Origin of the sequence: Marinovum sp. PR37 (assembly GCF_028807375.1) — a bacterium.
In the GTDB taxonomy this organism is placed as follows: Bacteria; Pseudomonadota; Alphaproteobacteria; order Rhodobacterales; family Rhodobacteraceae; genus Marinovum; species Marinovum algicola.
Map to the genome: position 1 here is coordinate 1 of NZ_JARAML010000022.1, position 54,681 is coordinate 54,681.

A 54,681-nucleotide genomic window follows, 5' to 3' on the forward strand; every position below is an offset into this window, starting at 1 on the left:
GCCCGACCCCGCCGTCAAGTGGATCATCGATAAAGACGGGTGACCGCGCCGGCATTCAACCGGACATCTGCGCCTCGGCAATCGGTTTCAGCGCCGCGTAGAGCACGCTGTGGATCGGGGTCGGCACGCCGTGACTTGCGCCGGCCCGCACCAGATCGCCGCTCAGATACTCATGTTCCAGCGGCTTGCCATTGCGCAGATCGTCGAGCATCGAGGCATGCATGTGATCGGGCAGCCCCTCGAGGAAGCCCCAGACCGTCTCGGCCGTGTCCGCCGGCATGTCGGGGCGCACCGCGCGGGCCACGGCGACCGCCTCTTCGACAGCGGCGCGAAACAGCGCCCGGCTCTCGGCGGTGGCACGCAGCGGCCCCATGTCGAGCCCGGTCAGCGTGGTCATCGAGGCCATGGTGCTCTGGCCGCAGAACTTGGTCCAGAGATCGATCAGGATGTTTTCGTGCAGCACCGGGGTGGTTCCGGCCTCGGTCAGCGCCTCGGCCAGCATTTCGCAGCGCGGGCTGATGCCGCCGCCGGCCTCGCCAAAGGTCAGCATGTCGAACGGCGCGGTATGGGCGATGACCCCGGGCTTGGCAATATGGCCGGGAATGCGGGCGACGCCGGGGATGACGTGTTGCGCGCCGATCGCGGCTGCCAGACGTTCCCAGGCGGTGATACCGTTCTGGCAGGTCACGACGGCGGTTTCCGGCGTCAGCATCGGGCGGATCGCCTCGGCCGCCGGTTCGACGTCGATGTTCTTGACCATGAACAGCACCGTATCGACCGGCCCGACCTCGGCCGGATCGCCGCTGGCGCCGATCCCGGGCAGATGCGCGTCGCCCTTGGGGCTACGGATGGTCAGACCGTTGCGGCGCAGCGCGTCGAGATGCGCGCCCCGTGCGATCAATGTCACCTCATGGCCGGCCTGCGCCAGCCGTCCGCCGAAATAGCCCCCCAGCGCGCCTGCGCCCATCACCGCGATCTTCAATGCCTGATCCTCCGTATCTTGCGGGAAGCATAACAGCAGATGGCGGAAAACCGAGCGGAAACAGGCCGGCGCAGGCTGTGCCGGAGGGCGGGTGATGGTTCTGGAGAAGTGGTGGGCGACCTTGGAATCGAACCAAGCGTGCGTCTCCGCGAGGGAACCGCAGGTGGCCGCTGCCACATGCCAGGGAACGCGGGATCGATCCGGGGGATCGATCGGTATCCATCCGCGCAGGCTGTGCCGAAGGGCGGGTCATGTTTCTGGAGAAGTGGTGGGCGACCTTGGAATCGAACCAAGCGTGCGTCTCCGCGAGGGAGTTACAGTCCCCTGCCACACCTTGCGGCCTGTCGCCCACTGTGTGGGGCTGATTAATGATGGGGCCGGGGGAGGTCAAGCCGGAAATCCGGGAAAATTTGCCGGTCCGCATCTTTTCTTGCGGGGGGCAATTGCGCCCGGTAAGGGGCGGCGGGTTGCGCCATGGGGCGCGGGCGGCCATTGTCGCCAGAGGCGAAGGGGATTGCGATGAAAAAGCCCAAGTGGGTTGTCGAAAAGGAACAGGCCAAACGGGCGGCGGCGGCTGAAACCGTCTGGCTCTTTGGCATCCATGCGGTGCGCGATGCGCTGGAAAATCCGGCCCGCGAGAAGCTGCGGCTGATCGTGACGCGCAATGCCGCGGCCAAGCTGGACGCGGCCATCGCCGCCAGCGGCCTGACCCCGGAAGAGGCCGATCCGCGCAAGTTCCCGGCCCCGATCGATCCGCAATCGGTGCACCAGGGCGCGGCGCTCGAGGTCAAGCCACTGGCCTGGGGCTCGCTCGAGGATGTGGCGCTGGCCGACGGGCCGGGGGCGCAGCGGCTCTTGCTGCTCGACCGGGTGACCGATCCGCACAACGTGGGCGCCATCCTGCGCTCGGCCGAGGTGTTTGGCGCCCGCGCGGTGATCGCCCCGCGCCACCACAGTGCGCCCGAGACCGGTGCGCTGGCCAAGACCGCCAGCGGCGCGCTGGAGCGGCAGCCCTATCTCAGGGTGCGCAACCTCGCCGATACGATCCTCGCATTGCAGGAGATGGGCTATATCGTCCTCGGACTGGCCGGCGAGGCCGAGCAGACCATCGAACAGGCGCTCGAGGGCCGCGCCGACCGGCCGGTGGCGCTGGTGCTGGGCGCCGAGGGGCCGGGGCTGCGTGAACGCACGCGCGAGACCTGCGACGCGCTAGTCCGGATCGATTTCGCCGGCGCCTTCGGTTCGCTCAATGTCTCCAATGCTGCCGCCGTGGCGCTTTATGCCAGCCTGAGCCGCGGCTGAAGGCTTTCAATTCGCGGTGCCGTGCTTAGGTTGGAGGGCACACATCACGGAGGATGCGATGCCGCAGGGCACAAAGATCGCCACATGTTGTTATTGCGGCACCCGCGCCGCGCTGATCCTGACCGGCAAGACGCGGCACGAGCTGAGCTGTCAGGGCTGCGGCGCGCCGCTGCATGACCTCAAGATGATGCCCGGCCCCCGCGCCGAAGTGCCCAGACAGGCGAAAGTCTCCAGGACGCCGAAGGCCGGCAAACGCAAGTCCGCGACGCCCAATCCGCTCTGGGAGATGAAGCGCGACGACAGCTACAAGCGCAAGAAGAAGAAAAAGAAACGCGGCGTAAGCTGGTTTCTGGAAGAGGCCTTCGACGTGATCGAGGATATTTTCGACTGACCGGGAGGACAACATGGGGAAAGCCAGGACTTACGACGGTAAGGACATCGCCATCTCTTTCGACATGTCGCGCTGCATCCACGCGCGCAATTGCTATCTCAAGCTGCCGCAGGTCTTCGACCCGCCGCGCCGGCCCTGGGTCGACCCCGATGCCGCCCCGGCCGAGGACATCGCGGCGATGATCCGCACCTGTCCCTCCGGCGCCTTGACCTATGCCCGCCGCGATGGCGGCCGCGACGAGACGCCGCCGGCGATCAATCGCGTCGCTGTCTGGGAAAACGGGCCGCTGGCTCTGGCCGGAGATTTGCAGATGGGCGAGGACCGGATGCAGCGCGCCACGCTCTGCCGCTGCGGGCTCTCCGCGACCAAGCCGTTCTGCGATCACAGCCACGTCAAGGGCGGGTTCCAGGCCACGGGCGAGCCGGCGGAGGCCGAAGGCGAGGCGCAGGCGCCCGGGCCGCTGAAGATCACCTGCCGCGAGAACGGGCCGCTGGTGCTGGTCGGCCCGGCCGAGGTGACCACCGGCACCGGCCGGCGGGTGAAACAGGCGGGCCGGCTCTTTCTCTGCCGCTGCGGCCAGTCCGGCAACAAGCCTTTCTGTGACGGAAGTCACAAGGAGGCCGGCTTTACCGCGGATCCGGTCTGACGCGATGGGACGGCGGCGGGATGGTCTTTCCAATTCGCGCGGCCTCCTTTATCCCGAGCGGCAGAATTCAGGAGGCGTGCCATGGAATATGTGACCCCGGGGCCGGTCGAAGAGAACTGGAGCGAGGCGATCTCTCCGGTCGAGGAGATCATCAACGAGGCCCGCAACGGCCGGATGTTCATCCTTGTCGATCACGAAGACCGCGAGAACGAGGGCGATCTGGTGATCCCCGCGCAGATGGCGACGCCGGATGCGATCAATTTCATGGCCACCAATGGCCGCGGGCTGATCTGCCTGACCCTGCCGGGCGAGCGGGTCGATGCGCTGGGCCTGCCGCCGATGGTGACCAACAATTCCTCGCGCACCGAGACGCCCTTTACGGTGTCGATCGAGGCGCGCGAAGGCGTCAGCACCGGGATTTCGGCGCATGACCGGGCGCTCACGGTGGCGGTGGCCATCGATGGCAGCTCGACCGCCTCGGATATCTCGTCGCCGGGCCATGTCTTTCCGTTGCGCGCGCGTGATGGCGGCGTGCTGGTGCGGGCCGGCCATACCGAGGCCTCGGTCGATGTCAGCCGGCTGGCCGGTCTCAACCCCTCGGCAGTGATCTGCGAGATCATGAACGAGGACGGCACCATGGCGCGGCTGCCGGAACTTGTGTCCTTTGCCCAGAAACACGGGCTGAAGATCGGCACAATTTCCGATCTGATCGCCTATCGGCGGCGGCATGACAATCTGGTCAAGGAAACCGCGACACAGGAAGTGGTCTCGGCCTTCGGCGGCGACTGGGTGCTGCGGGTCTTTACCGACGTCACCGAAGGTGTCGAGCATGTGGTGCTGACCAAGGGCGACGTGACCTCGCCCGAGCCGGTGCTGGTGCGGACCCATGCGCTTTCGGCCTTGCAGGACGTGCTGGGGATCGGCAATTCCGGCGAGCTGCGCAAGGCGATGGAGATCATCGCGCGCGAGGGCAGGGGCGTTGTCTGCCTGTTCCGCAATCCGCAGGCGCGGGTCATTCGCGAAGAGGCCGAGGAGGGGCCCAAGACAGTGCGCGAGATCGGTCTGGGCAGCCAGATCCTCTCGACCATGGGTCTGTCGAAGCTGATCCTGCTGAGCGACCACGAGGCGACGCGTTATGTCGGCCTCGACGCCTATGGGCTTGAAATCGTGGGCACCCGCCCGATCACGGAGTAACAAGAGATGGCCGAAGCCGAGACCCACTACATCCTGCCGCGCGCCGAATTCGACAAGCCGGTGAAGATCCTCATTGTGGTGGCGCCCTATTACAAGGCCATCGCCGACAATCTGGTGGCCGGCGCCAAGGCCGAGATCGAAGCCTCGGGCGGCACCTGGGAGCTGATCGAGGTGCCCGGCGCGCTCGAGGTGCCCTCGGCGATCGGCATCGCCGAGCGGATGAGTAACTTCGACGGCTATGTGGCGCTGGGCTGCGTGATCCGCGGCGAGACCACTCATTATGAAACGGTGTGCAACGACAGCTCGCGCGGGATCACCCTGCTGGGGCTTCAGGGGCTTTGCATCGGCAATGCCATCCTCACGGTGGAAAACATGACCCAGGCCGAGGTTCGGGCCGATCCGGACCGCGGCAACAAAGGCGGCGGGGCGGCTGCGGCGGCCTTGCATCTGGTGGCACTCAGCCGTAAATGGGGCGCTTCGCGTGACGGTGTGGGATTCCGCCCGGCGCGAGACGAATACCAGATAGCCGCCGACATGAAGAGCACCCCGACCGCATGAGTGACGAGACCGAAGCCTCCGCCCCCAAGGCGCTGTCAGGCAATCAGAAGCGCAAGATGAAATCCGCCGCCCGGCTTTATGCCGTGCAGGCGCTGTTTCAGATGGAGGCGCGTGGCCAATCCGTGCCTTCGGTGACGCATGAGTTTGTCGAACACCGCTTTGGCGCGGTCTACGAGGGCGACGAGATGGTCGAGGGCGATGTCGGCCTGTTCGGCCAGCTGGTGGCGGAGGCGGTCAACCATCAGGCCAGGATCGACCAGATGACCGACCGGGCGCTGGTGGCGAAATGGCCGATTGCGCGAATCGACCCGGTGCTGCGGGCGTTGTTCCGCGCCGCCGGCGCCGAGCTTGTCGAGGGCGAGGCGCCGCCGCGGGTGGTGATCAAGGAGTTCGTCGACGTGTCCGGCGCCTTCTTTCCCGAGGGCCGCGAACCGCAGTTCGTCAACGCGGTGCTCGATCACATGGCGCGCGAGGCCCGCCCCGAGGCATTCTGAGCGAAAAAACGCCGGATGACGTGATGTCGCAGCGGCTTTTCATATCGCTTTGGCGTGATATCCTGTATGCTGTACGGCAAGCGCCACATTCCTTGGGGCGCCGGGAGAGGGGATTTCGATGCGAGAGCCGCAATTGCCGAAACTTGTCCGTCAGTATTTCAAGCACGTCTTGATCGGGTTCCTGGCCTCGGCGGTCTTCGTGGTCATGCTGCTGGGTTTCAACATCGCCAATCTCGCGCATCTGGTCGCCACGTCGCCTCTGGGTATCCTTGCCGTGTTCCTGCTCTGGGTGGTTAACGGCATCGTTTTCGCCGGGGTGCAATTCGGCATTTCGACAATGGGCGATGACGATGACGACACCCCCGGCGGGGGCCTGCGCGCGCCGGTACGCGAATATGCCCCGGTGCGGGTGCCGGTCGCGAAGCCGCGCCGCAGGATCTGACGTCGGGGCCGCGTGGTGCCCGGCTTTTCGTGAAGGTGCGCAGGCGTTGCGCGCCTTTTTTCATGCCATGACGTTTTTGCCGTGATTGTTTTCGTGCCGTGACGGCAGGGAAGCCGCCAGGGGCGGCGATCTGGTGGAAAACGGCGGGCCCGCAAACGCGACCGTGGGGTTATCTCATTCCCGAGGACCTGTATATACAGGTGGGCGCCAGGTAACCAGGCCAGGACCAGGACAGAGCCAGCTCCCTCGGAATTGCTTAAGGCCACCGGAATGCAACCGTACACGAGAAGGGCAGCACCCGCCTTCACGCCAGATAGGGGCTCCGTGGCGCGGCGGCAAGGGGGGCGGGAAAGAAATCCCGGCCCGGCTGCGGCGAACGGGCGGAGGCGCGGCCCCTGCCGCCTGTGGCGACATCTCCGAGGGGGCTTGAAAACAGAAGAAGATCAGGCGCTGTCCTAGCCGTCGGAGGCGCTGCGGAACTTGTAGCGGTCAAGCTCCTCGGGCAGGAGCAGGTAGATTTCATCCGGCGGCGTGGCCAGCGCATGGCGCATCACCAGCGGGTCGATGCCCATCTCTGCCAGATAGCCCATGACCTCGCCCTGACCGCGCTGGATGTCTTCCACCGCGACAAAGGCGGGCAGCAGGGAGCTTTCGCCGAAGTAGTGCTGATGGACCCCGACCGAGGCCGTGGCGTCGATCACGCGGCTGCTGCCGCCGGCCAACAGATAGGGGCAGGCAGAGTAACAGAATTCGCCTGCCAGCATCTGCGTCTCGATCCCCCTGGCGCGCAGGTGGCGGCCGAGAGTCAGCGCCTCGGCCACGGCGCCGCCGGGGGATTGCAGAATCAGCCGCTCCGGCGCCGGCTCGGCGCTCTCGAGCTGGTCGATGATGCGGCTTGCGTCGCCCTCGGCAATGGTGCCTTCGAGCCGCCAGGTGCCGCCTTCGGCGGGGGTGAGAACAAGGCGGTCCGGAAGGGTGCCGGGATCCCGCAGGGGCTGTGTCGCCGGGCGGTCGCGGCCCGGATCGAAGACCCGGCGCTGGTCGCCCGGTCGCACCGGTTCGGACAGCCGCGGCGTGTCGGTCCAGAGTTTCGGCAGCCGCAGCCCGCCGCGCTGCACATCGCCCACCACCAGCAGCACGCCGATGCCGACCTGAAACACCAGCACGCCGGTGAGGATGCGGGCAATGGCGCTGCCGGCGCTCATGTGGATTTGCCGGTCAGCGGGTGGACCTTGCCGCCGTCCTTGCCGGTCTCGGGCTGGGGCTCGCTGTCGGCTGCGGGGGGCTCTGCCGGGGTCTCGGGCACTTGGCGCATGGCGGTTTCGACATCGCGCAGGGCGGCCAGGGCGGCGCGCAGCTCGGCCAGGGTCATCGTGTCCTCGACCCCGGCACCGTCGCGGCCGGCGCGAATCGCCGCCTGGGTGATGGCGAGGATGAAGACCAGCACCGCCGGCAGCAGGTCGATGGCAATCGCCCCCGCCTAGGAGGGCACGAAATTGCCGGCATAGAGGATCACCGCGTCGGCCGAGGAGATCGGCGCATAAGAGACCTCGGGCGGCGGCGCGAGGGTGCGGACATCGCGGGCGGCGTTTTCCAGTGTGGCGGCGCGGCGGACCAGCACGTCGAGCACCGAGGTGATGGTGGCGGCCTGATCGCCGCGGTTCTGCTCGGTGGCGCCATCCAGCTCGGGCAGCACGACAGAGGCCGCGAGATCCTGCGCCGCGCGTTCCACCAGCGGTGCCACCGAGAGCTGGCGCAGCTGGGTGATCAGCCCTTGCAGTTCGACCGCCAGTTCGGAGAATTCCACCGACCGGGGTTCGACCGCGCCCGGCTCGACCGTCAGGGCGCGCATCCGGCTGAGCAGGGCGTTGCCCTGGGTGAAGGCGGTCTCGACCCGCGGGGTCTGGGCGGCGATCTGCGCCTCGAGCGCGGCCAGCTCTTCGGATTTCTGCCGCAGCACGCGGAACACCGCCCCGCGCCCCGCCAGCCCCGAGAGATTGCCGGTCGCCTCCTGTTCCGAGAGATCCTCGAAGCCCTGGCGCACCCGGGAGACATCGCGCTCCAGCGCCTGGCCGGTGAGCGCCACCTCATGCGCCCGTTCGAGCGAAGTCTGATAGCGTTGCACGGTTTCGGCCAGGTGCTGTTCGACGGCCGCAGAGCCGGCCAGCGCGGCGGCATTGAGCCAGGATGACATGGCGACGATGGCCAGCGAGCCCAACCCCATGGCGGCCAGCAGGCCGACGCGGGCCTGGGCGGTGCGCACCGCAGGAAACAGCCGCATCATGTAGGACCAGAAGACAAAGATGCCGACCGAGACCGCGACCGAATAGGCAATGGCGGCAAAGACCGACATGGCGCCGTTCTCATCCAGCAGCGAGGAGACCCCGAGATAGGTGTAGATCCCCGAGGCCACCGCCAGCACGCCGAGCGCGGTGCCGGAAAAGGTGTCGAGCCAGCCGAGATGGCCCTGCAATTCGCGCGCATGGCGCACGCCGCGCGCCTGCGCTTCGGTCAATTCGGTCTCTTTGGCCATTCTGTCCTCGACGGTTGCAGGATTGAAAATATGAGGGCCGGTGGATTTGGCAACGGCGGGGCGGCAGGGGATTGTCAACGTTCGCCTTATGTTCCAGTATTTACCGCATGAGCACCGCGTCCAGACCCGACCCGACCGCCGATCTTGCCACAGATCTCATGCCCGGCCAGCTTCTGGCGCGCGGGGTATGCCGGCACATGGCGAGCCTGGGGTTTGTCACCGTCGAGGAACTGGTGGTGACCCGGGGCTTGCGGGTCGACGTGATGGCGCTTGGGCCCAAGGGCGCGCTCTGGGTGATCGAATGCAAATCCTCGCGCAGCGATTTCATCACCGATCGCAAGTGGCAGGGATATCTGGAATGGTGCGACCGATATTTCTGGGCGGTGGACGCGGCCTTTCCAACCGATCTTCTGCCCGAGGGCACCGGGCTTATCATGGCCGATGCCTATGATGCCGAGGTGCTGCGCATGGGCGAAGAGAGCAGGCTTGCGCCGGCGCGGCGCAAGAAGATGATCCAGTGTTTTGCCACCCATGCCGCCCGCCGGCTTCAGGCGTTGCGCGATCCCGGTGCGCGGATCGAGATGTGAGGGTGGGCCTCAGCGGCGCTTGCCGGCCTTTTCGGCGGCGGCGGCCGCGGCGGTCAGCTCTTCGGCGATCTCGCGTGCCTCGTCGGGGTCGAAATCCATCGGAATCTCGATACCATCGGCGCTCACGAAGAGGCGCACCATGCCGGCGTCGGTTGGGCCGATCTGAAGATTGGCCTCGATGTCACGTTCGGAATTGATACCCATGATAGCCTCCTTCTGGCCGCCTCTGACAAGGCCGGATCGGGCTACAGGAGGCGGGGCGGAAAGGCAAGAGATGCAACAGGAGGTGACATTGCGCGCGCTGCGGCAGGGCGATGTGGACTGGCTGACCCGGGCGCATGGCCGGCTTTATGCCCGCGACGAGGGATTCGACGCCAGTTTCGAGACATTGGTGGGCCAGGTGCTGGCGGATTTCCTGCGCGACATGGAGCCGGCCTGCGAAGCCGGCTTCGTGGCCCAACGGGGCGGGGCGCGGCTGGGCAGCATCCTCTGCGCCCGCGAGGATGCCACGACCGCGCGGCTGCGGCTGTTCCTGCTGCTGCCCGAGGCGCGGGGGCGGGGCCTGGGCCGCTGGATGTTAGGGCGCTGCATGGGGTTCGCGCGAGAGGCGGGATACAGCCGCATGGTGCTGGCCACCCATCGCAGCCATGCCGCGGCCTGCGCGCTTTATGCCAGCACCGGCTGGCGCCTGCTGGACAGCCGGCCGGTCACCAGCTTTGGCGTCGAGCTGGAAGAGATGCGCTGGGAGGTGGATTTGTGAGCTGTTTCGGCAGATTTTTCGCCGCAAACGGCTTGCAATCGACGCGCGTCAGAGCTATTCCGCCTGCCAGTGCCGCCTTAGCTCAGTAGGTTAGAGCGCTTGATTGTGGATCAAGAGGTCGCCCGTTCGAACCGGGCAGGCGGTACCATTTCCAACCTGACAAATGTTACGACGCCCCGCATGGCGCAGGTGTCCAACTCCGCCGCTGGCGTCGGGTTGGCGGAGCGGCGAGGCGCGAAAAGAGAGCAAATTTTTGCCGCCTTAACCAATTATTAAGGGTGATTAATCAACTTAAAAGCGATTTCGGGTCCAAGGCATTCTGGAGAGATCGCGATGACGTTGCGCCGGTCGGCAGTGACCATGGCCATTCCGGTGGCCTTTCTGGGGGCGATGGGCCTCTGGACCGGGCCGGCGGCGCATTGGCTGGCGCAGGGGCCGATTCAGCAGGGCCATGCCGAGGTCTCCTGTCAGGGTTGTCACACGCCCAGCCCCGGCACGACGCGGCAGCAGGTGCAGGCCCGTTTCGCCTTTGCCATCGGGCGGCGCGACAGCGATGTCGATTTCGGCAATGGCCCGGTGACCAGCGATCACTGTCTGGCCTGCCACGCGCGGCCGAACGAGCGACATCCGATCTATCGTTTCCGCGAGCCGCGGTTTGAACCGGCGTTGCGCGCGGTCCGCGCCGACAGCTGCCTTGGCTGCCATTCCGAGCATGACGCGGCGCGGGTGTCTGCCACGCCCGATATTTGCAGCGCCTGTCATGGCGATCTGACGCTGGCCCGGGATCCGGTGAACATCCCGCATGACCGGCTGATCGCGGAGGAGAAATGGGAAAGCTGCCTGGGCTGTCACGATTTCCACGGCAACCATGTCTTCGAGCCGCCGACCCGTGTGCAGGCGATGATCCCCGGCGCCGCCATCCGCGCCTATTTTCATCAGGGCGCGGGGCCCTACGGCACCTTCAAACATTTCGAGGCAAAGCCGGAATGAGTTTCAGGATCATCGTCGCATTTGGCTGTTTCACCTGTCTGGCGATCTATCTGGTAGTCACCGCGCCGCCGCCGCTGCCGCTCGAGGCCAGCCGCGCCGGGGCCGGGCGCAGCCTGCCGGTGGCGCGGATGTTCGACGCGGTAAATGCGATCAACGATGCGGCGCGGGCGACCTATACGGCGCGGATCGTCGGCCCCGGCGGCAAGGCGGGGCTGAAATTCGGCGAGGACTGGGCCGAGCCGGGGGTCGACAAGGGGCCGTTGCCGGCGCTGTTCCTGCGGCTGACGGCGGCGCGGATCGAGGCCAGGCCGCCGCGCCTGGGGCTCTATCTCGGCTCGGATGCGCCGATCAACGCTTCGAATCTGTTTGCCGGGCCGCAGGCGACGGCCTTTGCCCGGGTCCGCGCCACCAAGGCGCCGGTGTTTTCCACTTCGGAGCGCGGCGATCAGGTGGCGATGTACCCCGATTTCGCCAGCGCCGCGCCATGTGTGAGCTGCCACAACGACCATCCCGACAGCCCGCGCAAGGATTGGCAGCTCGACGCGGTGATGGGGGCCACGACCTGGACCTATCCCGAGGCCGCGTTGAATGCCGACAGCGCGCTCGAGGTGACCGAAGCCTTTTACCGTGCGGTCGAAGAGGCCTATCAGCGCTATCTCGACAAGGCGGCGGGTTTCGCCGTTCCGGTGACGATCGGCGCGGCCTGGCCCGAGGCGGGCGCGCCGGTGCTGCCCGACAGCGCGACCTTCATGGCCGAGGTCCGGGCCCGGGCGGGCGGGGCGGTGATGCGCGCGCTGATCCTGAGCGGCGGCGAGGGCGGGGCATGACCGAGGTTCTGTTGCGCATCCGGCGGCGGCCCTACGTGATGCTCGGGTTGCTGGCGCTCGCCTTTGCCGTCGCGGCGCTGACCGCCGGCACGGCCTTTCGGCCCTGGCCCCTGGGCGGAACGCTGACCTGGCAGGTGGTGACCGGCACGCTGCTGCTGACCGGCATGGGCTATCAATGGATGCTGCTGCGCGCCCGCACCGGCGGCACCGCGGCCGATGTCCGGCGCCATTATGCCGCGCATCGCTGGGTCGGGGTCGGGCTGGTGCTTGTCTTTGCGTTGCATGCGGTGCGCTTCGGCCATGCCTGGACTTCGGCGCTGGCGCTGTGCTTTGTCGCCATCGCCGCCACCGGCCTGCTGAACCGCGAGGTCATTCCCTATCGCAGCCGCTGGCTCTACCGGGCCTGGCTCTGGATGCACATCGCCCTGTCCTCGGCGCTGATTCCGCTGGTCGCGCTGCACATCTGGGTGGCGCTCACCTATCAGTGAGCTCCACCTCCTGGGTCATCCGCCCGGTGACCCGATCAAAGATCAGGATGCGGTTGTCGCCGGTCACCACCGCCACCCAGCCGGTGCCGAAGGTCACCGCCTGGGCCTCCACCCCGGCGGGCAGGCTGAGATCTTCGGGCAGCTGCGGCCCGGGATCGCGGAAGCGGATGACAATCAGCGCGATGATCAGTATGACCCCTGCGATCATCACGCCCGTGAGCACGGTCACCAGCAGGCGCAGAAAGCGCAGGTTGGCCGGTTCGGGCAGCTCCGCCTGCGTTTCAGAAGGGTCATCCATGCCGGAACTCCGTTTCACCATCGGCGCCAATCCGCCCGGACGTCTTGATAAGGCCTTGGCCCGCGATGTGCCAGAGGTGGCGGCCCTGTCGCGCACCCGGCTGGCGCGTCTTCTGGAAAGCGGGGCGGTGCGGCTGGATGGCGCGGTCGAGGTCAATCCCAAGGCCAGGGTCGCCGAGGGCGCCGAAGTGGCGATCACGCTGGAAGAGGCGGAAGAGAGCCATATCCTGCCCGAGGACATTCCGCTTGACGTGCTTTACGAGGACGATCACCTGATCGTCGTCAACAAACCGGTGGGCATGGTGGTGCATCCGGCGCCGGGCACGCCCTCGGGCACGCTGGTCAATGCGCTGCTGCATCATTGCGGCGACACGCTCTCGGGCGTGGGCGGCATGAAGCGGCCGGGGATCGTGCACCGGATCGACAAGGACACCTCGGGCGTGCTGGTGGTGGCCAAGGATGACGCCGCCCACCATGGGCTGGCGGCGCAATTCGAGAAACACACCGCCGAACGCGCCTACAAGGCGGTGGTTTTCGGCGTGCCGGATGCGGCCGATCCGCGACTCAGGGGGCTGCGCGGCATCAGCTTCGAACCCGGCAACGTGCTGAAGGTGACCACGCAACTGGCCCGCCATCGCACCGACCGTCAGAAACAGGCGGTCTGTTTCGAAGGCGGCCGGCATGCGGTGACACGGGCGCGGGTGGTCGAGCGCTTTGGCGCGCCGGCGGCGGTGGCGCTGCTCGAATGCCGGCTGGAAACCGGCCGGACCCATCAGATTCGCGTGCATATGGCCCATGCCGGACATGGGCTGATCGGCGATGCCACCTATGGCGGCAAGCGCAAGATCGCCAAGGGCGCGCTTGCCGAGGCCGGGCAGGGGGCGGTGCAGGGCTTTCCCCGTCAGGCGCTCCATGCCGAGACGCTGGGATTTGTCCATCCGGTCACCGAAGAGCGTCTGAGCTTCACCGCCGCGCTGCCGGAAGACATGGAATTGCTGCTTGCCGCGTTGCGCGGCTGAAACATTTCCAATGCGATGATGCACGAAGGCCCCGGTCCGATCCGCAGGGTCTGTGCATTTGTGCACATGGACACCAATTATTCACGGTCTTATGACAGGTTTTGTCGTGAAGTGCACATGGCTGTGATCCGGCCACATGGGGCTTCCAATCTGAACGGATCGGTACAATTATCGTAATCAAGGTGGATATGTGCTCTTGAAAGGCCCGATTTCCACACCATATGGAATGTTAAAGCCCTAAACATTGGAGGGACCAACATGGCTAACTACGCAAATCTCCCGGCGCCGACGCCCGAAGGCGGCCTGTCGCGCTATTTGCAGGAAATCCGCAAGTTCCCCCTGCTTGAGCCGGAAGAGGAATACATGCTGGCCAAGCGCTGGGTCGAGGAGCAGGACACCGAGGCGGCGCACAAGATGGTCACCTCGCACCTGCGTCTGGCAGCCAAGATCGCCATGGGCTATCGCGGCTACGGTCTGCCCCAGGCCGAGGTCATCTCGGAGGCCAATGTCGGTCTGATGCAGGCGGTCAAGCGCTTCGACCCGGAAAAGGGCTTTCGTCTGGCCACCTATGCCATGTGGTGGATCCGGGCCGCGATTCAGGAATATATCCTGCGGTCCTGGAGCCTGGTGAAACTGGGCACCACCTCGGCACAGAAGAAGCTCTTCTTCAACCTGCGCAAGGCCAAGGCCAAGATCGGCGCGCTGGAAGACGGCGACATGCACCCCGACAACGTGGCGCAGATCGCCACCGATCTGGGCGTGACCGAACAGGAGGTCATCAGCATGAACCGGCGCCTGTCCGGCGGCGATGCCTCGCTCAATGCCACCGTCGGCTCCGAAGGCGAAGGCACCATGCAATGGCAGGACTGGCTCGAGGATGAAGACGCCGACCAGGCCGCCGATTACGAGGAACGCGACGAGCTGGAAGCGCGCCGCGCGATGCTGGCCGAGGCGATGGATGTGCTCAACGACCGCGAAAAGGACATCCTGACGCAACGCCGGCTGTCGGATCAGACGGTGACGCTCGAGGATCTGTCCGGCCAATATGACGTCAGCCGCGAACGGATCCGCCAGATCGAGGTGCGGGCGTTCGAAAAGCTGCAAAAGCGGATGAAGGAACTGGCCAAGAAACAGGGCATGGCCGCAATGGCCTGAGCGTTTCCAGAGAGGCCCGAGGGTTTCTTAACGAGTGCGGCGGCCCGGGGGTGACCCCGGGCCGTTTTTTGTCGCCTGCGGGCCGAGCAGGCGCCGGGATCATTGCCAGAGCTGCGTCTGCCAGGTCATCTGCGGGATCTCTGCCACCACTTCGAAGGTGTAATCGGTGGTGAAGGCCCGGCCGTGACGGTCGGTGGCGGTGACGGTCATCACATGCACGCCGTCCGACAGGTCCGAGGGCAGATCGGCACGCCACAGGTGCAGGCTGTTGTCGGTCAGAAGCCAACGCGGAAAGGGGCCGGCGACACCGGACATGCGGTTGCCCTGGAACATGGCATAGCCGGCGGTGTCGTCGCCGCCGCGGTCCGACCGGATGGCCAGGCTGCCCTGGGTCGCCTGTTTCAGGATCGCCGCCGGGTCGGCATAGTCGAGCCCGCGGTACTTGGCCTCGCCCTCGCCGGGCTGGGTGCGCGTGGCCACCATCGGCGTGCCGCCATCGATCGACACGGTGACCTCGGTCGATTTGCCGCCGTTCCAGACATTCACCGCGACCCAGCTGTCACCTTCCAGATCGGCGCGGGTCAGCATAAAGGGATCGGCCAGATCGTTGCGCGTCACCGGCGGCAGCACCTTGGAGGGCGTGCCGTAGAGCTCGGCATAGGTGATCAGCGCATCGGCCCATTTGCGGAACCGGGGCGTATTGAACGCGGCGTGGAACTGGCTGTCCTCGGTGGTATGGAAGGTCAGATAGGTATCGACAAAGGTTGCGCCGTCGAAATCCAGCCGGAAATAGCCCCGTGGGCTGCCCAGACGCTGGGTGGCATGTGGCACGCCCTCGGCGTTCAGGTCGCCGGCCCACCAAGAGCCCGACAGCCCGCCGATCACCAGTTGATGAAAGGGCGAGGTCGCCAGACCGGTGGCCGCTTCCCAACCTTCAAAGCCTTCGCCCGGTTCGATGTTTTCGGTGGTGTGGGTGTGGCCCGCCATGGTCAGCACCTTGCGCCCGTCGAGCAGCGCGGCCAGCTCGGCGAGGTTGTCGGTCTGGTGCTTGGCGGCGGTGTTGTCGGTGAAGGTCTGGAACGGGATATGCGCCGTCATCACGATCAGCCTGTCCTCGGGCACCTGCGGCAGCAGGTTGCCCAGCCATTCCATCTGCCGCTCGGAGATCACGCCGTTGTAGGTATGGCTCTTGTCGGTCGAGCAGAAGGGGTGCGGATCGACGCCGTTGCAGGGATAGCGCACATTGTCGAGGCCGATGAAGAGCACGTCGCCGAACTCGGCCGCCCAGTATTCCGGGCCCCATTCGCGGCGGAAGGTGTCAAAGCTGTGGGCATCGGTCTCGGCGTCGAAATCGACGTCATGATTGCCGCCCACCCAATATTGCGGCGTCTGGCCGACGGCGATGATGCGCTTGAAACGCGGATAGAGCGACAGGTCGTCGCCCATCACGTCACCGGCAAATATCAGGCATTCGGTCGAGGACAGATCGGCGGTGGCCAGCAGCTTGCCGGCGGTTTCGCGGACGTAAGAGACCTCCTGGTTGGTATAGGGCTGGGCGTCGCCGAAGGCGAGGCAGCTGAAGCGGTCGCCGGCCGCATCCTCGATCATGGGAAAGTTGATCGCGGCGGGCAGGGGGCCGGTCGGGGCGATGCCGCCAAAGCGCAGCTCGGGCGAGCCGGCCTGTTTGTGCACATAGGCGAACTGCGGGATCATCTGTTGATCGACCGGGTTGGCATAGCCGGCGGGTTTGATCACGCTCAGGTTCATGTCGTCATAGGCCGGCAGCGCGTAGGTGCCATCGGCCCCGGTTGCCACGACTTCGCGGCCATTGGTCACCAGCGCGCCTCCGATCCCGGTTTCGCCGGCGTCGAGGCGGCTGTTGCGGTTGGCATCGACAAAGACGGTGCCGCGCGCCATGCCGGCGCTGTCGCCGGCAACGGTTTCGACGGTGCCAATGTAGCTCGCGTCCTTGGCTGCGGCGGGCAGGGCGGCAAGCCCGGCCAGGGCCGCCAGTGAGAGAGAGGAAAGTCGCATGTGGGATGTCCCTTTTGTAAAAGCGCCGAGGCCCAATCTCGCCGCGCTTCGCAAAGGGGATTTTGCGGCGCTGTGAAACTTGCGTGACGCCTCTGTGACAGCGCCGGGCCGGGCGCTTCCGGGTTGCAGCCGCGCCGCAGGTGGCTAGGGTTCGGCGCAAGCATTTCAGGGAGACGAGATCATGGCAGACCACATTCGTTGGGGCATTCTGGGCGCGGCGAAATTTGCCCGGCAACATATGGCTCCGGCCATTCAATCCGCGCGGCGCGGCCGTCTGGCGGCGCTGGCCACCTCGAGCGCGGACAAGGCCCGGCCGTTCCAGGAGCTGACGCCCGGGATCGAGGTGTTCGGGGATTATGACGAGATGCTGGCCAGTGATGCGGTGGACGCGGTCTATATCCCGCTGCCCAATCACCTGCACGTGGAGTGGGCGGAAAAGGCGCTGCGCGCCGGCAAACACGTGCTGGTGGAAAAGCCGCTCGCGATGAAGGCCGGCGCTTTCGACAGCGTGATCGCGCTGCGCGACGAGACCGGGCTTCTGGCGGCCGAGGCCTATATGGTGGTGCACCACCCGCGCTGGCAGAAGGTGCGCGAGCTGGTGCAGGCCGGCGAGATCGGCGAGCTGGTGCTCTGGGACACGGTGTTTTCCTACGACAACCGTGCCGACACCGGCAACATCCGCAACCGTGCCGACACCGGCGGCGGCGCGATCCCCGACATCGGCGTCTATACCTACGGCACCGCGCGTTTCGTGACCGGCGAAGAGCCCGAGGAGATCCTGTCGACCGAGATGCGCTGGGAAGAGGGGGTCGACGTCTGGAGCCATGTGACGGCGCGCTTTCCGTCCTTCCACTTTTCGGGGATCAATTCGATGCGCATGGCGCCTCGTCAGTATGTGGCGATCCAGGGCGACAAGGGCGTCATCACCGTCAAGGCGCCGTTCAACGCCGGGGTCTTCGACCAGGCCGAACTGACGCTGGAGCGGGCCGGGATGGAGGCGGTGACCTGGCGCTGGCCGGGGGTCAACCACTATGTCTGCCAGGTCGAGAACTTCAACGCCAGCGTGCTGGATGGGGCCGAATATCCCTGCCCGCTGGAATTCTCGCGCGGGACGCAGGCAATGATCGATGCGGTGTTTGAGAAAGCCAGAGCCTGACCGGCCGTCGGGTGCGCCTTTACGGCGCACCTTGGTTCCTGCGGATGTATCTGGCGGAAGGTGCGCCGTGAAGGCGCACCCTACGGGGGGTCACACCGCGCGGATTTGGGTTGCCGCCGGCGGTGTATCGCTGTTGGCATCGATGAATTCGAGCACTAGCGGACGGATGTTGTTGCGCCAGGACTTGCCGGCAAAGATGCCGTAGTGGCCGGCGCCCGGCTCGAGGTGGCTGGCCTTCTTGTTGTCGGGCAGCCCGGTGCAGAGATCGAGCGCGGCGATACATTGGCCCGGTGCCGAAATGTCATCCTTGTCGCCTTCGACGGTTTTCACCGCCACGGTGGTGATCTTGCCGATATCCACCGGTTTGCCGGCGACGGTGAAGGCGTTCTTGGCAATCTCGCTGTTCTTGAAGATCCGCTCGACGGTCGAGAGATAGAATTCCGCCGGCATGTCCATCACCGCGAGATATTCATCATAAAAGCGGTTGTGCGCATCGTGGTCCGAGGCCTCGCCCCGGGCGACACGGCCGATCTGATCGACGAAAGCCTTGGAGTGGCGATCGGCGTTCATCGAGATGAAGGAGGTCAGTTGCAGCAGCCCCGGATAGACCTTGCGGCCGACGCCGGTGTATTTGAAGCCGACCTGCTGGATCATAGATTGCTCGAGCTGGCCCATGGTCACCCGATGGCCGAAATCGGTCACGTCGGTAGGGGTGGCGTCGGGGTCGATCGGGCCGCCGATCAGGGTCAGCGAACGGGGCTGGGCCTCGGGGTCCTCTTCCGCCAGATAGGCGGTGGCGGCCAGCGTCAGCGGCGCCGGCTGGCAGACCGCGATGACGTGGGTATCTGGGCCAAGATGCCGCATGAAATCCACGAGGTAGAGGGTGTAGTCCTCGACATCGAACTTGCCTTCTGACACCGGAATATCACGTGCATTGTGCCAATCGGTGACATAGACTTCACAGTCAGGGAGCAAGGACCGAACTGTCGAGCGAAGGAGCGTGGCATAGTGTCCGGACATAGGTGCAACCAGCAAAACCTTGCGTGGTGCGGGCGTGCGGCCTGCAATCTCGAAGTGAATCAGGTCGCCGAACGGCCGGCTGATTTCGGTGCGGATATTGACCAGGTGATCGCGCCCGTCTTCGCAGGTGATCGAATGGATGCCCCAGTCGGGCTTGACGGCCATGCGTTCGAAAGCCCGCTCGGTCACCGACCCCCACGCCGCGAGCCAGGTCATCGCCGGATTGGGCCACATGGCAAAGGCGGGATAAGAGGCCATCGCCTCGGCCGTCGCGCCGAGCCACTGGTTCGTGTTCCGAAGGGTTTCCATCATATCGTAGGTGACCATGTAACGCATTTGCGTGGGCTCCGGAGCTATGGGGCACTGGCACGCCCCGTTGTTTTTGTCGCTTTGCCCCCTCCAACAAAGCAATCTAATGCTGCGCCTGCAAGATTAAAGAGGAATCGTTGAGATGACAATCGAAGACGCTAAACAGAGTAATAATATTGCTCATCTAGACGAGAATATTGCCAAAATTGACGAGTTGACGCAGCGTCTGACCAAGGCCTTGACGCTACGCAAACCGCCGAATCCGCAAATTGCTGCGCCCGAGTCCGAGCTTTTTGCACGTGCAGCGACGGCCTATTGGCAGGAATGGATGCAGAACCCGGCCAAGATCCTCGAGCATCAGGTGGACTATTGGGGCAAGTCGCTGAAGCATATCGTCGAGGCGCAGCAGCTTCTGGCCCAGGGCAAGCTGGCCGCGCCGGAAGACAACACGCCGGACGACAAGCGGTTTTCCAATCCGGTCTGGAAATCCAACCCCTATTTCAACTTCATCAAGCAGCAATACATGATCAATTCCGACGCCATCAAACAGGCGGTCGAGGACATTGAGGACATCGACGAGAAGGAAAAGAAGCGGCTGCGCTACTTTTCGCAGCAGATCGTCGACATGATGGCGCCGACGAATTTCTTTGCCACCAATCCCGACGCGCTGATGAAGGCGATCGAGACCGAGGGCGATTCCGTGGTCAAGGGGCTTGAGAACCTTGTCGCCGATCTCGAGGCCAACGATGGCGAGCTGGTGGTGCGGCTGGCCGATACCGAAGCTTTCGAAGTGGGCGGCAATATCGCCACCACGCCGGGCAAGGTGGTGTTTCGCAACGACATGATGGAGCTGATCCAGTACAGCCCCAGCACCGACAAGGTGCATGAAATCCCGATCGTGCTGTTTCCGCCCTGGATCAACAAGTTCTACATCCTCGATCTCAAGGACAAGAATAGCTTTATCAAATGGGTGGTCGACCAAGGCTATACGCTGTTCGTGGTCAGCTGGGTCAATCCCGATCCGACCTATGCCGACAGGGGCATGGAGGATTATGTCGAGCATGGCTATCTGGCCGCCATCGAAGAAGCCAAGAAGCTCTGCAAGGTCAAGCAGGTCAATGCGATCGGCTATTGCATCGCCGGCACCACGCTCAACCTCGTGCTGGCGCTGCTCAAGAAGCGTGGCGACAAGTCGGTCAAATCCGCCACCTTCTTTACCACGCTGACCGATTTTTCGGATCAGGGTGAATTCACGCCGTTCCTTCAGGATGATTTCGTCGACGGGATCGAGGCCGAGGTCGCGCAGCACGGCATCCTGCGCAGCTTCATCATGGGGCGGACCATGTCCTTCCTGCGGTCGAACGACCTGATCTATCAGCCGGCAATCCGCAGCTACATGATGGGCGATACGCCCCCGGCCTTCGATCTGCTGTACTGGAACGGCGATGGCTCGGGCCTGCCCGGCAAGATGGTGATGCAGTACCTGCGCGGCCTGTGCCAGCGCAACGAGATGATCGAAGGCACCTTCGAGCTTCTGGGCGAGAGCCTGTCGATCAAGGATGTCACCGTGCCGATCTGTGCCGTCGCCACCGAGACCGATCACATCGCGCCCTGGAAGGATTGTTATCGCGGGTTCCTGCAAACCGGCAGCCGGTCGCGCAGCTTCATCGTCGGCCAGTCGGGCCATATCGCCGGGATCGTCAATCCGCCGACCAAAAAGAAGTATGGCCATTACGTCAACGACGATCTGCCCGATACCGCGGAGGAGTGGATGGAAGGCGCCGAGTTCCACGAGGGCTCCTGGTGGCCGCGCTGGGAGGCCTGGCTCAAGCCGCGTGCAGGCAAGATGATCGATGCACGCGACGCGGGTGATTCTGAGCACCCGCCGCTTGGCGATGCCCCGGGTGACTACGTTCGGGTCAAGGCAAGCATCTGAATTTACGTAGGGAAAACCTTTTTCTGCACCGCAGCAAAAAGTGGTTGAAATGCTGCGGTGCAGCGGCTATATTCTTTGCAGACGCAGAGACGGGGTGGGCCCGCTCCGCGCAGAAACAAAGGATTTAGATTATGGCTGCTGCAAAAGCACAAGACGTCACCGCGCTGCTGAAAGACATGATGGGCGCGTTCCCGGTTGACACTTCGGCTCTGGAAGATGCCTTCAAGACCCAAGCGACCCTGAACGAGAAACTCTCGGGCGTTGCTCTGGAAGCTGCCGAGAAGTCGACCGAGATCTCCTCGAAATGGACCAAAGACACCCTGGCCAAACTGGCCGAGCTGTCGAAAGCCAAATCCGAGCCCGCCGACTATGCCAAGGCGATGACCGATTTCGCTTCGGCTCAAGCTGAAGTTGCCGCCGAAAACGTGGCCGCTTTCGCTGAAATCGCCAAGAAAGTTCAGATGGAAACCGTCGAACTGATGATGGCGGCCGGCAAGGAATTCTCGGAAGAAGCTTCGGCTGCCGTGAAAAAAGCCACTTCGGATGCGACCGCTGCCACCAAGAAAGCGACCGCAACCGCCAAGTAAGCTGATCATCTGATCAGGATGTAGTCCGCGCTGTCTCCTCCCCCCTGATGCGCGACGACATCACGGAAAGACGGGTCCCTCGGGGCCCGTCTTTTCTTTTGCGCCCGCCGCTCTTGCCAGATCGCCCGGCATTGCGCACCATCACCCGGATCGCAGCGGGGAAGGGCGCATCATGATCGGCAAGATTGCATCGAGACGCGGGGCGTTGGTCCTTGGCCTGGCCGCGACGGGCGCCATGGCCCAGGAGACAGAGGCCGAATTCCAGCCGTTCACCTTTGCCGGTACCGTGGTGGCCCGTGAGATCACCGGGCTGTCTTATGAAACCGGCGGCTGCATCGTCTCCGTCTCGGACAGCGCCCGCCGCACCGGCGCGGCCGAAAGCGGGCAATTGCTGGTCGAGCTTGACGCGCAGGACGCCGAACTGGCGCTCGAGACCGCCAAGGCAAGGGTTGCCGATCTCGAGGCGGCGGTGGCTGAGAAACAGCTCGCCATCGACGCCGCCGAGGCCAATGTCGACCGCCGGGCGCAGGAACTGGCCTTTGTCGGCAAGGAATTTGCCCGCAACGAACAGATGTTCCGCCGCGGCTTGATCAACGAAAGCACCATGGAAGGTGTCGAAAGCCGGATGATGAACGCCGATTTCGCCGCCGATCAGGCCAAGGAGACCCTGGCCAGCGCAATCTCCGCCAAGAAACGCGCCGAGATCGCGCTCGACATCGGCCAGCTCGACCTGCAATCGCAGCAGGTGGCCCATGCGGCGCTTCAGCTGCGCGCGCCTTATGCCGGTGTTCTGCTGGGCTTTGCGCCCAATGTCGGCGATTGCGTCAGCGCCGGCGCCTCGGCCGCGCAGATCTATGCGCCCGAGAAGAAATCGGTCGAGGTTTTCGTGCGCGTCGATCAGCTTGTGGCACAGCAATCCTCGGGCGTGACCATTGGCGCGCCGGTCCGGATCGCGCGGATCAACGGCCAGGCCTGTGGCGGCAGCTTCACCTGGATCGGCACCGAGGCCGACCTCGAACATCAATACGTCAAATCCTCGATCGAGGTCGACGAAGACTGCGCCGCCGCGCTCTATCTGAACGAGGCGGTCGAGGTCGAAACCCTGCCGGATCCCGCGTGATGCTGCGCAGCATCATGTTTTTCGCGCCTGCGGCGTGACAACGCTTTTCTTTTTGCAAACGCTGGCCTAGGCTTTTTTGCAACGCTGAAACTCACGGGAGGACGGCCCAAGTGGCGGACAAACCGAAACCCCTTCTGATCAAGCGGTACGCGAGCCGCAGGCTCTACAATACCGAAACCAGCGATTACGTGACGCTCGAAGACATCTCGGGGTTCATCCGCGATGGCCGCGACGTGCAGATCGTCGATCTGAAATCGGGTGACGACCTGACCCGGCAATACCTGCTTCAGATCGTCGCCGAACACGAGAGCCGCGGCGAAAATGTGTTGCCGCTGGGGGTGCTTACCGACCTGGTCCGCAGCTACACCACCCAGGCGCAAAGCGTCGTGCCGCAGTTCCTGACCGCCTCGTTCGAGATGCTGCGCGAAGGCCAGAACCGCATGCTCGAGATGAGCCCGATGGCCAAGATGCCGGGCTTCGAGGCGATGAAGGCGCAGCAGGAAGCTTTCATGAAGGCGATGACCGGCGGCATTTCTCCGCAATGGTCGGGCCCCGATCAGGGCGAAGGCCAGAGCGACCAGAAAGACGAGGAAGACCTCGACGCGATCAAGAAACAGCTGGCCGAGCTTCAGGCCAAATTGTCCAAGATGGACAAGTAAACCATGAGCAAAAGCTCAGGTTTGCGAAGCCCCGCGCCGGTCGCGGGGCTTTTTCGGTTCCGACCCTTACGGCGGATCAGGTGCCGTAGGCCCGGGGCGTGCCCATCACCGTCTCTGCCGCGGCGATCAGCGCCTCGGCGATAAAATCGCACTCCGCCCGCGTCAGCCGCGCCGGCAGCCGCACGTCGCAGGCCCGCATCAGCATCGCCCGGGTGGCGGGCAGATCTTCCGGCAGATCCGGTACGAAATGCCAGTTCCAGAAGGCGCGCGCATTGTCTGCCGAGAGCCCGAAGATCTGCACCTTGACGCCCATCGCCTCGGCCGCCTCGGCAAAGCTGCGGCGCTGGGGCTCGGTCATGCCCTCGAGGTTGAACTGGATCGAATCCGGCGCGCGCTCTTCACCGGGCAGACTGTCGGGCACCTGCATCCAGGGAGAGGTGTTGAGCCGCGCCGCCACGTGATCGTGGTTCGCCCGCCCGTCGCGCACCCGGCGCGCCAGATGCGGCAGCTGCGGCCGGATCACCGCCGCCGACAGGTTCGACATGCGCTGATTGTAAAGAGGCAGGCGGTTCTGCAACGCCGGGAAATGATCGCGCAGCACCGGGTGTTTCTTCCAGTTGTGCTCATAGGCGCCCGACATGATGATCGCACGCGCCACCAGCTCGGCATCGTCGGTGACCAGAATGCCGCCTTCGCCGGCGTTGATCATCTTGTAACTCTGAAAGCTGAAACAGCCGATCCGGCCAATGGTGCCGATCTTCTGCCCGCGCCAGGTGGTGCCCAGAGAATGCGCCGCATCCTCGACCACCGGAATGCCACGCGCGTCGCAAAGCGCCATGATCGCCGCCATGTCCGAGGTATGGCCGCGCATGTGGCTGATGATCACCGCCGCGACATCGTCGAGCTTGGCGGCGAAATCCTCGAGGTCGATGCGGTAATCGTCGCCGACCTCGCACAGCACCGGGCAACATTCGGCATGCACCACCGCCGAGGGCACCGCGGCAAAGGTGAAGCCGGGGATCAGCACGCGGGCGTCGCGCGGCAGCTCCAGCGCCTTGAGCGCCAGAAACAGCGCCGCCGAACAGGACGCGACCGCCAGCGCATAGTGCATGCCCATCATTTCGGCGAATTCCGCTTCGAGTAGAGCCACCGGCGCATCCTCGGGCGCGGTATAGCGGAACAGGTCGCCACTTTGCAGCAACCGGTCGATTTCGGCGCGGGCCGCCTCCGGGATCGGCTCGGCGTCATGAACGTTGGGGGCCTCGAGACTGCTCATATTCGCTTTCCTTAATCGGGGTTTTCAGAAAACTAAATTAGAGCAATGCGGCAAAAAAGTGAATTTTCCGTAACGGGCGTCAATGCCCGTCGCCTGTGTCGTCAGATCCCCAATCTGTCGCGCAGGGCATACCAGCTCATCGCCAGGGTCAGCAGCGGCGTCCGCATCATCCCGCCGCCGGGAAAGGCGGGGGCGGGCAGGGCGGACATGGTCTCGAACCCCTCCTGTTCGCCCATGATCGCCCGCGCCATCAGCCAGCCGGCATGGGTCGCCGTGCCGACCCCGTGGCCGGAGTAACCCGAGGCCGAAAGCACCCCCGGCGCCACCCGCGCCAGAAAGGGCAGGCGTTTCATGGTGATCGCCAGGGTGCCGCCCCAAGCATAGTCGATCCTGACGTCTTTCAGATGCGGGAAAATCTCGGCCATCGGCCGCCGCACCTTGGCGGCGATGTCCTTCGGGAACCGATAGCCATAACTCTCGCCACCGCCGAACAGCAGCCGCCTGTCGTGGCTGAGCCGGAAGTAGTTCACCACGAAGCGGCTGTCGGCCACGGCCACATCCTCGGTCAGCACCTGCGCCGCGCCCGCGCCCAGAGGCTCTGTGGCAACGACAAAATTGTTGATCGGCATGACCCGCGCCCGCACCTTCCGGTCCAGCGTGCCAAGATAGCCGTTGCCGGCCAAGATCACGTGATCGGCCTTGACCCGCCCTTCGGCGGTCTGCACCAGCCCCGGCGCGACGTGATGCACGCAAGAGCCCTCATGGATCACCGCCCCGGCTGCCGCCGCCGCCCGCGCCAGCCCCACCGCCAGCCGCAAGGGGTGCAGATGCGCCGCATCCCGGTCGATCATCCCGCCCTTGTAATCGGGAGACGGGCAGAGCGCCCGCCAGGCCGCTTCGTCCAGCGCCTCGACATGGTCATAGCCATAGCGGTCGCGCAGGAAATCGACATAGCCGTGCAGCTCGGCCACCTCCGCCGCGCTCGAGCCGGTCCAGGCCACGCCCGGCTTCAGGTGACACTCGATGTCATGGTCGGAAATCAGCCGCTTGACCAGCGCCTTGGCCGCCTCGCCGAGCGCCCAGTATTTCGCCGCATCCGCGCGTCCGACCAGTCGCTCCAGCCCCTGCTGGTCGACCCGCTGCCCCGAGCCCAACTGCCCGCCATTGCGTCCCGAGGCGCCAAAGCCCACCCGATGCGCCTCGAGCAGGACAACCCGGCGCCCGGCCCGCGCCAGTTCCAGCGCCGCCGAGAGCCCGGTATAGCCACCGCCGACAATACAGACATCGGCCGTCACCGCGCCCTGGAGCGGCGCGAAGGGCGGCAGAAACGCGGTTGTCGCCGCATACCAGCTCTCCGGGTACTGGCCCTGGCGATCGTTGGAAAACAGCAGGTTCATGCCCCGCTCCCCTGCTTCTTCTCTTTGACAAATACCGCCGGGGGTCCGGGGGCAGCGCCCCCGATCCTCACACGTTCAGCAACAGGTGTTCCCGCTCCCACGGCGAGATCACCTGAAGAAACTCCTCGTATTCCGTGCGTTTGACGATGCCATAGACCCGGGCGAATTCCGGCCCCAGCACCTCGTGCAGCTCGGTCGCCGCGTCAAACAGATCCAGCGCCGATCCCAGCACCTGCGGGATGTCCGGCTCGCCCTCGTAGGCATCCCCCGAAAACTGCCCGGCCGGCGTCACCTTGTTGACCAGCCCGAGATAGCCACAGGCCAGCGACGCTGCGATCCCGAGGTAGGGGTTGCAATCCATGCCGCCGATGCGGTTCTCCACGCGCCTGGCCTCCGGATCCGAGATCGGGATGCGGATGCCTGTGGTGCGGTTGTCGCGCGCCCATTCCAGGTTGATCGGGGCGGCATGGTCGCGCACGTAACGGCGATAGGAGTTCACATAAGGCGCCATCACCGCGATGGCGCTTGGCAGATACCGCTGCAAACCGCCGATGAAATGCGCAAAGGCATCTGTCTCGCCGCCCTGCGGCCCGGCGAACATGTTGCGGCGGGTCTCCAGGTCGAGCACCGAATGATGGATGTGCATGGCCGAGCCCGGCTCATCGGCGATCGGCTTGGCCATGAAGGTGGCAAAGCAGTCGTGGCGCAGCGCCGCTTCGCGGATCAGCCGCTTGAAATAGAACACCTCGTCGGCCAGTTTCACCGGATTGCCATGCCGCAGATTGATCTCGAGCTGACCGGCGCCGCCCTCCTGAGTGATACCGTCGATCTCGAAACCCTGGGCCTCGGCAAAATCGTAGATGTCGTCGATCACCGGGCCGAATTCATCCACCGCCGTCATCGAATAGGCCTGACGCGCCGCGGCCGGCCGGCCCGAGCGGCCCATCATCGGCTCGATGCTCTTGGCCGGGTCGATATTGCGGGCCACCAGATAGAATTCCATCTCCGGTGCCACCACCGGCTTCCAGCCGCGCTGGTGGTAGAGGTCGACCACCCGTTTCAGCACGTTGCGCGGGCTCGCCGGGATCGGCACGCCCTCGCGGTCAAAGGCGTCGTGGATCACCTGCAAGGTCCAGTCGCCGGTCCAGGGCGCGGCAGTGGCGGTCGACATGTCGGGCTTGAGGATCATGTCGCGCTCGATAAAGCCGTCGGCGCCGGCGGCCTCGCCCCAGCCACCGGTGATGGTCTGATAGAAGATCGAATCTGGCAGGAAGAAGAACGACTGCCGGGCGAATTTCGACGCCGGGACCGCCTTGCCGCGGGCAATGCCCGGCAGGTCGGGGATCACGCATTCCACCTCGTCGAGCCGGCGCCCCTCGAGATAAGCCTGCGCGGCCTGCGGGGTCTGGGCGATCCAGTCGGTCATGCAAGGCTCCTGTCGCGAAAGAACTGGCCGATCATCCGGCCCAGCGTGGCATTGGCCACCGGCTTGTCGACCGTGGCACGCGCCTCGGCCAGCATCTCCGGCGGGATCGCCCCGCCGCGCGCCTCCATCAGCCCGGTGAGAAAGCCGGCGTCAAACTCGGGATGCGGCTGCACCGAGAACATCTTGCGGCCATAGACCAGCCCGGCGTTCTCGCAGAAATCGGTGCGGGCGATCACCCGGGCCTCCTGCGGGCGCGCGGTCACCTGATCCTGATGCCAAGCGTAAAGCGGCAGGGTCTCGCCGTCGAATTCATAATCCACCCGGCCCACCGACCAGCCACCCGAGAATTTCTCGACCCGCCCGCCAAGCGCCTGGGCCATGATCTGGTGGCCAAAGCAGATTCCCACCATCGGGATATCGGCCGCATAGGCCGCGCGGATCAGCGTCTCGAGCGGCGCGATCCAGGGCAGGTCGTCATAAGCTCCGTGTTTCGACCCGGTGATCAGCCAGCCATCGGCGTCCTCGACGCTGGCGGGAAACTGGCCATCCACCACGTCGTAATTGTCGAAGTCAAAGCCCTGGCCGTCCAGCAGATCGCGGAACATGCCGGAATAGGTCTTGTGGTCTGGCAGCGCCTCGGGCCTGTGCCCGGTGGTGAGGATGCCGATCTTCATGGTTCACCCATTTGTTCTAGACCGTGTCGAGATAGATCTCGACGCGCTCCGTTTCAGTCAGTTCTTCCATATAATGGGCCTCCTGCCGTTTGGTCAGGAGGAAATTGCGGATCATCTCCGGGGCAAAGATGCGGCGGATGTGATCGCTGCCTTCGAAGGCGTCCATCGCGCCCACCCAGGTGACCGGAATCCGCGGCAGATCCAGCGCATAGGCGTTTCCGGTGATCGGCGCCGGCGGCTCGATCGCATCCTCCATGCCGTTCATCGCCGCCCCGAGGATCACCGCCAGCATCAGATAGGGGTTCACGTCGCCGCCCGCCACCCGATGTTCGATCCGTCGCGCCCGGGCATCGCCAGACGGCACCCGCACCGCCGCGGTGCGGTTCTCATAGGCCCAGCAGATGCCGGTGGGCGCATGCGCCTCTGGCACCAGCCGGTCATAGGAATTGTGATGCGGCGCAAAGATCAGCGCCGAATCGGCCATTGCATCGAGACAGCCGCCAATCGCATGGCGCAGCACCTCGGTGCCGGTTTCGCCGCCGTCGTCGAAGATGTTGTCGCCGTTCTCGTCGAGCACCGAGAAATGCGTGTGCAGCCCCGAGCCGGCATAATCGTCATAGGGTTTGGCCATGAAGGAGGCGGCAAAGCCGTGCCGCCGCGCCAGCCCCTTGACCAGCCATTTGAACAGCCAGGCATCGTCGGCCGCCCGCAGCGCATCCTCTGAATGCATCAGGTTGATCTCGAACTGCCCCAGCCCGGCCTCGGAGATCGCGGTATCGGCGGGGATGTCCATCTCTTCGCAGGCATCGTAGAGATCGGTGAAGAACTGGTCGAAACTGTCGAGCGCGCGGATCGACATCGTCTCGGCCGCCTTGCGCCGCTTGCCCGAGCGCTCGCTCACCGGCACCTGCAACGACCGGCCGCTGTCGTCGATCAGGTAGAATTCCAGCTCCACCGCCACCACCGGCGTCAGCCCCTTGGCCTTGTAGCGGTCCAGCACGGCGCGCAGCGCATGGCGCGGATCGCCCTCGTAGGGGCGGCCATCCTCGCGGAACATCCAGATCGGCAGGAGGGCGGTCGGCGCCTCGAGCCAGGGCATCGGCAGAAAGCCGCGTTCGGTGGGCAGGAGCACGCCGTCGCGGTCGCCGCTCTCGAACACCAGCGGGCTGTCGTCGATATCCTCGCCCCAGATGTCGAGATTGAGCACCGAAACCGGAAAGCGGGTGCCGCTCTCGACCACCTTGTCGGCGAAACGCACCGGCACCCGCTTGCCGCGCGGCTGACCGTTGAGGTCGGCGGCGGCGACACGGATCGTGCGCACCTGCGGATTCTTGCGCAGCCAGGATTTCATTGCATTGCCGGACATGGGGCACCTTGGGTGAATAATTTGATCAAATTATGGATAACGACCCGCGCCGGGGTTTGGCAAGCGGGAAATGAAATGCCGATTGCCGCGCCCCGGACCTGATCCGGAGCCGCGCCGATAGCTAGGGGACGTCCCGGATCGGGGTCCGGGACGGGTCAGCGAATGAGGTTCAGCCGCAGCTTCATCTTGGCCCGCCGCGCCTGCGGCAGATGCCGGTTGAGCCGCCGGTTGATCAGCCCGAAGAGCGCGATCAGCAAGAGCGTCAGCAGGATGAAATAGCCCGCCAGGATCGGGTAGGGGACAAAGGGGTTGAAGGTCTTGTCGGCAAAGTAATTGGCATAATACAGCGCGTCGCCGCGTTGCTGAAACGCCGGAAAGCCCGAGAAATAGACCAGCGTGGTGGCGTGAAACAGAAAGATCGCCTCGTTGGTATAGGCCGGCCAGGCCAGCCGCAGCATGGTCGGCCAGACAATGCGCCGAAACCGCACCCAGCCGGAAAAGCCATAGGCGTCGGCGGCTTCGGTATCGCCCTTGGGCACCGACAAAAGCGCGCCATAGAAGATCTCGCCGGAATAGGCGGCGGTGTTGAGAAACAGCACCACAAGCGCCCCGGCCCAGGCCGAGGTCAGCGGCGTGAAGACGGGCGCCACCTGTTTCAGCGACAGGAACAGGAAATAGGCAAAAAAGAACTGGATAAACAGCGGCGAGCCGCGAAACAGGAAGATGAACCATTCCGCCGGCTTGCGCAGCCAAGGGCTTTGCGCCGCCTTGCCCAGCGCCACCGCCGTCGCCAGGAAGAAGCCGGCAAAAAGCGCCAGCACCCCGAAATAGACGTTCCAGATCATCCCCGAGCCGATCAGCACGAACTGCTGGCAGAGGGTAAAATCCGACCGCGGCAACAACCGCTCCCCCACCCCGACAGAACGCAGGGCATAATCGGCAAAAGTCTCCCAACAACTCATTCCGCGCCCCCCCGGCAGCTTCCTCTTGCACAAAATACTCTCTGGGGAGTCGCCAAAGGCGACGGGGGCAGAGCCCCCAGAGTACCGCCACCCAACCTCATGCCGCCGCCTTCCGCTGCGCTTCGCCGCCGGCTGTCGCCCGCCCGAAGGTCAGACGTTGCATCACCCGGCCCAGCACCACCTCCGACACCTTGGTGAACCCCAGGTAGAACACCAGAAGCGCCAGGAAATACCACATCCGCCAGTCGCCATGCGGGTAATCGGTGAAGCGCGGGGTCTTGGTGCCGCCCAGCTCGCGCGCCCAATAGACGATATCCTCGACACCGAGCAGGAACAGCAGCGGTGTTGCCTTGATCAAAACCATCCAGAGGTTCGACAGGCCGGGCAGGGCATAGACCCACATCTGCGGCACCAGAATGCGCCAGAAGCTCTGCCGGCGCGACATGCCATAGGCCTCCGCCGTCTCGATCTGGGCCCGGGGCACGGCGCGCATGGCGCCAAACAGCACATTGGCGGCAAAGGCGCCAAAGACGATGGCAAAGGTCAGCACCGCCAGCAGGAACCCATAGGTCTCATGCACCCATTGCGGCGCGGTGCCCAGCGGCAGCTTGGCGGCGTCGCAGACCACGAAATCATTGCCCTGCCGGATCGGCTGATCCCAGCCCGGGCAGAGCGCCTGGTGGCGCAGCCATTCGAATCCCTGGTCGAGCGCGATGACAAAGAACAGGAAGAACGCGATGTCGGGCACGCCACGCACGATGGCGATATAGGTCCGGCCCAGCCAGTTGATCGGAAAGATGTGGCTGCGCGCCGACATGGCGCCAAGAAATCCGAAGGCCAGCGCCACCGGCGCGGTGATTGCCAGCAAGAGCAGCACCGTGCCGAAAGAGGCATAGAAGGCCATGTGCTTGCCGGTCGTCAGATAGCACGCCAGCCAGCGGGCGCCTTCGAGCAGCTCGGGTTCTGCGCAATAGCTGAAAATGGCAGCTCTCCTGCGGAGCGGGCGGGCCGGCAGGCCCACCCTGCGTTTCAGGGCCGGAGGCGGGTGTCAGCCCGCCCGCGGGATCAGAAGGTTTCGCCGACGTCCCATTTCTCGATCAGGGCATTGAGCGAGCCGTCTTCCTTCATCGACTGGATCGCCGCATCGAACTTGGCGCGCAGCTCGGCGTCGCTTTCGCGGAAGCCCATGCCGATGCCGCCGCCCAGCAGGATGTCCTCGGCCACGAAATCAAGCTCGGCGCTTTCCTCGGCATAAGGCGTCAGGAAGGATTTGTCGGCCAGAACCGCATCCGCCTCGCCATCGCGCACCGCGCCGATGGTTTCTTCCGGGTTGGCGAATTCCAGCAGGGTGGCGCCGATCTCGGCGATATGCGCCGCCTGGATGGTGCCGGCCTGCGCCGCGATCACCGCGCCGGCCGGATCGATCTCGGTGCCGGCCATGCCGAGATAGGACGAGGGGTCAGGCTGGGTGTAGTTCTGGGTGAAGTCGATGACTTCCTCGCGCTCGTCGGTGATCGACATGCCGGCGATGATGGCATCGTAGTTGCCCGAGACCAGGTTCGGGATGATCGAATCCCATTCGTTGGTGACCCATTCACAGGTCAGCTCGGCGCGGGCGCAGAGTTCGTCACCGACCTCGCGTTCGAAGCCGTCGACCTCGCCGGCATCATTGAGGAAGTTGAACGGAGGATAGGCGCCTTCGGTGCCGAGCCGCACGGTCCCGGAATGGCTTGCGGCCATGGCGAGGCTGGCGGTCAGGGCCAGAGCGGCGGTGCCGGTCAGGAAAAGTTTCATGTCTGTTGCTCCCTTGGTTGGTGGTTCAGGCGGCTTTGGTCGAGGACAGAAAGCCCCGCAGCCGCTCGGATTTGGGCGCGTCGAACAGCGGTCCGGGCGCACCTTCTTCTTCGATCAGACCCTGGTGAAGAAAAACCACGTGGTCGCTCACGTCATGGGCCATCTTCATGTCATGGGTCACGATCAGCATGGTCCGGCCTTCGGTGGCCAGATCCTTGATCACCCGCACAACCTCCTGCTCGAGCTCCGGGTCCAACGCCGAGGTCGGCTCGTCGAAGAGCAGCGCCTCGGGCTCCATGCAGAGCCCGCGGGCAATCGCCGCGCGCTGCTGCTGGCCGCCGGAAAGCTGTGCCGGATAGGCCGCGCATTTGTCGCCGATGCCGACCTTGTCGAGGTAGTGGCGCGCCCGTTCCTCGACGTCGGCCCGGTCGCGGCCCAGCACGGTGACCGGTGCTTCCATCACGTTTTGCAGGATGGTCATATGGGCCCAGAGATTGAACTGCTGGAACACCATCGACAGGTTGGTGCGGATGCGCAGCACCTGTTTGGCATCGGCCGGCCGGCGCGCCAGCCCGCTGCCTTTCCAGCTCACCGGCTCGCCCTTGAACAGGATCTCGCCCTGCTGGCTGTCTTCGAGCAGGTTGGCGCAGCGCAAAAGCGTCGATTTGCCCGAACCGGACGAGCCGATCAGCGAGATCACCTCGCCCCGGTGCGCCGTGATCGATACGCCCTTGAGCACTTCGAGCTGGCCGTAGCTCTTGTGAAGGTCGCGGATCTCGATGACGGGGGGCTGGTCTGGCACGTGACGCTTTTCTGTGTGTGAAGGTTCCCTGTAATAGGGCAGTAATTTTGCGGCCTTGCAACTTGCAAAACGGCGGAAATGCCCGGATTCCGCCGGACTTGCCGTCACGGCAGGCCAAATCGGAGGGCCCTTGCCCCCCGCGTCACTCCCGTGTGACGCGCTGGCGGGCCATGGCACTGTCGACATCGCTGATGCCCAGCATCGGCGCCACCATGCGCAACAGCGCATCTTCGGCCTCGTCGCGGGTGCCATCGGCCAGCACCACCTGCCAGAGCGCCTCGATCACCCCGAGGCGGGCCTCGAAAGGCACCGCATCCTTGATCGCGCGGGTGAAGCGCACGGTGTCGGGGGCCTCGGATTCGAGCTGTTCGGCTTCGCGCCGCAGGGCGCTGGCCTCGAAGGGCGAGAGGCCGAAACGGCTGGCGGCAATCTTGTCGATCAGGGTGCGTTCGTCATCGTCATAGGTTTCGTCCGACCGCGCCACCCGCACCAGAAGCGCAGTCAGCGCGAGGCGGGCGTCTTGGTCGGGCAACTGGGCGGGCTCTGGCTGGGTCAGCCGTCTGAGGAAATCTGCGAACATGGGGGAGATATAGGCGCAAGCCGGGGGAGGGCCAAGCACTTCGGCCGAGGGTTCGTCGGATGGCCGGCGCCTTGGCGGGGGCGCGGGCCAAGGCTTATGCGCCGCGCCGTGGCCCGGCGTGCCGCTCAGGCGCGCGCCCTGAGACGCGCCTGCTTGCTCAGGATCTGCGGTTCCGCCACCGGCGCCCAGTCGGGCGGCGCAAAGAACGGCGTCTGTTGCCAGCGTCCCGACAGCCGTTCGGCCAGGAGCCGCTGGCCAAAGGCCAGCACCATCCGGCCCAGCCCCCGATCCTTGCGCGGGGCGCCGGGCCCGCTGGCCCAGACGGTGTTGGCATGGGCCCGCACCGGCCCCAGCAGCTTGTCCTCGCCCTGGTGCGCCGCGCAACTCAGCGAGACAAAGGGCAGTTTGGCCGATTTCAGCGTATTGGCCACCGGCGTGCCGCAACAGGTGGTGTGCCAGCGCGACAACCCCTGTGGCGAGAGCCGGAGCAGGCCGAGATTGCCGATCCCGCGCGTGAACGTCACCTGTGATGGCGCCACCTGAAGCAGATCGGTGCCGCCGGCCTCGTTTAGGATATCGGCGCCGAGGTGGCGCGGAAAGCTCTGGCAGTCGGCGCAATAACAGATCAGTCGCGTCCCCCGCCGGGGCGCGCTGACATGCCATTCGGTGGCGCCGCAGGTGCAGGCAAAACGGGCGTTCATGGCGGCGAGGCTAGCCGCGCCTCCGGCGCGCCGCAAGTCGCCACGTCAACCGACAGCTTTCCTTCGCGGAATCGATCCGGAGGTGTAGCATTCACACGGCACCTGTGTGTCAAAAAAACCGAAAATTGGGGAGTTCTCATGTCTATGTCCTTGTCCCGCCGCGGCTTTTTGGCCGGCACAGCCGGATTCGTCGCGCTGCACCCGTTCTCTCTCCGCGCTGCCGCCAATCAGGCGCATCTGCGCATCATGGAAACCACAGACCTGCATGTGCACGTCTTTCCCTATGATTATTATGCCGACCGTCCGATCGATACGGTCGGCCTGGCCCGGACCGCCGCATTGATCGACGATGTCCGTGCCGAGGCGACCAATGCGCTGTTGATCGACAATGGCGATTTCCTGCAAGGCAACCCGATGGGCGATTACATCGCCTATGAGCGCGGCATGAAGGAGGGCGACATGCATCCGGTGATCGCCGCGATGAATGCGCTGGGGTTCGATGCCTCGACGCTGGGCAATCACGAATTCAATTACGGGCTGTCCTTCCTCGAGAAATCCCTCGCCGGGGCCAAGTTCCCGGTGGTCTGCGCCAATATCGCCAAGTCTCTGGGCGCCAGCCCGACCGAGGATGAGACCCTGTTGCCGCCCTATGTCATCCTCGATCACAGCGTCACCGACGGCGCCGGCGAAAGCCATCAGATCAAGCTCGGGCTGATCGGCTTTGTCCCGCCGCAGGTGATGAACTGGGACCGTCGCCACCTCGAAGGCAACGTCATGGCCCGCGACATCGTCGAAACCGCCCGGGCCTATGTGCCGCAGATGCGTGAGGCCGGCTGCGATCTGGTTGTGGCGCTGTCGCATTCCGGCATCGGCGGGGCGGATCATACCGACGGCATGGAAAATGCGTCAGTACCGCTGGCCGCGGTCGACGGCATCGACGCCATCCTCACCGGCCACAGCCACCTGGTCTTCCCGTCTTCGACCTATGCCGAATTCGCCGGTCTCGATGTCGAACAGGGCACGATCATGGGCAAGCCGGCCGTGATGGGCGGGTTCTGGGGCTCGCACATGGGGCTGATCGACCTGATGATCGAGCGCGACGGCAGCGGCTGGCGGGTGCTCTCGCACACCGCCGAGGCGCGGCCGATCTACACCCGGGGCGAGGACCGTTCGATCACTCCGACGGTCGAAAGCGTCGACAAGGTGCTGGCCGCCGCCGAACAGGAGCATCAGGAGACTCTGGCCTATGTGCGCCGCGCCGTGGGCAAGACCGATGCGCCGCTGCACAGCTATTTCGCTCTGGTGGCGGATGACCCCTCGGTGCAGATCGTGTCGAACGCCCAGACCTGGTATATCGAGCAGATGATGCAGGGCACCGAATACGAGGGCCTGCCGATCCTCTCGGCCGCGGCACCTTTCAAGGCCGGTGGCCGGGGCGGGCCGGAGTATTACACCGATGTCGCCGTGGGCGACGTGGCGATCAAGAACGTTTCCGACCTCTATCTCTATCCCAATACCGTGCGCGCGGTGAAGGTGACCGGGGCCGAGGTCAAGGACTGGCTCGAGCGCTCGGCCGGCATGTTCAACCAGATCGAACCGGGGGCCGAGGATGCCACGCTCTTGAACCCGGAGTTCCCGAGCTACAATTTCGACGTGATGGACGGGGTGACCTACCAGATCGACCTCAGCCAGCCGTCGAAGTTCGGGCCCAAGGGCGAGTTGATCAACCCCGAGGCCAGCCGTATCGTGAACCTCGCCTACAATGGCGAACCGATCGACCCGGCGCAGGAGTTCATCATCGCCTCGAACAACTACCGTGCCGGCGGCGGCGGCTCCTTCCCCGGCGCCTCGCCCGAGACCACGGTCTTCGAGGGGCCCGACACCAACCGCGACGTGATCGTGCGGTATATCGTCGAGAAGGGCACGGTGAGCCCGCGCGCCGATGGCAACTGGTCCTTCGCGCCGATGGAGGGCACCACGGTGATCTTCGAGACCGGGCCAGCGGGCGCGCAATATGCCGACGGCGTGCCGGGGGTGCAGATCGAAGAGGCGGGCCAATCCGACAGTGGATTCGCGCGGTTCCGCATTTCGCTCTAGGCGCGTCGCGCTCCAGCCTCCCGTCCCGGCCTCAGCGCCGGGACCTCTCGCCTGCGGCTGGCGACCGGGAGGCCCCGGATCAAGTCCGGGGCGCGGTGCTGCGGACCGTCTCGCGCCTCATACCAACCGACTGATCTCTTTCGCCGCCCGCACGAAATCCTTGAACAGCGGATGCGGCTCGAACGGTTTCGATTTCAGTTCCGGGTGGAATTGCACGCCGATGAACCAGGGGTGATCCTGCCATTCGACGATCTCGGGTAGCCGCCCGTCCGGGCTCATCCCGGAGAACACCAGCCCGTGTTCCTCGAGCTTGTCCTTGTACTTGATGTCGACCTCGTAGCGGTGCCGGTGCCGCTCGTCGATCGCCTGGGAGCCATAGACCTGCGCCACCTTCGACCCTTCGGCCAGCGCCGCGTCATAGGCGCCCAGCCGCATGGTGCCACCCTTGTCGTCATCGGCCGAGCGCGAGACCTTGGCATTGCCCTGAACCCACTCCTTGAGGTGATAGACCACCGGCTCGAAGCGTTTCTTGCCGGCTTCGTGGTCGAATTCCTCCGAGCCCGCGCCGGAGACGCCGGCGACATTGCGCGCCGCCTCGATCACCGCCATCTGCATGCCGAGGCAGATGCCGAGATAGGGCACCTTGTGCTCGCGGGCGAATTGCGCCGCCTTGATCTTGCCTTCGGTGCCGCGCTCGCCAAAGCCGCCGGGCACCAGGATCGCGTGATAGCCTTGCAGATGTACCGCCGGATCCTCGCGATCGAAGAGCTCGGCATCCACCCATTCCACCTTGACCTTGACCCGATTGGCAATGCCGCCATGGGTCAGCGCCTCGGCGATGGATTTATAGGCATCCTCGAGCTGGGTGTATTTGCCGACGATGGCAACCCGCACTTCGCCCTCGGCGTGATGGATGCGGTCGCTGACGTCTTCCCATTTGCTCAGCTCGGGCTTCGGCGCGGGCGAGATCTGGAAGGCATCGAGCACCGCCTGATCCAGCCCCTCGCGGTGATAGGTCAGCGGCGCGTCATAGATCGTCGAGAGATCCTGGGCGGCAATCACCGCCTCGGGGCGCACGTTGCAGAACAGCGCCAGTTTCTCGCGTTCCTTGGCCGGGATCGGCCCCTCGGAGCGGCAGACCAGGATGTCGGGGGCAATGCCGATCGACCGCAGCTCCTTGACCGAGTGCTGCGTCGGCTTGGTCTTCAGCTCGCCCGACGCGGCGATATAGGGCAGCAGTGTCAGATGCATGAAGATGCATTGCCCGCGCGGCTTGTCCTGGGAAAACTGGCGGATCGCCTCGAAGAAGGGCAACCCCTCGATATCGCCGACGGTGCCGCCGATCTCGCAGAGCATGAAATCCACCTCGTCCTCGCCGATCGAGATGAAATCCTTGATCTCGTTGGTGACGTGCGGAATGACCTGGATGGTCTTGCCGAGGTAATCGCCGCGGCGCTCCTTCTCCAGCACATTGGAATAGATCCGCCCCGAAGAGACCGAGTCGGTCTTGCGCGCCGCCACCCCGGTGAACCGCTCGTAGTGCCCGAGGTCGAGATCGGTCTCGGCGCCATCGTCGGTGACAAAGACTTCGCCGTGTTCAAAGGGGCTCATGGTGCCGGGATCGACGTTCAGATAGGGGTCGAGCTTGCGCAGCCGGACGGAGAAGCCGCGGGCCTGCAACAGGGCGCCGAGCGCGGCCGAGGCCAGCCCCTTGCCAAGCGAAGACACAACACCGCCGGTGATGAAGATAAAGCGCGCCATGCTGAAGGAAACTCCCGTAGTCGAACGTCGTTTGAACCGCGCGGCCAGAGGCCAAATTTTCGCAGTACCACGGGAGTCCATCGTTACAGGATTCGCGTGGATTTGACAAGCCGACCGCAAGATACTGTTGCGGTCAGCCACGAAATCTCAATGGATTGTAGAGCCCCGAAATTCCGGCGCGGTCAGGCCCGTCAGTCGGCCCGCGGCACCAGCGGCGCGTTCTCGTCCTGGCCGGGCGGCAGAAGCTCGTCGCCGGGCAGGGCGGGGGTCGCAGGGCCGTCGCCTTCGCTGGCGGCCGGTGGGGTCAGGCGGTCGATGACCGAGCTGCCGGCGGAGTTCTGCGCGGCGATGATGGTCAGGGTGATCGAAGTCACGATAAAGGCCACGGCCAGCACCCAGGTCACCTTGCCCAGCGCGGTTGCCGCCGACCGTCCCGCCACGGCGCCGCCGCCGCCACCCATGCCAAGGCCGCCGCCTTCCGAGCGTTGCATGAGCACAACGCCAATCAGCGCCAGCGCCAACAGCAGGTGGATGATCAGGACGACGTTTTCCATGGGGCCTCGCGGGTATCGTGTTGCCGGGGTATGTAGGCGGAAAGATCCGCACGCGCAACCCGCAACCCGGCAACAGTCCGCAGCCCCGCCGCCGTCCGCCCGGAAACCACCCCCGGCCCAATCCCCAAAGACGCGCTCACCCCGCCCAGCCCCCCGGCCGCATACACCACGGCGCGCGAACAAAGCGCCCCGCACCGCTCTTCCTCTTGCTGAAAATACCCTCGGGGGAGGCCGCAGGCCGGGGGCAGAGCCCCCCATTCCCGCGACAGCCCGCCGACAGCCAAAAGTCCCTAACCGGGAATTCAGACGTCGACGTCATCCACATCCGCCTGGCCGGAAAGCCGCCGCCGCAGGATCGACCAGCTCAGCCCGATTCCCAGCACCGTCGAAAGCGCCAGGATCCCCAGCCAGGTGTTGAGCGCCTGGTTGTCCAGCGTCAGCACCCCGAAATCATGCAGCACCCAGAGCAGGGCGGCGACGATGGCGGCAATCAGCATCATGCCGAAGGCGCCGATCGAGCGCAGGGTGGCGCGCAGGTAGACGATCCAGCCGACCAGCAGCAGCAGCCCCAGCAGCAGGACCAGCGGCAACTGGCTGTCCCAAGCGCGCAACGCCCAGCCGAGATAGCTGAAGGCGGTCGGATTGAAGGTGGCGGCAACCAGAAGGAAGGCAAAGACCCAGCGAACGAGAAAACCCATGACGGCCTCTTTTGGTGACACGCGTTTCCGGTTCTTCCGAAACGCGCTTCACATCTAGCCGATTGCCGGCGCATGTCCAGCCGCGGCAAATTCCGCCCCGCGCCGGCGGCGAGGTCAATTTCGCGGTTTCGCCCCCGCGCGGCAACGGCTATATCGGCGCGGGTTTGGCACCATAGAGAAGGATGTGACATGGCCAATGTTGTCGTGGTCGGCGCACAATGGGGCGACGAAGGTAAGGGCAAGATCGTGGACTGGCTCAGTGAACGCGCCGATGTGATCGCGCGCTTTCAGGGCGGCCACAACGCGGGCCACACCCTCGTCATCGACGGCAAGGTCTACAAGCTGCATGCGCTGCCCTCGGGCGTGGTGCGCGGCGGCAAGCTGTCGGTGATCGGCAACGGCGTGGTGCTCGACCCCTGGAACCTGCTGAAAGAGATCGAGACGATCCGCGCCCAGGGCGTGGAGATCACCCCCGAAACACTGATGATCGCCGAGAACACGCCACTGATCCTGCCGTACCACGGCGAGCTTGACCGGGCGCGCGAAGAGGCCGCCTCCAAGGGCACCAAGATTGGCACCACCGGCCGTGGCATCGGCCCCTGCTACGAGGACAAGGTCGGCCGCCGCGCCATCCGGGTCGCCGATCTGGCCGATCCGGCGACGCTCGAGGCCCGCGTCGACCGTGCGCTCCAGCACCACGACCCGCTGCGCAAGGGGCTGGGGGTCGAGGCGATCGACCGCGACGGGTTGATCGCGCTGCTGCAAGAGGTGGCGCCGAAGATCCTCGAATATGCCGCCCCGGTCTGGAAGGTGATGAACGAAAAGCGCAAGGCCGGCAAACGCATCCTCTTCGAAGGCGCACAGGGCGCGCTGCTCGACATCGATTTCGGCACCTATCCCTTTGTCACCTCGTCGAACGTGATCGCCGGGCAGGCGGCCACCGGCGTGGGCATTGGCCCCGGCTCGATCGATTACGTGCTGGGCATCGTCAAGGCCTATACCACCCGCGTCGGCGAAGGCCCGTTCCCGACCGAGCTGGATGACGCCGACGGCCAGCGCCTCGGCGAGCGTGGCCACGAATTCGGCACCACCACCGGCCGCAAGCGCCGCTGCGGCTGGTTCGACGCCGCGCTGGTGCGCCAGACCTGCGCCACCTCGGGCGTCACCGGCATCTCGCTGACCAAGCTCGACGTGCTCGACGGCTTCGAGACGCTCAAGATCTGCACCGGCTACGAGCTTGACGGCGAAACGCTCGACTATCTGCCCACCGCCGCCGACCAGCAGGCGCGGTGCACGCCGATCTATGAGGAAATGCCCGGCTGGACGGAAAGCACCGAGGGCGCGCGCAGCTGGGCCGAGCTGCCGGCCAATGCGATCAAATACGTGCGTCGGGTCGAGGAGTTGATCCAATGTCCGGTGGCGCTGCTCTCGACTTCGCCGGAGCGTGAGGACACCATCCTCGTCACCGATCCTTTCGCGGATTGAGGGCGTCATGGGTCTCGGCAAGGGATTGAGCTACAAGGCCCGGCGGCGCTGGTCGCTGGTGATCCTGCTGGTCGGTCTGCCGGCCTATGTCGTTGCGGCGGTCAGCATCGTGAACATGCTGAGCCGCCCGTCGATCCTGGTGGAACTGCTGGTCTATATCCTGCTCGGCGTCCTCTGGGCGCTGCCGTTCCGCTTTGTCTTTCGCGGCGTCGGTCAGGAGGATCCCGACGCCGACGGCGGCCCCGAAACCTGATCTCGGGCCTCGGCCCGGGGTGGCGGCCGCTGATGACGGGGCAGGCCGCGAAATTTCCCTTGCGTCAGCATTGGCGCTGCGCGAGCCTTTGGTCTAGCGTTCCACCATGACGCGCGCGCCCGACATTCTGGCTCAGGACAACCCCTTTCTCGGCATACTGCTGATGCTGGGCTTCTGCCTGCTGGCGCCGCTGGGCGATGCCATCGTCAAGCTTCTGGGCGAGACGGTGCCGCTGCTGGAAATCCTCACCATCCGCTTCGTCATTCAGGCGGTCGTGCTGGCGGTGCTGGTCGGCATGACCGGCCGGTCGTGGTACATGTCGCGGCGGGTGTTCTGGCTGGCCTGGCTCCGGGCCTTCCTGCATATCGCCGGAATTGCGACGGTCTTTGCCGCGCTGCGCTATCTGCCGCTGGCCGAGGCCATGGCGATTGCCTATGTCATGCCGTTCCTGATGCTGCTTCTGGGCCATTACGTGCTGGGCGAAGAGATCGGCGCCCGGCGCGCCTGGGCCTGTGCGGTCGGATTTGTCGGCACCTTGATGGTGGTGCAGCCGACCTTTGCCGATGTCGGCTGGCCGGCGCTGCTGCCGCTTGCCGTCGCCGTGATCTTTGCCTTTTTCATGCTGGTCACCCGCCAGATCGCGCGCGAGACCGATCCGATCTCGATGCAGGCGATCAATGGCGTCATGGCCTCGCTGGTGCTTGTCCCGCTCTCGGTCCTGGCCGAACGCGCAAGCGCCGGCCTGCATTACGTGGCGCTCGATCAGACCGAGATCCTGCTGCTTGCCGCCGTCGGCATCACCGGCACCGTGGCGCATCTGCTGATGACCTGGAGCCTGCGGTACGCGCCCTCGGCCACCGTCGCGCCGATGCAATATCTTGAGATCCCGGTGGCGATGTTCTACGGCTGGCTGATCTTTGCCGATCTGCCCAATGGCCTCGCTCTGTTCGGCATCGCGGTGACCATGGCGGCCGGTCTCTACATCGTCATGCGCGAACGGTCGATGGCGCGGACCCCGCCGCTAGAACAGCCCTGACCGCTGCGTCAAGACAATCCCGCGGCAGGATCACCAGCATGCCGGGGCCGTCCATTTCCAGCGTGACCTCGGTGGCCAGCGCTTCGTTCGAGGTGCCGACCCGTCCGCCGGGGGTGAAATCTATGCCATGGATCGGCCAGCGCAACCCGGTGCTCTGGCCGGTCACCGGCCGCAACGGAAACAGCGAGACCCGGGTGCCGGCCGCCAGATCGAGCGCCAGCCGGGGCGGGGCGTGAAACACCACGTCCTCGCGTCCGATCAGGATGCAGGGCCGGTCGGCCCGCGCCGCCAGCCGGTTGAAGACCGAGAGCTGATGATCCACCCGCGCACCCAGAAACCCCAGCCCGAGGATCAGCGGCGCCTCGATATTGCGCAGGCACTTGTCGAAATCGGTGCTGTCCTGTTCGGCGATGTGATGCAGGGTGTCGGGCGAGAGCGCGGCGCGGGTCTCGGCCGGAAGCGAATCGAAATCGCCGATCACCGCCTCGGGGGTCACCCCGTGGCGCAGCAGCACCAGCGCCCCGCTGTCGGCCGCCACCGCGCGTCCGGCCCAGGTTTGCGCCAGCGTCAGGTCGGCGTGGCGGAACTCTCCGCCACCGACAAGCAGGATCGGCGCTTCGGCAGTAATGATGGGGTGATTCATGGCTTTTTAGCCGTATTCCGGGAGAAAGGTCACAATCTGGTCACGAAATGATACCCTCACTTGCACAGATTCGGGCCGCTTTGGCCGGGACCATCATGATAAACATGAGCTTGCAGGTATTTGGAAGGCGAGCACACGATGGTACAGACAAATAAAATCCTGACCGTCTCTTACGGCACATTTTCGTGCACGTTGGAAGGGTTCGACGAATCCTTCGAGACCATGAAGGCAATTGCAGAATACTTCCGCGACCTCGCGTCGGATGACCGGTATTTCGGGGCAGAGCCGCCCACGCCAGACGCCGAAATGCTGGCCCGGATCGCGGAAAAGGAAATTTCGCGCCGCGTCGAGGCCCGGTTCGAGGATGACGGCATCGTGCTGCGCCCCTCGCTGGCCGCTGCCGCCGAGGCCGAAACCGCGCCGCAGCAGGCCGCGCCACAGAGACCCGCGCCGGAACAGCCCGCAGCCGCCAAAGCCGAAATCGCAGCGCCCGCCGCCCCGTCGGAGCCGGCCCCCGCCGCCGTGACCGAAGCGGTGAGCGACGCCGGGCTCGACGACGAACTCGAGACTATGTCCGCCGCGCTCGAGGTTCACGCCGAGCCGGAAGCCGAGACTGCGATCACGCCCGAGGCTGCCCCGGTGCAAGAGGCCGCGCCGGAAACGGTGGAAGCGGTCAGCGACGTCCCGGCAGAGCCACCGAAGACCGAAGCGGTCGACGATTCCGCCGTCGCCGCCGCCAAGCCCGATCGCATGCCGGAATCGATTGCCGACAAGCTGGCCCGCATCCGCGCCGTCGTCTCTGCCAGTTCCCCGGCGGCCGCGCCGGCGGCCCCCGAAACCGAAGCCGTGCCCGCGACCGAGAGCGCCGAAGCCGCGCCCGAGACCATGGTCGACCTGGTGATCGGAAATGTCATGTCGACCCTGGCCTCCGGCGACGCCGAGGACCGGCTGACCGACGCCCCTGAGATGCAGGACGTGGCGGTGACCGAAGTCACGCTTGACGGCATTGCGGACCTGGTGCCCGCCAAACCCGAAATCGAACCGGCCGAAGAGATGGACGGGGATGCCGCGGCGCCGGAAGCCGAGGCGGAACCAGAGGTTACCGCCGCCGCCGAACCCGAATCCGCGCCGGAAGCCGAGCCTGCGCCCGCGCCGAAATCCGAGGCCGAGCCCGCGCCGGTCGCGCCGCGTCGTGTGGCCCCGCGCCGTCCGGTCCGGGTGGTCAAGGTCAAGCGCCGCGCCGTTGAAACGCCGCCGAGCAGCCTGTCGCAGGACGACGAGGCCGAGCTGATGCGGGAGCTGGCCGAGGTGGAGGCCGAAATCGGCACGCCCGAGGCCGAGGCACCTGCGGCCGGGGCCGGCGCGCTCGAGGTCTCCGACGTGGTCGAGGACACCCAGCGCGCGGTGCGCGCCATGTCGCGCCGCGACCGCCGCGAGAATTTTGCCGGGGAAGAAGGCGACGTGTCGCGCCTGTTGGCGGCCACCGACGAGCAGTTGCAAGAGCCCGAAGGCCGCTCGCGCCGCAATGCCATCGCGCATCTGCGCGCCGCCGTCGCCGCCACCCGCGCCGATCGCAGCAGCGAGAGCCGTCATGACGAAAGCGATCCGCGTGGCGCCTATCGCGACGACCTTGCCGCCGCTGTCCGCCCGCGCCGCACCGCCTCGGCCGAGCCCGATCCCGAGCTGCCGCGCGTCGCGCCGCTCAAGCTGGTGGCCGAACAGCGCGTCGACCTGCCGGAAACCGAGCTGCCGGCACCCGGCGCCGTGGCCCAGACCGTGCGTCCGCGCCGTGTGTCGATGCCGCTGGAACGCGATGACGACGACAGCGCCGGCGGTTTCGCCAGCTTTGCCGAAGAGGTGGGCGCCAACCGTCTTCCCGAGCTGCTGGAAGCGGCCGCCGCCTATATGTCCTTTGTCGAGGGCCGCGACGAGTTCTCGCGCCCGCAGCTGATGACCAAGGTGCGCCAGGTCGACACCGGCGACACCAGCCGCGAGGACCGGCTGCGCAGCTTTGGCCAGCTTCTGCGGGATGGCAAGATCGAAAAGGTGCAGGGCGGGCGCTTTGCCGCCTCGGACAGCATCGGCTTCCGCCCCAAGGATCGCGCCGCCGGATAAGGCTCGCGGATATCGTACAAAAGGCCGGGGCAAGCGCTCCGGCCTTTTGCTTTTGTATCAACAGTTTGGCACGTTGACCGCCAGCCCGCCGAGCGACGTTTCCTTGTACTTTTCGTGCATGTCGGCCCCGGTCTGGCGCATCGTCTCGATCACCGCATCGAGCGGCACGAAATGGTCTCCGTCGCCGCGCAGCGCGAGACTTGCGGCGGAGACCGCCTTGATCGCACCCAGCCCGTTGCGCTCGATACAGGGCACCTGCACCAGCCCCTTGACCGGATCGCAGGTCATTCCCAGATGATGCTCCAACGCGATTTCCGCTGCATTCTCAATCTGTTCCGGCGTGCCCTTCATCGCCGCGCAAAGCCCGGCGGCGGCCATGGCGGCGGCCGAGCCGACCTCGGCCTGGCAGCCGGCTTCGGCGCCGGAAATCGAGGCATTGTATTTCACCAGCCCGCCAATCGCCGAGGCGGTGAGCAGGAAATCCGGCACGCCTGCGCGCGTGGCGCCCGGCACATGGTCGAGCCAGTAACGGATCACCGCCGGCACCACCCCCGCCGCGCCATTGGTGGGCGCGGTCACCACCTGATTTCCGGCGGCATTCTCTTCGTTGACCGCCATGGCATAGGCGCTCATCCAGTCGTTGATCGTATGTGGCGCCGAGAGGTTGCGGCCGCGCTCGGCCAGCAGCGCCTCGTGGATATTCTGCGCCCGCCGCCGGACGTTGAGCCCGCCCGGCAGGGTGCCGCCGCTTTCGAGGCCGCGATCGATGCAGTCGTTCATCACCTGCCAAATCCGGTCGAGGCCCTTCTCCAGCCGGTCGTGCCCGCCGCGCGACACCTCGTTGGCGCGCTTCATATCGGCGATGGATTTGCCGGAAGACGCCGCCATTTCAAGCATTTCCGAGGCGCTCTTAAAGGGGTAGGGCACCGGCGGCCCATCGTCCTTGTCGCGGCCTTCGGCCAGTTCGGCCTCGGTCACCACAAAGCCGCCGCCAATGGAATAATAGGTTTCCGACAGGATCACGTCGCCTTGGGCGTCGCGCGCGCGCAGGACCATGCCGTTGGCATGGCCGGGAAGATTGGGGCCGAAATCGAACACCAGATCGTTCTTGGGATCAAAAGAAAGCGTTCCGAGTCCCTCCGGGCAAATGGTTTTTTCACTCTGGATACGGGCAAACTCGGCCTCTGCGCGGGCGGCATCATAGCTTTCAGGGGTAAAGCCGGCCAGGCCGAGGATGGTGGCGCGGTCGGTCGCATGACCGACGCCGGTAAAGGCGAGAGACCCGTGAAGAGTCGCCTGTAAGCCTTTGAACTCAAACGGAGAGCCGCGCATCGTCTTGAGGAAACGCGCGGCGGCGACCATGGGGCCCATGGTGTGCGACGAGGACGGGCCGATGCCGACCTTGAACATCTCGAAAACCGACAGAAACATCAAAAGCTCTCCCTTGCGCGGGTTGGCGGGTTCGGGACGAGTGGTACAGCCCGGCTCAGAGATTCCAAGGGCGGAAAGCGACGTCTTGCGCGGCTTTGCGGCCGTGGGAGCAGCGCAAACGCCCCGAAGATCACGCAAAACTGCGCGAATCCGGGAAAATGCGTGCCGAAACGGTCTCGCAACCCCACCGGCGATTTCCTATAACTCCGCGAAGCTTGAGGGAGTCGCTCACAATGTCCGGAGAATTGTCGCCAATTGACAAGGCCAAGTTCGTGGCCGCCAAACGTGCATCCGACCTCGTCGAGGATGGCATGCGTGTCGGCCTGGGAACCGGCTCCACCGCCGCCTGGCTGGTGCGCTGCCTGGGCGAACGGGTGCGCGAGGAGGGGCTGCGGTTTCGCGGCGTGCCGACCTCGACCCGCACCGCCGAGCTGGCTCGCGAGGTGGGGATCACCGTCATCAGTCTCGACGAGGCGCGCTGGCTCGATGTCACCATCGATGGCGCCGATGAATTCGACGGCAACTTCAACCTGATCAAGGGCGGCGGCGGCGCGCTGTTGCAGGAAAAGATCGTCGCCACGGCCTCGGATCAGATGGTGGTGATCGCCGATGCTGCCAAGCGGGTCGAGCACCTGGGGGCCTTTCCGCTGCCGGTCGAGGTGATCCCCTTCGGCTGGCCGACGACCCAGGCGCTGATCGAGGAAATGCTGGTGTCGATGGATGTGATGGGCCGCAATTCGACGCTGCGGATGACGGGCGACGCGCCATATGTTACCGATGAGGGCAACCACATCCTCGACCTGCATCTCGGCCGGATCGGCGACCCGCGGCAATTGTCGCTGGTGCTCAATCAGATCCCCGGCGTTGTTGAAAACGGGCTTTTCGTGGATATCTGCGATACGGTGATTGTGGGTTTCGGCGACGGCCGCATCGAGTTGCGCGACATCAACACCGGCGAAACCGAGAATGAACGCCTCGATTTCGTGGAAAACGAGAACATGTTCGCCGACCTCGGCGACTGGAAACGCGATTAAGGGATCCTTCATGGAATTTGACTACGACCTGTTTGTCATCGGTGGCGGCTCCGGTGGCGTCCGCGCTGCACGGGTTGCGGCGGGTGAAGCCGGCGCCAAGGTCGCTCTGGCCGAGGAAGACCGCTATGGCGGCACCTGCGTGCAACGCGGCTGCGTGCCGAAAAAGCTGATGGTCTTTGCCTCGGGTTACGGCGTCTCGGCCAAGGAGGCGCAGGACTACGGCTGGACGATGATGGCAGGCGGCTTCGATTGGCCAAAGTTTCGCGGCACCCTGGAGTCCGAACTTGACCGGCTGGAAGGGGTCTATCGCAAGATCCTGGCCAACAACGGTGTCGAGACATTCGACGCCCGCGCCCGGATCTCCGATCCGCATACGGTGGAGCTTTCGACCGGCGAGACAAAGACCGCCAAACATATCCTTGTTGCCACCGGCGGCTGGCCGGTGCGGCCGGATATCCCCGGCGCGGAGCTGGCGATCACCTCGAACGAGATCTTCCATCTCGACGTGTTGCCGGAACGCATGCTGATCGTCGGCGGTGGCTATATCGCCTGTGAATTTGCCTGCATCATGAATGGCTTGGGCGTGAAGACCACGCAATTCTATCGCGGCGCGCAGATCCTGCGGGGCTTCGACGAAGAGGCGCGCGGGCTGGTCTCGGAAGAGATGATTCAGAACGGTGTCGATCTGCACCTCGGCACCAATGTGCTCGAGATGAAGAAGGTCGACGACGGCATCTGGGTCAAGGCCACCAACGGCCAGGAATACACCGTCGATCAGGTGATGTTCGCGACCGGCCGGGCGCCCAATTCCAAGGATCTGGGCCTCGAGGAAATCGGCGTGAAGCTGGGCCGCGGCGGCCAGATCGAGGTGGATGAATACAGCCAGACGGCGGTGCCCTCGGTCTATGCCATCGGCGATGTGACCAACCGGGTCAACCTCACCCCGGTGGCGATCCGCGAGGGCATGGCCTTTGTCGAGACCGTGTTCAAGGGCAACCCGACGCCGGTCGATCACGAGATGATCCCCAGCGCGATCTTCACCCAGCCCGAGATGGGCACCGTGGGCTTGAGCGAAGAGGCGGCGCGCGAGCGCGAGCCGATCGAGGTCTATTGCACCTCGTTCCGGCCGATGCACACCGCCTTTATCGGCAAGTCCGACCGGGTGATGATGAAGCTTGTGGTCAGCCAGGAGAGCCGCAAGGTTCTGGGCTGCCACATCGTGGCGCCGCAGGCCGGCGAGATGATCCAGCTGGCCGGCATCGCCGTGAAGATGGGGGCGACCAAAGAGGATTTCGACCGGACCGTGGCGGTGCATCCGACCATGTCCGAAGAGATCGTGACCATGCGGACTCCGGTACGTACGGGTTGAATATGACCGTCCGCTCCCCGATTTTAGGGAGAGGACAAGAGATGAAGCGAACCTGAAGGGAAGAGCGGAAATGGCAGGCAATTCTGGCGGACCCTGGGGCGGTGGCTCTGGCGGCTCGGGTGGATCGGGCGACGACAGGCGCGGCTCCGGCGGTGGCAAGAGGGGCGGCGGACGTCGCCCCGGCGACGGCGAGAACCCACAGATCCCCGAGATCGACGAATTGATGAAGAAAGGCCAGGAGCAGCTTCGTGTGCTCATGGGCGGACGCGGCGGCGATGGCCGTCAGAACGGCGGCGGCGGCGGTGGCGGCCGGGGCAATGGCCCGATGCTGACCCGGGGCACCATCGGCCTCGGCATTGTCGGCGCGGTGATCCTCTGGGCGATGGCGAGCTTTTATACCGTCAAGCCCGAGGAACAATCGGTCGAGCTGTTTCTCGGCGATTACTCCAGCACCGGCAGCCCCGGTCTGAACTTTGCGCCCTGGCCTCTGGTCACCGCCGAGGTCATTCCGGTGACCCGAGAACAGACCGAAGACATCGGCGTCGGCGGCCGTGGCAGCGATGCCGGCCTGATGCTGACCGGGGACGAGAATATCGTCGACATCGATTTCCAGGTGGTCTGGAACATCAACGATCCGGCGAAATTCCTGTTCAACCTGCGCCAGCCGCAGCCGACCATCCGGGCGGTGTCGGAATCGGCCATGCGCGAGATCATTGCGCAATCCGATCTGGCGCCGATCCTCAACCGCGACCGGGGCGTGATCGCCGCGCGGCTTCAGGATCTGATCCAGTCGACGCTCGACAGCTATGACAGCGGCGTCAACATCGTCCGTGTCAACTTTGACAAGGCCGACCCGCCGACGCCGGTCATCGCGGCCTTCCGCGATGTTCAGGCCGCCGAGCAGGAGCGGGACCGTCTGCAAAACGTCGCCGACGCCTACGCCAACCGGGTTCTCGCCGAGGCGCGGGGTGAAGCCGCGCAGCTTCTCGAGCAGGCCGAAGGCTATCGCGCCCAGGTGGTGAACGAGGCCGAAGGTGAAGCCAGCCGCTTCTCTGCCGTCTTGCAGGAATACGAAAAGGCGCCGGAAGTCACCCGCCGCCGCCTCTATCTCGAAACCATGGAGCAGGTGCTGGGCCGGGTCGACAAGATCATCCTCGACGAAAACGGCGCCGGCGGCCGGCAGGGCGTTGTCCCCTATCTCCCGCTCAATGAACTGCGCCGCAACACCGCCACCACCAATACCGGAGGGTCCAACTGATGCGGAGAACCACCTATCTTCTGCCCGTCGCCGTGGTCGCCCTGATGGTGGCCCTGTCGGCGGTGTTCATCGTCGACGAACGCGAAAAGGCGCTGGTGCTGCAATTCGGCCGCGTGGTCGCGGTCAAGGAAGAGCCGGGGCTGAACTTCAAGCTGCCGCTGATCCAGGACGTGGTGCGCTATGACGACCGTATCCTGAGCCGCGATGTCGATCCGCTCGAAGTGACGCCGCTGGATGATCGCCGCCTGGTGGTCGATGCCTTCGCGCGCTACCGGATCGCCGATGTGAACCAGTTCCGCGAAGCCACCGGTGCCGGCGGCGACCTGGCGATCGAGGTGGCCGGGCAACGGCTCGACTCGATCCTGCGGTCGCAGACCCGGGAAATCCTCGGTTCGGTCTCGTCCAATGATATCCTGAGCTCCGACCGGGCCGCGCTGATGCTGCGGATCCGCAATGGCGCGCTGGAGGATGCCCGCGAGCTGGGCCTCGACCTGCTCGATGTGCGGCTCAAGCGCACCGACCTGCCGGCGGAAAACCTCGATGCGACCTTTGCGCGGATGCGCGCCGAGCGTGAACGGGAAGCGACAGACGAACGCGCCCGCGGTAACGAGGCGGCACAGAGGGTGCGCGCCCAGGCAGACCGGACCGTGGTCGAGCTGACCTCGGATGCGGCCCGCCAGGCCGAGATCATCCGCGGTGAGGCCGACGCCCGTCGGAACGGCATCTTTGCCGCGGCCTTTGGCGAAGACCCGGAGTTCTTCGAGTTCTACCGGTCGCTTACCGCCTATCAGCGTGCCTTGCAGGAAGGCAATTCGACGCTGGTCCTGTCGCCCGACAGCGATTTCTTCAACTATCTGAAATCCGACACCGGGGCGCAGGCCGACCGGCGGCGCGATACGGCCGCGGCCCCCGCGGCTGAGGTCTCGGCCGAGGAGGCATCCGAAGCGGCGCCCGCCGACGCGCCGGCGCCCGAAACGACCCCCGCCCCCGAGGCACCGGTCGACGACAGCGGCGACGCGGCCGTGACGCAATGATCGAAACCGCATTTCTGGCCCTCGGGCTGGTCTTGATCGTGGAGGGGCTGGCCTATGCGCTGGCCCCTTCGCTTGTGGAGCAGCTGCTGGAAGCGTTGCGCGCCCTGCCGGAGACCCAGCGCCGCAACCTCGGCCTGCTGGCACTGGTGCTCGGCGTGCTGATGGTCTGGATCGCCAAGACGCTGGGCGGATGAGGTCTGCCGCGGATGTGATCGTGGGCCGGTTGCGGATGTGTTACTTTCTTCACGATCAAATCACAGGTGGTTGAAGGCGCGAGAGTTCCTTTGTTTGTGGCTTTTGAGTACCTACATTGGCACTGGTTATTCAGGCAGTGACCGCGGCGTGCGGTCAAACAGGAGGAGTTCTTCAATTGAGACCCCAATTCAATGCAATTGCCCGAGCAGAGCACCAGACGCATCCCGCGCGTCTGCGCATGCTGTGGATGCTGGGCATCTCGGTGATGTTCGTGCTGACCCAAGCGCTGGCTGCCGCGGCGCGCGGCGCACCTGACAGCTTTGCCGATCTGGCCGAAAGCATCAGCCCGGCCGTGGTCAACATCACCACCACGACCACCGTCGCCGGCCGCACCGGCCCGCAGGGCATCGTTCCCGAAGGTTCGCCCTTCGAGGATTTCTTTCGCGAGTTCCAGGACCGCAATGGTCAGGGGCAGGGCGACCGGCCGCGCCGGTCCTCGGCGCTGGGTTCGGGCTTCGTGATCTCTGAAGACGGCTTCGTGGTCACCAACAACCACGTGATTGACGGCGCGGACGAGATCCTGATCGAGTTCTTCGGCGGCCGGGAGCTGCCGGCCGAAGTGATCGGCACCGATCCCAAGACCGACATCGCGCTGCTCAAGGTCGAGGCCGATGCGGCGCTGCCCTTCGTCAGCTTTGGCGACAGCGACACCGCCCGTGTCGGTGACTGGGTGATGGCCATGGGCAACCCGCTGGGTCAGGGCTTTTCGGTCTCGGCCGGCATCGTCTCGGCCCGCAACCGCGCGCTGTCGGGCACCTATGACGATTACATCCAGACCGACGCCGCGATCAATCGCGGCAACTCGGGCGGCCCGCTGTTCGACATGGACGGCAATGTGATCGGCGTGAACACCGCGATCCTTTCGCCCAATGGCGGCTCGATCGGCATCGGCTTTTCGATGGCGTCGAACGTGGTGACCAAGGTCGTCGACCAGCTCAAGGAATACGGCGAGACCCGCCGTGGCTGGCTTGGCGTGCGCATCCAGGACGTGACAGAGGACGTGGCCGAGGCCATGGGGCTCGAGACCACCTCCGGCGCGCTGGTGACTGATGTTCCCGAAGGCCCGGCGATGGAAGCCGGCATGGAAGCCGGGGACGTGATCGTCAAGTTCGATGGCCGCGACGTGAGCGACACCCGTTCGCTGGTCCGGCAGGTGGGCAACACCACCGTCGGCAAGTCGGTTCTGGTGGTCGTCAATCGCGAGGGCAAGACCCAGACGCTGAAGGTGACCCTGGGCCGCCGCGAAGAGGCCGAAGGCACCGCGGTGCCGGCCTCGCAGCCGCTGGAAGAGACCGCCCCGGCAGAGGCCGAGATTCTCGGCCTCACCGTCTCGCCGATGAACGACGAGCTGCGCGGACAGCTCGAGCTGCCGGCCAGCGCCGAGGGGCTGGTGGTGACCGATGTCGACGAGATGTCGGAAGCCTATGAAAAGGGCCTGCGCGCCGGTGACGTCATCACCGAAGCCGGCCAGCAGAAGGTGACCGAGATCGCCGCCCTGGAAGAGCAGATCGAGGCCGCCCGCGAGGCCGGTCGCAAGTCGCTGCTGCTGCTGGTGCGGCGCGCCGGTGACCCGCGCTTTGTGGCGCTTGGTCTGGAAGAATGATCTCGCACGTTGCGTGAGACCGAAAGGGGGCGTCCTGCGGGGCGCCCCCTTTTTGTTTGTGGCTCAGCCCAGCTCGACCGCCGCCAGCCCCAGCTCGCGGGCGGTCTCGATCGTCAGCAGCGCCGTTTCGACCCCCTGCGCCCGCTGATAAAGCCGCAGCGCGGCCTCGGTGGCGGGGTTGATCTCGCCCGAGATCGCGCCATCGTATTTGCCGCGCACCTGAAGCGCGCGTTGCAGCGAAGCGACGAATTCCGGCGTGATCTCCTCGGCGCAGAGCGTCTCGAAGACATATTCCCGGCGCGGGGTGACGATCTCCTGCTGAATCTCGGTGGCATAGATTGCCGGCGCCAGCAGCGAGCCGTCGGCATTGAGGATGGCGGGCTGTTCCAGCACCTGCGCGGTGCGCGTCTCGAGTACGGCCGGCGTCACGTCGCGGGCCCAGCAACTGCCGGGCCGCGCTCCCGCGGGGGCGGGCACCCGGGCCCGCTCCAGCGCGGTAAAGGCAAAGCGGGTGGGGGGATCGGGGGGCGGAGCGCAACTGGCCAGGGCAAGACAAAGCGCCACACCAAGCGGCGCGACGCAGGCCCTGCGGGATGCGGTGCGGTGGATCATCTGCTTCTGCCTCTTGCCCTCTGCCGGGGGCTTTGGGGCAGGTTAGCGGCTTTGGCCCGGGGCGGAAAGCGGGACGGATGGCGGGGCGGCACCTTCGCCGGGATCTGTGACATCGAGAAGACTGTCGAGCATGGCCGAGATGTCCTCGACCTCTTCGGCGATCACATGGATCACCCCGGCCTCGCGCTGCACCCGGCCGGTGACGCGCAACAGGCGGCCGGCGATCACCGCCCGGCGAAACCGTTCGTAGAGCTTGCGCCAGACGATGACATTGACCACCCCGGTCTCATCCTCCAGCGTGACAAAGATCACCCCCTTGGCCGTCCCGGGCCGTTGCCGCAGGATCACCAGCCCCGCCACGGTGACCCGCGCGCCCTCCGGCGGTTCGACCAGCCGCGCGGCCTGAAGCGCCGCCGGCGGACGGGGCCAGTCCTCGCGGCCAGAGACGCCCGGACCGGAGGCGCCCGGACCGCCGCGGGAGGGCCCGGAGCGAACCGGACGCGCCGGGTCGGAGAGAGCAGAGCCGGAGGGGGCAGCACGCAGGATCTTCATGAGAACGAATATAGAACATTCACACCTCACCGCAAGTTGCAAGAGGCGGGGTCGCAAAAGGGGATGAAACACCATAAGAGGCTTTGCTAACACCAAGGCGAGATTCCGAAAGAGGGCAAGGCATGGCGAAGATCACCTATATCGAGCACAACGGCACCCGGCACGAGGTCGACGTGGCCACCGGGCTGACCGTGATGGAAGGCGCGCGCGACAACAACATTCCCGGCATCGAGGCCGATTGCGGCGGCGCCTGCGCCTGTTCCACCTGTCACGTCTATGTCGACAAGGCCTGGACCCAAAAACTGCCGCCGATGGATGCCATGGAAGAGGACATGCTCGATTTCGCCTACGAGCCCGACCCCGAGCGCTCGCGGCTGACCTGTCAGCTCAAGGTCTCCGACGACCTGGACGGCCTGGTCGTCCAGAT

At 65.3% G+C, this 54,681-nt stretch carries 55 protein-coding genes, 2 tRNA genes and 1 pseudogene (1 of these 58 only partly in view); 32 read left to right on the forward strand and 26 right to left on the reverse strand.

Annotated features, from left to right (window positions below; translation table 11 throughout):
- Window positions 1-55 precede the first annotated feature (55 nt).
- On the reverse strand, window positions 56-982 hold the full coding sequence (locus PVW49_RS16845; RefSeq protein ID WP_274591103.1) for a 2-dehydropantoate 2-reductase: 927 nt from the start codon (window positions 980-982) through the stop codon (window positions 56-58).
- A 266-nt stretch (window positions 983-1,248) separates the two neighbouring features.
- Window positions 1,249-1,332 (reverse strand) — tRNA-Tyr (locus tag PVW49_RS16850).
- 169 nt (window positions 1,333-1,501) lie between these two features.
- On the opposite strand from PVW49_RS16850, the gene rlmB reads away from it, so the two are divergent.
- The 7 genes from rlmB (at window position 1,502) to PVW49_RS16885 (ending at window position 6,009) form a co-directional block, all read left to right on the forward strand.
- Window positions 1,502-2,284, forward strand: a complete 783-nt coding sequence (gene rlmB / locus PVW49_RS16855; protein ID WP_274563515.1) for a 23S rRNA (guanosine(2251)-2'-O)-methyltransferase RlmB — start codon at window positions 1,502-1,504, stop codon at window positions 2,282-2,284.
- 58 nt (window positions 2,285-2,342) lie between these two features.
- Window positions 2,343-2,675, forward strand: coding sequence for a hypothetical protein (locus PVW49_RS16860; RefSeq protein WP_274591104.1), 333 nt, complete (start codon window positions 2,343-2,345; stop codon window positions 2,673-2,675).
- Window positions 2,676-2,688: 13 nt separating this feature from the next.
- Window positions 2,689-3,321: a CDGSH iron-sulfur domain-containing protein gene (locus PVW49_RS16865; RefSeq protein ID WP_274591105.1), complete on the forward strand. Its 633-nt coding sequence runs from the start codon at window positions 2,689-2,691 to the stop codon at window positions 3,319-3,321.
- An 81-nt stretch (window positions 3,322-3,402) separates the two neighbouring features.
- Window positions 3,403-4,515: a 3,4-dihydroxy-2-butanone-4-phosphate synthase gene (gene ribB / locus PVW49_RS16870; RefSeq protein WP_048532196.1), complete on the forward strand. Its 1,113-nt coding sequence runs from the start codon at window positions 3,403-3,405 to the stop codon at window positions 4,513-4,515.
- A 6-nt stretch (window positions 4,516-4,521) separates the two neighbouring features.
- Entirely contained in the window at window positions 4,522-5,073 is a 552-nt protein-coding gene (locus PVW49_RS16875) for a 6,7-dimethyl-8-ribityllumazine synthase (protein WP_048532195.1), read from the forward strand.
- Window positions 5,070-5,567, forward strand: coding sequence for a transcription antitermination factor NusB (gene nusB / locus PVW49_RS16880; RefSeq protein ID WP_274591106.1), 498 nt, complete (start codon window positions 5,070-5,072; stop codon window positions 5,565-5,567). The genes PVW49_RS16875 and nusB overlap by 4 nt, the downstream gene beginning before the upstream one ends.
- 118 nt (window positions 5,568-5,685) lie before the next feature.
- The gene (locus PVW49_RS16885) at window positions 5,686-6,009 is read left to right on the forward strand and encodes a hypothetical protein (protein WP_338020393.1); all 324 of its coding nucleotides are present in this window, start codon (window positions 5,686-5,688) and stop codon (window positions 6,007-6,009) included.
- A 455-nt stretch (window positions 6,010-6,464) separates the two neighbouring features.
- On the opposite strand, the gene PVW49_RS16890 is transcribed toward PVW49_RS16885, so the two are convergent.
- Together PVW49_RS16890 and PVW49_RS16895 are read right to left on the reverse strand one after the other, a co-directional pair.
- Window positions 6,465-7,214 carry a hypothetical protein gene (locus PVW49_RS16890; RefSeq protein ID WP_074838620.1) on the reverse strand — a complete coding sequence of 250 codons (750 nt, stop codon included), beginning with the start codon at window positions 7,212-7,214 and terminating at the stop codon, window positions 6,465-6,467.
- A pseudogene (locus PVW49_RS16895) lies at window positions 7,211-8,542 on the reverse strand (hypothetical protein). Before PVW49_RS16895 ends, PVW49_RS16890 begins: the two are co-directional and overlap by 4 nt.
- A gap of 107 nt (window positions 8,543-8,649) precedes the next feature.
- Between PVW49_RS16895 and PVW49_RS16900 the strand changes: the two are divergent.
- Window positions 8,650-9,129 (forward strand): MmcB family DNA repair protein, encoded by a 480-nt coding sequence (locus PVW49_RS16900; RefSeq protein ID WP_048532191.1) that lies wholly within the window; start codon window positions 8,650-8,652, stop codon window positions 9,127-9,129.
- 9 nt (window positions 9,130-9,138) lie between these two features.
- Here PVW49_RS16900 and PVW49_RS16905 read toward each other — a convergent pair whose 3' ends face one another.
- On the reverse strand, window positions 9,139-9,333 hold the full coding sequence (locus PVW49_RS16905; protein ID WP_074838615.1) for a DUF6324 family protein: 195 nt from the start codon (window positions 9,331-9,333) through the stop codon (window positions 9,139-9,141).
- A gap of 70 nt (window positions 9,334-9,403) precedes the next feature.
- On the opposite strand from PVW49_RS16905, the gene PVW49_RS16910 reads away from it, so the two are divergent.
- From PVW49_RS16910 to PVW49_RS16930, 5 genes are all read left to right on the forward strand, one after another.
- Complete coding sequence (locus PVW49_RS16910) at window positions 9,404-9,889, forward strand: GNAT family N-acetyltransferase (RefSeq protein WP_074838613.1); 486 nt, start codon at window positions 9,404-9,406, stop codon at window positions 9,887-9,889.
- 71 nt (window positions 9,890-9,960) lie between these two features.
- Window positions 9,961-10,037: transfer RNA gene (locus PVW49_RS16915), tRNA-His, on the forward strand.
- Window positions 10,038-10,222: 185 nt separating this feature from the next.
- Complete coding sequence (locus PVW49_RS16920) at window positions 10,223-10,879, forward strand: cytochrome c3 family protein (RefSeq protein WP_074838610.1); 657 nt, start codon at window positions 10,223-10,225, stop codon at window positions 10,877-10,879.
- On the forward strand, window positions 10,876-11,706 hold the full coding sequence (locus tag PVW49_RS16925; RefSeq protein WP_274565278.1) for a hypothetical protein: 831 nt from the start codon (window positions 10,876-10,878) through the stop codon (window positions 11,704-11,706). Before PVW49_RS16920 ends, PVW49_RS16925 begins: the two co-directional genes overlap by 4 nt.
- The gene (locus PVW49_RS16930) at window positions 11,703-12,194 is read left to right on the forward strand and encodes a hypothetical protein (RefSeq protein WP_048532186.1); all 492 of its coding nucleotides are present in this window, start codon (window positions 11,703-11,705) and stop codon (window positions 12,192-12,194) included. Before PVW49_RS16925 ends, PVW49_RS16930 begins: the two co-directional genes overlap by 4 nt.
- On the opposite strand, the gene PVW49_RS16935 is transcribed toward PVW49_RS16930, so the two are convergent.
- Complete coding sequence (locus tag PVW49_RS16935) at window positions 12,181-12,492, reverse strand: DUF6476 family protein (protein WP_274565276.1); 312 nt, start codon at window positions 12,490-12,492, stop codon at window positions 12,181-12,183. The two genes, PVW49_RS16930 and PVW49_RS16935, sit on opposite strands and share 14 nt — an antisense overlap.
- Here PVW49_RS16935 and PVW49_RS16940 point away from each other — a divergent pair.
- Together PVW49_RS16940 and rpoH are read left to right on the forward strand one after the other, a co-directional pair.
- Window positions 12,491-13,510, forward strand: coding sequence for an RluA family pseudouridine synthase (locus PVW49_RS16940; protein ID WP_274565275.1), 1,020 nt, complete (start codon window positions 12,491-12,493; stop codon window positions 13,508-13,510). The genes PVW49_RS16935 and PVW49_RS16940 overlap by 2 nt on opposite strands.
- Window positions 13,511-13,768: 258 nt before the next feature.
- The gene (gene rpoH, locus PVW49_RS16945; RefSeq protein WP_048532183.1) at window positions 13,769-14,665 is read left to right on the forward strand and encodes an RNA polymerase sigma factor RpoH; all 897 of its coding nucleotides are present in this window, start codon (window positions 13,769-13,771) and stop codon (window positions 14,663-14,665) included.
- Window positions 14,666-14,764: 99 nt separating this feature from the next.
- Here rpoH and PVW49_RS16950 read toward each other — a convergent pair whose 3' ends face one another.
- Window positions 14,765-16,699 (reverse strand): calcineurin-like phosphoesterase C-terminal domain-containing protein, encoded by a 1,935-nt coding sequence (locus tag PVW49_RS16950; RefSeq protein ID WP_274591107.1) that lies wholly within the window; start codon window positions 16,697-16,699, stop codon window positions 14,765-14,767.
- Between the two features lie 181 nt (window positions 16,700-16,880).
- Here PVW49_RS16950 and PVW49_RS16955 point away from each other — a divergent pair, with 181 nt between their 5' ends.
- Entirely contained in the window at window positions 16,881-17,855 is a 975-nt protein-coding gene (locus tag PVW49_RS16955) for a Gfo/Idh/MocA family protein (RefSeq protein WP_274591108.1), read from the forward strand.
- A 90-nt stretch (window positions 17,856-17,945) separates the two neighbouring features.
- Here PVW49_RS16955 and phaZ read toward each other — a convergent pair whose 3' ends face one another.
- Window positions 17,946-19,211, reverse strand: coding sequence for a polyhydroxyalkanoate depolymerase (phaZ, locus tag PVW49_RS16960; RefSeq protein ID WP_048532180.1), 1,266 nt, complete (start codon window positions 19,209-19,211; stop codon window positions 17,946-17,948).
- Window positions 19,212-19,326: 115 nt separating this feature from the next.
- Here phaZ and PVW49_RS16965 point away from each other — a divergent pair, with 115 nt between their 5' ends.
- The 4 genes from PVW49_RS16965 (at window position 19,327) to phaR (ending at window position 23,486) form a co-directional block, all read left to right on the forward strand.
- On the forward strand, window positions 19,327-21,120 hold the full coding sequence (locus PVW49_RS16965) for a PHA/PHB synthase family protein (protein ID WP_274591109.1): 1,794 nt from the start codon (window positions 19,327-19,329) through the stop codon (window positions 21,118-21,120).
- Between the two features lie 131 nt (window positions 21,121-21,251).
- Window positions 21,252-21,707 carry a phasin family protein gene (locus PVW49_RS16970; protein ID WP_048532178.1) on the forward strand — a complete coding sequence of 152 codons (456 nt, stop codon included), beginning with the start codon at window positions 21,252-21,254 and terminating at the stop codon, window positions 21,705-21,707.
- Between the two features lie 172 nt (window positions 21,708-21,879).
- Window positions 21,880-22,827, forward strand: coding sequence for an HlyD family secretion protein (locus tag PVW49_RS16975; RefSeq protein ID WP_074838587.1), 948 nt, complete (start codon window positions 21,880-21,882; stop codon window positions 22,825-22,827).
- Window positions 22,828-22,937: 110 nt separating this feature from the next.
- Entirely contained in the window at window positions 22,938-23,486 is a 549-nt protein-coding gene (phaR, locus tag PVW49_RS16980; protein WP_048532176.1) for a polyhydroxyalkanoate synthesis repressor PhaR, read from the forward strand.
- 76 nt (window positions 23,487-23,562) lie between these two features.
- Here the strand turns inward: phaR and PVW49_RS16985 are convergent, their stop codons facing one another.
- From PVW49_RS16985 to PVW49_RS17035, 11 genes are all read right to left on the reverse strand, one after another.
- Window positions 23,563-24,762, reverse strand: coding sequence for a DegT/DnrJ/EryC1/StrS family aminotransferase (locus PVW49_RS16985; protein WP_274591110.1), 1,200 nt, complete (start codon window positions 24,760-24,762; stop codon window positions 23,563-23,565).
- A 101-nt stretch (window positions 24,763-24,863) separates the two neighbouring features.
- A complete protein-coding gene (locus PVW49_RS16990; RefSeq protein WP_274591111.1) occupies window positions 24,864-26,159 on the reverse strand; it encodes an NAD(P)/FAD-dependent oxidoreductase in 1,296 nt (431 codons plus the stop codon).
- Between the two features lie 67 nt (window positions 26,160-26,226).
- Window positions 26,227-27,585: a glutamine synthetase family protein gene (locus PVW49_RS16995; RefSeq protein WP_048532173.1), complete on the reverse strand. Its 1,359-nt coding sequence runs from the start codon at window positions 27,583-27,585 to the stop codon at window positions 26,227-26,229.
- Window positions 27,582-28,259, reverse strand: a complete 678-nt coding sequence (locus PVW49_RS17000; protein ID WP_274565268.1) for a type 1 glutamine amidotransferase — start codon at window positions 28,257-28,259, stop codon at window positions 27,582-27,584. Before PVW49_RS17000 ends, PVW49_RS16995 begins: the two co-directional genes overlap by 4 nt.
- 16 nt (window positions 28,260-28,275) lie before the next feature.
- Window positions 28,276-29,610, reverse strand: coding sequence for a glutamine synthetase family protein (locus tag PVW49_RS17005; protein ID WP_048533843.1), 1,335 nt, complete (start codon window positions 29,608-29,610; stop codon window positions 28,276-28,278).
- 170 nt (window positions 29,611-29,780) lie between these two features.
- Window positions 29,781-30,587: an ABC transporter permease gene (locus PVW49_RS17010; RefSeq protein WP_048532171.1), complete on the reverse strand. Its 807-nt coding sequence runs from the start codon at window positions 30,585-30,587 to the stop codon at window positions 29,781-29,783.
- Between the two features lie 97 nt (window positions 30,588-30,684).
- Window positions 30,685-31,491, reverse strand: a complete 807-nt coding sequence (locus PVW49_RS17015; protein ID WP_371398933.1) for an ABC transporter permease — start codon at window positions 31,489-31,491, stop codon at window positions 30,685-30,687.
- Window positions 31,492-31,652: 161 nt separating this feature from the next.
- On the reverse strand, window positions 31,653-32,381 hold the full coding sequence (locus tag PVW49_RS17020; protein WP_048532170.1) for a transporter substrate-binding domain-containing protein: 729 nt from the start codon (window positions 32,379-32,381) through the stop codon (window positions 31,653-31,655).
- A 25-nt stretch (window positions 32,382-32,406) separates the two neighbouring features.
- Window positions 32,407-33,183 (reverse strand): ABC transporter ATP-binding protein, encoded by a 777-nt coding sequence (locus tag PVW49_RS17025; protein WP_048532169.1) that lies wholly within the window; start codon window positions 33,181-33,183, stop codon window positions 32,407-32,409.
- A gap of 142 nt (window positions 33,184-33,325) precedes the next feature.
- Complete coding sequence (locus tag PVW49_RS17030; protein ID WP_048532168.1) at window positions 33,326-33,763, reverse strand: tellurite resistance TerB family protein; 438 nt, start codon at window positions 33,761-33,763, stop codon at window positions 33,326-33,328.
- A gap of 125 nt (window positions 33,764-33,888) precedes the next feature.
- Complete coding sequence (locus PVW49_RS17035; RefSeq protein WP_048532167.1) at window positions 33,889-34,464, reverse strand: DUF6151 family protein; 576 nt, start codon at window positions 34,462-34,464, stop codon at window positions 33,889-33,891.
- A 138-nt stretch (window positions 34,465-34,602) separates the two neighbouring features.
- Here PVW49_RS17035 and PVW49_RS17040 point away from each other — a divergent pair, with 138 nt between their 5' ends.
- Window positions 34,603-36,561 carry a bifunctional 2',3'-cyclic-nucleotide 2'-phosphodiesterase/3'-nucleotidase gene (locus PVW49_RS17040; RefSeq protein ID WP_274591112.1) on the forward strand — a complete coding sequence of 653 codons (1,959 nt, stop codon included), beginning with the start codon at window positions 34,603-34,605 and terminating at the stop codon, window positions 36,559-36,561.
- 117 nt (window positions 36,562-36,678) lie between these two features.
- Here the strand turns inward: PVW49_RS17040 and PVW49_RS17045 are convergent, their stop codons facing one another.
- From PVW49_RS17045 to PVW49_RS17055, 3 genes are all read right to left on the reverse strand, one after another.
- Window positions 36,679-38,322: a CTP synthase gene (locus PVW49_RS17045; protein ID WP_074838568.1), complete on the reverse strand. Its 1,644-nt coding sequence runs from the start codon at window positions 38,320-38,322 to the stop codon at window positions 36,679-36,681.
- Window positions 38,323-38,513: 191 nt separating this feature from the next.
- Window positions 38,514-38,876: a preprotein translocase subunit SecG gene (secG, locus tag PVW49_RS17050; protein WP_048532164.1), complete on the reverse strand. Its 363-nt coding sequence runs from the start codon at window positions 38,874-38,876 to the stop codon at window positions 38,514-38,516.
- Window positions 38,877-39,178: 302 nt separating this feature from the next.
- Window positions 39,179-39,574 (reverse strand): DUF6524 family protein, encoded by a 396-nt coding sequence (locus tag PVW49_RS17055; protein ID WP_074838565.1) that lies wholly within the window; start codon window positions 39,572-39,574, stop codon window positions 39,179-39,181.
- 189 nt (window positions 39,575-39,763) lie between these two features.
- Between PVW49_RS17055 and PVW49_RS17060 the strand changes: the two genes are divergently transcribed.
- The 3 genes from PVW49_RS17060 to PVW49_RS17070 all read left to right on the forward strand — a co-directional run bounded on the left by PVW49_RS17060 (window position 39,764) and on the right by PVW49_RS17070 (window position 42,348).
- The gene (locus tag PVW49_RS17060) at window positions 39,764-41,059 is read left to right on the forward strand and encodes an adenylosuccinate synthase (RefSeq protein WP_074838562.1); all 1,296 of its coding nucleotides are present in this window, start codon (window positions 39,764-39,766) and stop codon (window positions 41,057-41,059) included.
- Between the two features lie 7 nt (window positions 41,060-41,066).
- Window positions 41,067-41,312, forward strand: coding sequence for a DUF2842 domain-containing protein (locus PVW49_RS17065; protein ID WP_274591113.1), 246 nt, complete (start codon window positions 41,067-41,069; stop codon window positions 41,310-41,312).
- A gap of 106 nt (window positions 41,313-41,418) precedes the next feature.
- A complete protein-coding gene (locus tag PVW49_RS17070) occupies window positions 41,419-42,348 on the forward strand; it encodes a DMT family transporter (protein ID WP_274565262.1) in 930 nt (309 codons plus the stop codon).
- Here the strand turns inward: PVW49_RS17070 and PVW49_RS17075 are convergent.
- Window positions 42,299-42,991: a thiamine diphosphokinase gene (locus PVW49_RS17075; protein WP_274591114.1), complete on the reverse strand. Its 693-nt coding sequence runs from the start codon at window positions 42,989-42,991 to the stop codon at window positions 42,299-42,301. The genes PVW49_RS17070 and PVW49_RS17075 overlap by 50 nt on opposite strands.
- A 138-nt stretch (window positions 42,992-43,129) precedes the next feature.
- Between PVW49_RS17075 and PVW49_RS17080 the strand changes: the two genes are divergently transcribed.
- On the forward strand, window positions 43,130-45,106 hold the full coding sequence (locus tag PVW49_RS17080) for a chemotaxis protein CheA (protein ID WP_274591115.1): 1,977 nt from the start codon (window positions 43,130-43,132) through the stop codon (window positions 45,104-45,106).
- 57 nt (window positions 45,107-45,163) lie between these two features.
- Here the strand turns inward: PVW49_RS17080 and PVW49_RS17085 are convergent, their stop codons facing one another.
- Window positions 45,164-46,537 carry an L-serine ammonia-lyase gene (locus PVW49_RS17085; protein WP_274565260.1) on the reverse strand — a complete coding sequence of 458 codons (1,374 nt, stop codon included), beginning with the start codon at window positions 46,535-46,537 and terminating at the stop codon, window positions 45,164-45,166.
- 233 nt (window positions 46,538-46,770) lie between these two features.
- Here PVW49_RS17085 and rpiA point away from each other — a divergent pair, with 233 nt between their 5' ends.
- From rpiA to PVW49_RS17115, 6 genes are all read left to right on the forward strand, one after another.
- A complete protein-coding gene (gene rpiA, locus PVW49_RS17090) occupies window positions 46,771-47,571 on the forward strand; it encodes a ribose-5-phosphate isomerase RpiA (RefSeq protein ID WP_074838549.1) in 801 nt (266 codons plus the stop codon).
- A gap of 10 nt (window positions 47,572-47,581) precedes the next feature.
- Window positions 47,582-48,940 carry a glutathione-disulfide reductase gene (gene gor, locus PVW49_RS17095; RefSeq protein ID WP_048532155.1) on the forward strand — a complete coding sequence of 453 codons (1,359 nt, stop codon included), beginning with the start codon at window positions 47,582-47,584 and terminating at the stop codon, window positions 48,938-48,940.
- 70 nt (window positions 48,941-49,010) lie between these two features.
- A complete protein-coding gene (gene hflK / locus PVW49_RS17100; RefSeq protein WP_274565259.1) occupies window positions 49,011-50,198 on the forward strand; it encodes an FtsH protease activity modulator HflK in 1,188 nt (395 codons plus the stop codon).
- Window positions 50,198-51,232, forward strand: a complete 1,035-nt coding sequence (gene hflC / locus PVW49_RS17105; RefSeq protein ID WP_274591116.1) for a protease modulator HflC — start codon at window positions 50,198-50,200, stop codon at window positions 51,230-51,232. Before hflK ends, hflC begins: the two co-directional genes overlap by 1 nt.
- Window positions 51,229-51,426: a DUF2065 domain-containing protein gene (locus tag PVW49_RS17110; RefSeq protein WP_048532152.1), complete on the forward strand. Its 198-nt coding sequence runs from the start codon at window positions 51,229-51,231 to the stop codon at window positions 51,424-51,426. The genes hflC and PVW49_RS17110 overlap by 4 nt, the downstream gene beginning before the upstream one ends.
- A gap of 239 nt (window positions 51,427-51,665) precedes the next feature.
- On the forward strand, window positions 51,666-53,090 hold the full coding sequence (locus PVW49_RS17115) for a DegQ family serine endoprotease (protein ID WP_074838545.1): 1,425 nt from the start codon (window positions 51,666-51,668) through the stop codon (window positions 53,088-53,090).
- Window positions 53,091-53,153: 63 nt separating this feature from the next.
- Here the strand turns inward: PVW49_RS17115 and PVW49_RS17120 are convergent, their stop codons facing one another.
- Complete coding sequence (locus PVW49_RS17120) at window positions 53,154-53,702, reverse strand: peptidoglycan-binding domain-containing protein (RefSeq protein ID WP_074838543.1); 549 nt, start codon at window positions 53,700-53,702, stop codon at window positions 53,154-53,156.
- A gap of 42 nt (window positions 53,703-53,744) precedes the next feature.
- Entirely contained in the window at window positions 53,745-54,095 is a 351-nt protein-coding gene (locus tag PVW49_RS17125; RefSeq protein ID WP_274591129.1) for an OB-fold nucleic acid binding domain-containing protein, read from the reverse strand.
- A gap of 281 nt (window positions 54,096-54,376) precedes the next feature.
- Between PVW49_RS17125 and PVW49_RS17130 the strand changes: the two genes are divergently transcribed.
- Window positions 54,377-54,681 carry the 5' portion of a 2Fe-2S iron-sulfur cluster-binding protein gene (locus tag PVW49_RS17130; RefSeq protein WP_074838540.1) on the forward strand. It continues 19 nt past the right edge of the window, so 305 of the gene's 324 nt are visible here — the first part of the coding sequence; its start codon is at window positions 54,377-54,379; the stop codon falls past the right edge of the window.

What these genes read in the sequence shown, in the direction of transcription:
- PVW49_RS17065 (WP_274591113.1), top strand. Translation starts at nt 41,067, where the DNA reads ATGGGTCTCGGCAAGGGATTGAGCTACAAGGCCCGGCGGCGCTGGTCG.
- PVW49_RS16950 (WP_274591107.1), bottom strand. Translation starts at nt 16,699, where the DNA reads ATGCGACTTTCCTCTCTCTCACTGGCGGCCCTGGCCGGGCTTGCCGCC.
- PVW49_RS16985 (WP_274591110.1), bottom strand. Translation starts at nt 24,762, where the DNA reads ATGAGCAGTCTCGAGGCCCCCAACGTTCATGACGCCGAGCCGATCCCG.
- PVW49_RS16930 (WP_048532186.1), top strand. Translation starts at nt 11,703, where the DNA reads ATGACCGAGGTTCTGTTGCGCATCCGGCGGCGGCCCTACGTGATGCTC.
- PVW49_RS16910 (WP_074838613.1), top strand. Translation starts at nt 9,404, where the DNA reads ATGCAACAGGAGGTGACATTGCGCGCGCTGCGGCAGGGCGATGTGGAC.
- PVW49_RS17005 (WP_048533843.1), bottom strand. Translation starts at nt 29,610, where the DNA reads ATGAAATCCTGGCTGCGCAAGAATCCGCAGGTGCGCACGATCCGTGTC.
- PVW49_RS16860 (WP_274591104.1), top strand. Translation starts at nt 2,343, where the DNA reads ATGCCGCAGGGCACAAAGATCGCCACATGTTGTTATTGCGGCACCCGC.
- PVW49_RS16905 (WP_074838615.1), bottom strand. Translation starts at nt 9,333, where the DNA reads ATGGGTATCAATTCCGAACGTGACATCGAGGCCAATCTTCAGATCGGC.
- PVW49_RS17040 (WP_274591112.1), top strand. Translation starts at nt 34,603, where the DNA reads ATGTCTATGTCCTTGTCCCGCCGCGGCTTTTTGGCCGGCACAGCCGGA.
- PVW49_RS16920 (WP_074838610.1), top strand. Translation starts at nt 10,223, where the DNA reads ATGACGTTGCGCCGGTCGGCAGTGACCATGGCCATTCCGGTGGCCTTT.
- PVW49_RS16935 (WP_274565276.1), bottom strand. Translation starts at nt 12,492, where the DNA reads ATGGATGACCCTTCTGAAACGCAGGCGGAGCTGCCCGAACCGGCCAAC.
- PVW49_RS17030 (WP_048532168.1), bottom strand. Translation starts at nt 33,763, where the DNA reads ATGTTCGCAGATTTCCTCAGACGGCTGACCCAGCCAGAGCCCGCCCAG.
- PVW49_RS17075 (WP_274591114.1), bottom strand. Translation starts at nt 42,991, where the DNA reads ATGAATCACCCCATCATTACTGCCGAAGCGCCGATCCTGCTTGTCGGT.
- PVW49_RS16940 (WP_274565275.1), top strand. Translation starts at nt 12,491, where the DNA reads ATGCCGGAACTCCGTTTCACCATCGGCGCCAATCCGCCCGGACGTCTT.
- PVW49_RS16975 (WP_074838587.1), top strand. Translation starts at nt 21,880, where the DNA reads ATGATCGGCAAGATTGCATCGAGACGCGGGGCGTTGGTCCTTGGCCTG.
- PVW49_RS16970 (WP_048532178.1), top strand. Translation starts at nt 21,252, where the DNA reads ATGGCTGCTGCAAAAGCACAAGACGTCACCGCGCTGCTGAAAGACATG.
- phaZ (WP_048532180.1), bottom strand. Translation starts at nt 19,211, where the DNA reads ATGCGTTACATGGTCACCTACGATATGATGGAAACCCTTCGGAACACG.
- gor (WP_048532155.1), top strand. Translation starts at nt 47,582, where the DNA reads ATGGAATTTGACTACGACCTGTTTGTCATCGGTGGCGGCTCCGGTGGC.
- PVW49_RS16990 (WP_274591111.1), bottom strand. Translation starts at nt 26,159, where the DNA reads ATGAACCTGCTGTTTTCCAACGATCGCCAGGGCCAGTACCCGGAGAGC.
- PVW49_RS17035 (WP_048532167.1), bottom strand. Translation starts at nt 34,464, where the DNA reads ATGAACGCCCGTTTTGCCTGCACCTGCGGCGCCACCGAATGGCATGTC.
- PVW49_RS17120 (WP_074838543.1), bottom strand. Translation starts at nt 53,702, where the DNA reads ATGATCCACCGCACCGCATCCCGCAGGGCCTGCGTCGCGCCGCTTGGT.
- ribB (WP_048532196.1), top strand. Translation starts at nt 3,403, where the DNA reads ATGGAATATGTGACCCCGGGGCCGGTCGAAGAGAACTGGAGCGAGGCG.
- PVW49_RS16900 (WP_048532191.1), top strand. Translation starts at nt 8,650, where the DNA reads ATGAGCACCGCGTCCAGACCCGACCCGACCGCCGATCTTGCCACAGAT.
- PVW49_RS17055 (WP_074838565.1), bottom strand. Translation starts at nt 39,574, where the DNA reads ATGGGTTTTCTCGTTCGCTGGGTCTTTGCCTTCCTTCTGGTTGCCGCC.
- PVW49_RS16925 (WP_274565278.1), top strand. Translation starts at nt 10,876, where the DNA reads ATGAGTTTCAGGATCATCGTCGCATTTGGCTGTTTCACCTGTCTGGCG.
- hflK (WP_274565259.1), top strand. Translation starts at nt 49,011, where the DNA reads ATGGCAGGCAATTCTGGCGGACCCTGGGGCGGTGGCTCTGGCGGCTCG.
- PVW49_RS17045 (WP_074838568.1), bottom strand. Translation starts at nt 38,322, where the DNA reads ATGGCGCGCTTTATCTTCATCACCGGCGGTGTTGTGTCTTCGCTTGGC.
- PVW49_RS17070 (WP_274565262.1), top strand. Translation starts at nt 41,419, where the DNA reads ATGACGCGCGCGCCCGACATTCTGGCTCAGGACAACCCCTTTCTCGGC.
- PVW49_RS17020 (WP_048532170.1), bottom strand. Translation starts at nt 32,381, where the DNA reads ATGAAACTTTTCCTGACCGGCACCGCCGCTCTGGCCCTGACCGCCAGC.
- PVW49_RS17015 (WP_371398933.1), bottom strand. Translation starts at nt 31,491, where the DNA reads ATGGCCTTCTATGCCTCTTTCGGCACGGTGCTGCTCTTGCTGGCAATC.
- PVW49_RS16865 (WP_274591105.1), top strand. Translation starts at nt 2,689, where the DNA reads ATGGGGAAAGCCAGGACTTACGACGGTAAGGACATCGCCATCTCTTTC.
- PVW49_RS16995 (WP_048532173.1), bottom strand. Translation starts at nt 27,585, where the DNA reads ATGACCGACTGGATCGCCCAGACCCCGCAGGCCGCGCAGGCTTATCTC.
- PVW49_RS17010 (WP_048532171.1), bottom strand. Translation starts at nt 30,587, where the DNA reads ATGAGTTGTTGGGAGACTTTTGCCGATTATGCCCTGCGTTCTGTCGGG.
- secG (WP_048532164.1), bottom strand. Translation starts at nt 38,876, where the DNA reads ATGGAAAACGTCGTCCTGATCATCCACCTGCTGTTGGCGCTGGCGCTG.
- rlmB (WP_274563515.1), top strand. Translation starts at nt 1,502, where the DNA reads ATGAAAAAGCCCAAGTGGGTTGTCGAAAAGGAACAGGCCAAACGGGCG.
- PVW49_RS16955 (WP_274591108.1), top strand. Translation starts at nt 16,881, where the DNA reads ATGGCAGACCACATTCGTTGGGGCATTCTGGGCGCGGCGAAATTTGCC.
- PVW49_RS16890 (WP_074838620.1), bottom strand. Translation starts at nt 7,214, where the DNA reads ATGAGCGCCGGCAGCGCCATTGCCCGCATCCTCACCGGCGTGCTGGTG.
- PVW49_RS16965 (WP_274591109.1), top strand. Translation starts at nt 19,327, where the DNA reads ATGACAATCGAAGACGCTAAACAGAGTAATAATATTGCTCATCTAGAC.
- PVW49_RS17085 (WP_274565260.1), bottom strand. Translation starts at nt 46,537, where the DNA reads ATGTTTCTGTCGGTTTTCGAGATGTTCAAGGTCGGCATCGGCCCGTCC.
- PVW49_RS17110 (WP_048532152.1), top strand. Translation starts at nt 51,229, where the DNA reads ATGATCGAAACCGCATTTCTGGCCCTCGGGCTGGTCTTGATCGTGGAG.
- PVW49_RS17060 (WP_074838562.1), top strand. Translation starts at nt 39,764, where the DNA reads ATGGCCAATGTTGTCGTGGTCGGCGCACAATGGGGCGACGAAGGTAAG.
- PVW49_RS16875 (WP_048532195.1), top strand. Translation starts at nt 4,522, where the DNA reads ATGGCCGAAGCCGAGACCCACTACATCCTGCCGCGCGCCGAATTCGAC.
- PVW49_RS17115 (WP_074838545.1), top strand. Translation starts at nt 51,666, where the DNA reads ATGCTGTGGATGCTGGGCATCTCGGTGATGTTCGTGCTGACCCAAGCG.
- hflC (WP_274591116.1), top strand. Translation starts at nt 50,198, where the DNA reads ATGCGGAGAACCACCTATCTTCTGCCCGTCGCCGTGGTCGCCCTGATG.
- rpiA (WP_074838549.1), top strand. Translation starts at nt 46,771, where the DNA reads ATGTCCGGAGAATTGTCGCCAATTGACAAGGCCAAGTTCGTGGCCGCC.
- PVW49_RS17000 (WP_274565268.1), bottom strand. Translation starts at nt 28,259, where the DNA reads ATGAAGATCGGCATCCTCACCACCGGGCACAGGCCCGAGGCGCTGCCA.
- PVW49_RS16885 (WP_338020393.1), top strand. Translation starts at nt 5,686, where the DNA reads ATGCGAGAGCCGCAATTGCCGAAACTTGTCCGTCAGTATTTCAAGCAC.
- PVW49_RS17080 (WP_274591115.1), top strand. Translation starts at nt 43,130, where the DNA reads ATGGTACAGACAAATAAAATCCTGACCGTCTCTTACGGCACATTTTCG.
- nusB (WP_274591106.1), top strand. Translation starts at nt 5,070, where the DNA reads ATGAGTGACGAGACCGAAGCCTCCGCCCCCAAGGCGCTGTCAGGCAAT.
- rpoH (WP_048532183.1), top strand. Translation starts at nt 13,769, where the DNA reads ATGGCTAACTACGCAAATCTCCCGGCGCCGACGCCCGAAGGCGGCCTG.